Here is a 57,671-nt window from a genome sequence, read left to right on the forward strand (position 1 = left end):
TGGTTGCCCTATCGGCTGTTAATGCTAATGGGCAGTGGTGTCGGCGCCTTGCTATATAAACTTATGGGCTCGAGGCGTAAAGTCGCCGCCCGTAATATTGCCTTATGTTTTCCTGACATGCCCCCAACTGAGCAACACAAATTACTTAAAGCAAACTTTGCCGAATCGGGTAAAGCCCTGTTTGAAACGATTATTGGCTGGTGGTGGCCCAACTGGCGGGTGCGAAAACTGGCCCACTTTTCAGGTTACGAACATATTGAAGCCGCGCTGGCTCAGGGAAAAGGTGTGCTGCTGCTGGCAGGGCATTTTTTACATCTGGAAGCCGCATGTCGGGTGTTTGGCTTAACTCACCCCAGCGTGGGTTTTTACCGGCCACACAATAACCCACTGATGGACTACCTGCAGTATCATGGTCGCAGCCGTGCGAACAAATACATGATTGGCAAACGCGATGTGAAAGGGCTTATTCAGGCGCTTAATCAGCGGGAAGTCTGCTTTTACCTGCCGGATCAGGACTACGGCCGCAACCGCGCTGAATTTGTGCCTTTTTTCGCTGTGCCGCAAACCGCCACCACTACCGGCACATTACTGTTTGCCAATGCCGCCAATTGTGTGGTTATCCCGGTCTATACTTACCGTTTACCCGGGTATCAGGGCTATCAGGTTGACGTGCTACCGGCCTATACGGCTTTCCCCAGCGGCGACGATAAAACGGACGTCACACGAGTTAATCAGTGGGTAGAGCAAGCCGTATTAAAGCACCCTGAACAGTACATGTGGTTGCACCGCCGCTTTAAAACCCGGCCGCAATCCGACGATCCATCACTTTACAAAACGGAAACAACAGCCGGCGCTGTTAGGGGGCAATAAACATGGGGTATTGGGTTCGCACCATATTTATCCTGGCGTTACTGGTTATCGGTGGTTATTTTTTACTGACAAAATCAGAGCTGATTTTTGAGAAAGAAACCATGAACAAGGCAGCCCGTGGTTTCAGCGAGTTTTACAGTAAAATTCGCGGTAATCATGCGGGTAATAATGAACAAAGCGACTTTCATATTTCACTACCCGATACCAGCGGTCAGTTAAGCCGCAATCTGGCACAACGTGGCCGCGAAGTGCTGCCAGCTGAGGCCAACTGGCAAGGTCTGGTAACTGATCGCCGTTTTCGTGCCGGAGAAACCTTAAAAACCACCCTCAGTAATTATGCGCAGCGTGAAGGCATTACCCTCTTCTGGACTTTGCCGCGGGATTACGTGGTAAAACAATATTTTCAAACTGACACCACCTTGCTAGGCACGGTATATAGCATCGGCAAGGCAATAGCCCCTGACTTTGCCGAGCCGGTGCTCACTTATTTTTGCCCTAACGAACGCGCTGTAGTGATTACCAGCCGGCTTACGCCTTATCTGAAAGATCATTGCAAGCCCATCAATGCGGGCTAAGCGCACCACGATGCCAGACTGAACCTGGCACGACGGTTACGGAAATAGTATCTGCCACACCTGATGCACAGCACTTCTGGCGTCTGCCAGCCGGCTTTCGGTTGGCACCCGGGCAGGCGCCAGAGTAAGCCGGTGACCCCAGCCGCGTAATAACTGATAGGCCTGTTGCAGCGCCGTAACCTGTTCCGCTGACAACAAACCGGCTTCACCAGCGGCATCCAGGATCCTGATATTATCACTGTATCGATACAGCGCCGGATAAGAGTGGCCATGCGCCAGAACCAGGTACTGGCTGATAAATTCCAGATCAACAATGCCACCGGCACTGTATTTTACATCATCGTCGGCACTGCCATGATGCGTACGTAACTTTTGTCGCATCGCTGTCACATCGTTGCGCAGCTGAAGAGGGTCGCGCTGTTGCTGAATAATGTCTGCCCGTATTTTCCAGAAACAGCTCATCATCCGCTCAGAGCCGATAATTAAACGGGTTCTGACCAGCGCCTGATGTTCCCAGGTCCAGGCTTCCTGCTGTAAATATTGAAAATACGTATCAATATGGATCGCCAGCAAGCCAGAGTTGCCCGAGGGCCTGAGCCTGGTATCAATTTCGTATAATACGCCACTGTTGGTGCGGGTGGTTGCCAGATGCAATACCCTTTGTGCTAGTTTCAGGTAAAACTGACGCGAATCTATCGGCTTATCACCACTGGTGCTGTCCAGGCTGTCACACTGATGCAAAAATACCAGATCCAGATCGGAACCATAGCCAAGCTCAAGCCCACCCATTTTGCCATATGCCACCACCGCAAAACCGCGGTCAGCATCAGTGGCACCCACTGGCAAGCCGTAACGCGCTGTCATTTGTTGCCAGGCCAGCGCAACCACCTGTTCCATCACCACTTCGGCTAACCAGGTTAAGTGATCGCTTACCTGCATTAAGGGCAAGGCACCACTAATATCTGCCGCAGCAATGCGCAATTGCTGCGCCTGCTTATACTGGCGTAATATTTCCATTAGCAGCTCTAAGTCGTCTTCCGGTACCCGCAATAAATACTGGCGCAACCTATCCTGATAATCCGCTTTGTCAGCCACCCGGTATAACTGCTCCGGATCAATCAGCTCATCGAGCAGCATCGGGTAACGTGCCAGTTGCTCAGCCAACCAGCCACTTTGAGTACATAATTTGACCAGCTGTTGCAGCGCTGGCGGATTCTCATACAAGAGTTCAAGATAGGCCGTGCGGGTCATAATTTGCCTAAACACCCCAAGCACCCGGCCAAGCACCAAAGTGTCAGCCTGCTCTGTCTGAATTAGGTGCAATAAAATAGGCACTAATTTACTGAGGAATTCATGGCCACGTGGGCCAACGCTTCGTTTCTGACAATCCTGCCGAAAGGCCTGTAAATCCGTGACAAGCGCTATCGCAGAAGCCGTATCCAACCACTCCAGTTGCTCCGCCAAATCAGCCGCGGCCAGCTGGCTGCCCCATAACAAGCGCCCCACGCCAAGCTCTTCCTGCTCCGGACTGTCTTCATGATCAATCACCAGCTTAAACTGCTGATGCACCCGGGCCATGGTATCCACAATCTGCTGATGCAAGGCTGGCCAGTCTGCTATATTCAGTGTCGCCAGCAGCTGAGCCCGGCCGCTGGGATCGGCTGGCAACGTTTGGGTTTGCTTATCGTCTATGCCTTGCAGCGCCTGCTCAACCTTGCGCAGGAATAAGTAATCGGACTTTAATTCTGCTGCCTGATCCGGCGTTAACATCTCGTGCTCAACCAGCCCTTGCAAGGCTTTTAGCAAGCTTTGTTGCTGCAGCTGTGGGATGCGGCCACCACGGATTAACTGTAACGTCTGAACCACAAACTCCACTTCACGGATACCGCCGGCACCGAGCTTAATATTATCTACCCGATTACGGCGCCGGTTTTCCTGCTCAATCAGTTGCTTCATTCGCCTTAGCGATTCAATTGCTGAAAAATCAATATATCGGCGGTAAATAAAGGGTTTCAGCAGTTGCTGTAATTCGGCCGCATGCTGCTGATCGGGGTTTAACACCCGGGCTTTGAGCAACGCATAACGCTCCCAGTCGCGGCCCTGCTCCTGATAATAGTCTTCTAATGCCGCAAAACTCAGCACCAAAGGACCACTGTCACCAAAGGGCCGCAAGCGCATATCGACCCGATAGACAAAACCATCAGCGGTGGCCTGATGTAACGCCGCAATCAGTTTCTGACCCACTTTGGTAAAAAACTGCTGATGCTCAAGCGCGCGGCGGCCACCACGCGTTTCACCATGGCCGGGGTAGGTAAATATAAGATCGATATCTGACGAAAAGTTAAGCTCTGCTCCACCCAGTTTGCCCATGCCTAATATCAGCATCGGCATCGGCTTGTCATGCGCATCATAGGGGGTGCCATTTTGCTGTTGCTGCAGTTGATAGGCCCAATGATAGGCGCTATTAATTAAACAATCTGCCAGCGCCGATACCCGCGCCAGCCCCTGTTCCGTCGTTTGCAGCTGATAAATATCGGCCGTTAGCAACAATGCCAGTGCCCGGTTGCGGTAGCGTCTTAATTTACTGAAGATGGCCACCTCGTCAGTCAGTTCAATACGACTAAGAGGATCGTGACAGGGTTGGCTGATGGCTTGCACCACGGCGTCTTTATCCAGCACCAGCTGCAGTAACTCTGGCTGCTGGCAAAGGGTACGGCCTAAAAACAGGCTGGCTTTTAGCAGGGCTGTAAGTTGTTGCTGGCTACCCGGGGCCAGCTCTGTGCCTTGCAGTTGTGCAAACGCTTCCTGCCAGTAATCGTTGGTCTGAGTCATAACGGCTGCACACGCGTTGTGTCTAATGCCGGCGCTGCCACAGGAGGTAATAACAGAACTGCCAGCGACAGCAGCAAGCGGTTATAAGCACTGTGGTCAAATACCAGTACACCTTGCTGTAATTGCACTGCCAGTTGCCGCGCCTGTTCGCTGTAGCTGTCATATTGTAATACGGCAAGTTCAGCACTGATCGCCAGCAAAAAATCAGCGGCTTGCGCTAACAGGCCAGACTGGGCTGGCGGCACTGGCGGATAATTCACTGCCGAATTCGGCAGTTGCTGATGTGGTGTGCTTCGGTAAAACAGCGCTTCAGTGCATTGTAATGCTTTCAGATTGGCAATTAAGCCCTGCTCAGAAGCATTTGGTGCGCCAAGCTGTTGTTTATCAGCTAATAAATAGCCTCTTGCCGCTTTGCTAAGCCAGCCTGTGCGCAGGGGCAACTGCTCAATAACATGCTCGGCCAGGGTAAAGAGCGGATTAACACTGCCACTTAGCAGCTCAAGTTCCAGCTCGGCAATCGGTTCTGACTTATTGCCGGCAATCACCTCTCCGCTATCGTAAACCACATCAATTAAGGTACCATCCGTGGTTAACTGCCAGCTTTGGCGGGTAAAGTCGGTGCGAAAAATCTCGGTAAGTTGTTGTTGCAGTAGGTTCAGATCGGTATTCTCAGGCCAGATTTCTGCCGGGAACGCGGTAAGGTCGGGCACAATACCAGTGGCAGGCCTATTAAATTCCGGCCTGGCTTGCAATGCACCATGTTGCTGCCCGGCCAGTTTAATCGTTTGTTCAAAACGGCCGTTTTTCTGCCGGGTGCGCAGGCCCATATCGTGACGGCGAAACCAATTGTCCGGCGTATCAAAATAAGCATTCAGTAATGTTGCCGGGCCATGGTCGGTCAGCATGCCGAAAGAGGCCAGCAAGGTTGGTAGCTTTTGGCTCTCGGCTACCGCCAGTGAAAACTTTAATTCCAGCTCGATACTCATGTCAGGCAATCCTCTGTTATCAGGCCGCGGCTTGTCCAGCCAACTTTTACACTTGTCAATTTGCTGACAACTCCCTATCATCCGGGTATCGTGTTAAGTCCAGCTCAAGCGTCATCATTGCTTAGAATAGATTAGGATACCTATGTTTAGATTATTTCGCAGCTCTGTTTCCCGGATATTTTTCCTGTCAATTTTCCTGACAGCGTTCAGTCTGCCTGTTGCATCTCAGCAAGAAAGCGCTGAAAAAGCAGCGTTTATCAGCGATGCGTTGTTTGTATATCTGCACTCTGGTCCGGGCAATCAATACCGGATCGTCGGCACGATCAACGCCGGCCAGCCGGTAACGTTTATTAGTGAAGACGCCGACAGCGGCTATGCGCAAATACGCTATGAAGACAATAAAACCGGCTGGTTACCTAAAGAATATGTTAGTTATACCCCGGGGTTGGTAACACAGTTAGAGACGCTGACCGAGAGTTTTAACAGTCAGCGCGACCAGGTCCAGCAATTAGAGCAGGAGCGCAATGAGTTAAGCAGCCAGCTTAATAGCGCGATTGTTGAACGGGAGAAAGCACTGGAGCAGTTAGCTCAGGGTAACCGCTCGTATGAGCAACTTAAGGCACAGCTGGAGGCGACTCAGACCAGTATCTGGCAAAACCCGATGGTGATTGGTTCGGCGATTTTATTAATTGGCCTCATTTTCGGTTTAGTACTTCCTGCGCTGTGGCCGAAACGGCGCGACAGCGAGCGCTGGATGTAAACCAGTTCATTAGCCGAGGCTGTCGTTCGCTTTTAGCGGCAGCCCGGTATCCCGTTTAACCTGCTCAATTACCACATAGGTATGGTTTTTCACCACCCCCGGTAAATCAACAATTTGTTCCAGAATAATCCGGTACGCATCCATATTAGGCAGCCTTAATTTCAGTAAATAATCAAAACCGCCCGCTACCATATGGCATTCCACCACATGCGGTACTTTCAGCACTTCATCTTTAAAGCGATCAAATACGGCGCTGGTGGTGTTATCCAGCGTGATCTCAATAAACACAGTGGTGCCAAAGCCAAGCATTGCTGCATTTAACCGCGCTCCGTAGCCCTCTATGTAGCCACTTTTTTCCAGCCTTTTTACCCGGTCGATACAGGGACTGGCACTCAAATTCACTTTTTTTGCCAAATCAACATTGGCAATCCGTCCTTCTTTTTGCAACGTATCCAGAATATTAAGATCAATCCGATCCAGATTTTTCGGTTTCAACGGTAAGCTCATGATAGCTAATGCCAGACTCGGTAACAGGATAGTCTGATTATATACTGATAATACTGAAAAATAACCAGCTCCAGCTCGACCGGGGCGGTAACAAACAAAAACAACAAAAGTGTCAGTATTTGCTATGCTTGAATGAAATAAATTATAAAGCGCGTATTCTGGCGATTTTACCGCAGGACAGATACACTTAGTCGACTGGTTAACGTCGGGTTAAGTCGTCAGGCATATACTCTTACCTCGTTATTTTGGCATTACGTTTAAACTGGCAATTGGATGGCATATCAGAAAATACCGGTCACCGAGTTACAACCCGGCAGCTACGTTGTTGAAGTAGTTGAACAACGCGGTGATATTAGCGTTAAGCATGCTGGCTGGGTCCGCAGTGTGCAAGCCATTGCCCAATTGCAGGCCAAAGGGGTACTGACTGTTCTGGTTGACCCCAGCCGCTTTTTAGAGGCTGAAAAACCTGCCGCTTCATCCGAAAAAACCCCAGCGGATATTGCCGAGCCTGATGCCCCGCCGGTACGTCATTTATTTGCTGACGAATGGCCGCGAGCTGAAAAAGCCCTGATGCAAAGTCAGCGGGTGCAACAACTGGTGCTCGATGCCACCCGCAACCAGCAACCTATCGACTTATCGCTGGTACACGAAGTTAGCGCCGGTTTATCTGACTCAGTCAGTCGCAATCAGGATGTGTTGCTTTGTTTAACGCGGATTGCCGAACAAAGCGATAGCTTGTTACAGCACAGCGTTAACTGCGCGGTTTATATTGCAGCCTATGCGAAATTTATCAATCTGCCGAGCGATCGCAGTAAAACGTTAATAACGGCGGCGCTGCTGCATGATGTTGGTAAGGCGCTGAAGCCAGAGTTAATACATCAACCCGACTCTGCCGCTATTGGCACCAGCCTGGCGGCGCTGCAACGTAACAAAGATTTAGCTGGGCAGGTATCGCTGTGGATCAGTCAGCACTGTGCACTACTTGATGGCAGCGGTTCTCCCTCCATCAAAGGTAACCAAATCGCCAAAGGCAGTCAGATGCTGGCAATTGTGAATCAGTATGAGAAGCTAACCAACCCGGCCAACAGTAACCAGAGTCCGTTAGCCGCATCCCGTTATTTACTAAGCCTGACCCCATTGCAGCTGGATACCGAGCTGTTGCAGCTGTTTATCAAATGCATTGGCGTATACCCACCGGGCACAGTGGTGAAACTGACCACTGGTAAGTTAGCCTTGGTACTGGAAAATAATCCGAAAAAACCGACTCAGCCCAAAGTTAAATTGTTCTATCACAGCGTTCATCAACACCACATTATTCCAAAAGTCATGGATTTGTCGCGTCAGCAGGAAGAACATATTGAAGGCTGTGTCGATTTAAAAAAATACGGCCTGGATGTGCGAAATTACTTGTAACGAAACGGTTTTCAACACATTAAATACGATGAGTATTGCAGAATCAGTCAGTTAAAATAACTAAACTAAAATCAGTTAAAATCAGTTAAAATCAGTTAGCGCGGGCATACTGAATAACTCATTGCCCATTTCCAGCAACACAAACTGCGGTGTAATTTCTTTTAAGCGGATATCGGCCGTTACCCATTGCCCTTCCTGCAAACTCTTGCCATTCACTTTCACCCAGCGCTGCGAGCTCTGTGTGGCATAAACATGGGCTTCAAAGCGCAGTGGCGGAATTTGCCGCTGTAATTGCGCAGCCAGCTCATTGATATCTTTAGCAGGCGCAGCAGAACCGCGCTGCGCTGCGCGGGGCTGTCGGGATACGCCCTCACTGGCCGCCATGGCTGAGGCAAAACGCTGGCGCAGTTCATCCGATACTTCAACTTCGGACAGTACTGCTGATGGATCGGTAGCACTGCCTGATTGCTCAGCCGGGCGAACTGTTGGTTCGGCTGCTGCGCTTGGCGCAGTGACACTGCCAACACGCCGCTCCGGCTCAAACTGCTGTTGCTCAGACTGCTGCCCGGGCTGTTGTTCAGACGAAACGGCTGCCGCCTCCTTGTTAGCAAGCTCAGGTGCGTTGTTTATCAGTGCCGCCACAATACTGGCACTACTGGCAAGTTCAGGTTCAACCTGCTGGACTACCGCAGCGCTGGCTGTTGGCTCTGTATGGTTTGCCTTTTGCCACCAACTGGCCAGCGTAAAGCCCAGCGCCAATGCCAGCAAAAACCCCAATATTAACGCCAGGTTCCGCCAGCCGTTCGCAGCCTGAGGCCTGACGAGAGGTGAAGGCGCCGGCGCGACTTGTTGCTTCAGGGCATCCATTAAAATTGACAACATTAACCTCGCAGTATAGGCATTAGCACCATTGCTAATAAAAACCCGACAACTATACCAGTGGCGGTCAATAACGGCCACAACCAGCCTGGCAATGTCTGGCTGGGCCTGACAACGGCGTGTTGCTGGTTTGGCGGCAGCACTTCAGTTGCCGCCAGCTGTACCTGTGCCAGCTCTACCGTGGCTTGCTGCTGACTATATGCCGCCAGCATAGCCCGATCGGCCAGTAAATTAAGCAATCGTGGAATACCACCACTGTGCTGATAAAGCGCAGTAATCGCTTTGCTACTAAATACCGGCCGGCTGCAACCCGCTACGTGCAGCCGGTATTTTAAATAGTGCTCAACGTCCGTTACAGCCAACGGTAACAAGTGATAGCGGGCAGTAATGCGCTGCGCTAACTGACGTAAGTCATTGCGCTGCAGTAACTGCTGCAATTCAGGCTGCCCAATTAAAATAACCTGCAGCAATTTTTTGGTATTGGTTTCCAGGTTGGTCAACAAACGCAGCTGCTCCAGCACCGCTGGCTGTAAATGCTGTGCTTCGTCTATTATCAGAATAGTTTTTTTACCTGCCTGATGATTTTTCTGCAGGCGCTGGGTAATTTTATCGCCCAACAGTTTTAAACTGGCATCCGCTTTTTTATAGCGAATTTTCAGCTCATCACAAATTGCAGCCAGCAGTTCCAATGCAGATAACGTAGGATTTAAAATAAAGGCAACATCGGTATTGCTATCCAGTTCCTGTAACAGGGTGCGAGAGACGGTAGTTTTCCCGGTACCCACTTCACCGGTTAACAGCACAAAACCGCCAGCATCGCCCAGACCATAGCGTAAATGCGCTAATGCCTCAGTATGACGCGCGCCCAGATACATAAAATCCGGGTTAGGGGCAATTGAAAAGGGCGGACTGGTTAAACCGAAAAAACCGGTATACATCAAAGCATCCTGCGTTAATAGCGCTGCAAATTAGACTGACGGCGCTATAATGGCAAAAAATAAGCAATCAGGAAAGCATGTGCAAAGATATCTTGTAGGTGGTGCAGTACGTGATGAGCTGCTGGGCTATCCCTTTCATGAACATGATTGGGTGGTCGTGGGCGCCACGCCTGAGCAAATGCTGGGGGCAGGCTACCAACAGGTCGGCAAAGATTTCCCGGTGTTTCTGCATCCACAAACCAAGGAAGAGCACGCGCTGGCACGGACCGAGCGTAAAAATGGTAAGGGTTACACCGGCTTTAGCGTTTATGCTGCGCCCGACGTTACCCTGGAGCAGGACTTACAACGGCGTGATTTAACCATCAATGCGATTGCCAGAGACGACAACGGCAATTATATCGACCCATTTAACGGCCGGGCTGACATTGAGCAGAGAGTTTTGCGCCATGTCTCAGCAGCATTTGCTGAAGACCCACTGCGCGTGCTGCGGGTTGCCCGTTTTTATGCCCGCTACGCCCACCTGGGCTTTAGGGTAGCCGATGACACCATGGCGTTAATGCGCCAGCTAAGCCATAGTGGTGAGTTACAAACCTTAAGCCCGGAGCGGGTGTGGCAGGAAACCGCTAAAGCATTAAACAGCCAAAGCCCGGCCGCTTATTTTCAGCTGCTTTATCATTGCGGTGCGCTGCAGGCGTTAATGCCTGAATTGGCAGCGTTATGGGGAGTGCCGCAGCCAGAAAAGTGGCATCCGGAAATTGATACTGGTGTTCACACCCTGCTGGTGCTTGGCCAGGCCGCAACGATGTCTGATCGGCTGGATATCCGTTTTGCCTCCCTGGTGCATGACTTAGGCAAAGGCGTCACCAAAGCCGAGCTGTTGCCGTCCCACCATGGTCACGAGTACACCGGCCTGAAGTTAATTGAGCAGCTGTGTCAGCGATTGCGAGTGCCAAATGATTGTCGTGAGCTGGCACTGCTGGTCTGTGAATACCATCAGCTGGTACATAAAGCCCGCGAATTAAAGTCGGCCACAATACTCAAGCTGTTTAATGGTATTGATTTGTGGCGTAAACCACAGCGTCTGGATGACATTTTATGCTGTTGTCAGGCTGATTTGCGCGGTCGCACAGGGTTTGAGCAGGCTGACTACCCGCAGGCCCGTTATTTACAACACCTGGCCCATGCCGCTAAGGCGGTGAATGTGCGCGATATTGTCGCCACGGGTATTCAGGGTGCAGCCATTGGTGATGCGTTACAACGCGCCCGCTTAGCGGCGATCAGCACAGCAAAGCGGGCCTGGCAGGACAATTAGCTTTTTTCTCAAAGACTAAGTGCCTCAGGCGGCAAACCACCCGAGGAAAATAATCAGCCCTACTCCTAATAACAGCCGGTAAATCACAAAGGGCAGCATGCCCATCCGGCTGATAACTTTCAGGAAAAAGTGAATACAAATTATCGCGCTGATAAACGCCAGGCCCATTCCCAGCAATATCGCGTTTAAGTCAAATCGCGTTGGTTCGGCCAATAATTTACTGGCCTGATATCCGCCGCTTAACATAATAATCGGAATAGATAATAAAAAAGAGAACCGCGCCGCGCTGACTTTATCTAAACCCAGTAGCATCGCCGCAGTCATGGTAATGCCAGAACGCGACGTACCCGGGATCAATGAGATAGCCTGAGCAACACCAATAAATAACGCCTGCCCCCAGGTAAGCTGCTCCATACTTTGTTGCTGTTTCGCCGTAGCATCAGCCCACCACAATGCCAGACCAAAGATAATGGTGGTGCTGGCGAGTACCCAGGGTGAACGTAAGTAGGTTTCTATGTAATCTGCCGCTAATAAACCCGCCAGTCCGGCGGGAATGGTTGCCAGAATAACCCACCACGCCAATTTACTATCGGTACTGTGGCGACCGCCAAGGCTTTGCACCCAGCCTACGGTTAAGCGGCCTATGTCCTGCCTGAAATACAGGATGACCGCCAGCAACGTGCCGACATGCACCGCGACATCAAAAGCGATACCCTGATCTCGCCAGCCCAGAATAGCCGACGGCAAAATAAGGTGCGCTGATGATGAAATAGGTAAAAACTCAGTAAAGCCCTGCAGAATAGCTAAAATAATAACTTCTACCGTACTCAATTACACTCACTCCAATTAAACGGCACTGGCCAGATTTGTTGTTTGTTTTTAGGATAATCCTGCCACAGTCTGGCATAGCTTAACCCGCTTTGCGGATGGATGTCGTCCGGTGCTAACTCCGCCATTGGCCATAGCACAAAAGCATTTTCAGTAATTTCACCCCGAGGCAGAACAACCGGTTGCTGGCAAATCGTGTGATCGTAAGTCAGTAAATCTAAATCCAGGGTGCGACCACAAAATTTTTCAGCTCCGCGGATCCGGCCATGGCTATCTTCAATTTGTTTAAGTACCAATACACAATCGGCAATACTTAATGCGGTATCGGTAGCGGCGACCAGATTGTAAAACGGATCGCCGTTAAAGCCGACCGCTTCGCTTTCATACACTCTGGATAATTGCACCTGACCAAAATACTGCTGCAAGGACAATACGCCGGCCCGAACATAGTGCTCGCGGTCTGTGTTGCTGCCAATACTGATAAAAATACGAGCCATCAGGCTTGCTCCCGTGCCGTCATTGACGACTCCCTGACCGCTGCGGCTGTGCGAACAATATGCACACCGACCGTTTGCGCCTGAGCCACCGCACCTGGCTTGCTGACAGTCACTTCTACTTTGCTGGTGGCAAATTCCGTCAGTAACATGCTGGCCACCCGTTCTGCTACGGTTTCAATCAGCTCTATCGGCTGGGCGGTGATCAGCGTCGTCACTTTTTCAGCAATAACGGCATAATCGAGGGTCAGGCTGATATCGTCGGTCGCGGCGGCCGTGCGCTGGTCAGCTGTCAGGGTTAAATCAAGCAACAACCGCTGCTGAATGGATTTCTCCCAGTCGTAAACTCCGATAACGGTATCGACTTGTAGCTGTTTTATAAAAACTATGTCCATTCAGTTAAATCCGGATTGCGTTATTTTTCGTTTAAGGTAGGCTGGTCGGATAGGTAAATAGCCACCAAGCCCTTATTCTGCTGCTATAAAGCGAGCGGCAATCTTATCGTAAAAACTGGTGCTGAGGAACCGTCGGAATGACCCTGCTGATTGTTATTATGATGTTTGCTGCCTATTTATTAGGCTCGGTGTCATCAGCAGTGCTGGTATGCCAGCTTTTTCGCCTGCCCGATCCCCGCTTTCACGGTTCAGGCAACCCAGGTGCTACTAACGTGTTACGCCTCGGCGGTGCCTTCCCGGCAGTACTGGTGTTGGTGTTTGATATATTAAAAGGCACTATTCCGGTCTGGGGCTCGTATTTTTTACAAATTGAACCCATCTGGCTTGGCGCTATCGCCATTTGTGCCTGTTTAGGCCACATTTACCCGGTGTTTTTCGGCTTTAAAGGTGGCAAGGCGGTGGCTACCGCGTTTGGCGCCATGATGCCAATAGGCTTGGATCTGGCCGGGCTGCTCATTGCCAGCTGGATTTTACTGGTGGCACTAAGTGGCTACTCGTCGTTAGCCGCTATTATTACTGTGGCATTAGCACCGCTGTTTACCTGGTGGATAAAGCCCTTATATACCATCCCGGTATTAATGCTGAGCATTTTGATTATTGCCCGCCATCGCCAGAATATTGTCCGGCTGTATCAGGGCAAAGAGAGCAAAGTGTGGGATAAATCTAAGCGCATTCGCGAGTGATTCTTTAGCGTTTCAATAATAAAACTCTTTTTATAAAAAACAAAGTTCCCAACGCAAGGTTGGAATCCGGCTTAAGCGGCTGGGCTTAAGGTTGCAACTCCCGCCCTGGCTCGCCACAGCAACTCGCTACCGCTTGCGCGTTCGCTCAGACACTCTGTGGCGCCCAGATCGGGATTCCAACCTTCCGCTTTTTAAGCGATTTATACCGGCGCTAATTCCTGCATTGGCCAACGTGGCGTTACACCAATGGTTAAATCTTGCTGCTGGCCAGCCTGCAAACGCTGACACCCGGCATAGGCAATCATTGCGCCATTATCCGTACAAAACTCTTTACGTGGATAATAGACTTCACCACCCCTGCGTTTTAATAATACCGCCAGCTGCTCCCGCAGCGACAGGTTAGCACTGACGCCACCGGCAATCACCAGCCGCTGAAAACCGGTTTGATCCAACGCCCGCTCGCATTTAATCACCAGGGTATCTACCACCGCTTGTTGAAACGAGGCGGCAATATCGGCCTGTACCTGCTCGCCGCTGCCTTCTTTAGCAATGACATTAGCCGCCGAAGTTTTCAGACCACTAAAACTAAAATCCAGCCCGGGCCGGTCAGTCATTGGCCGTGGGAACTTATATTTTTTACTGTCGCCGGTTAGTGCCAGTTTTGCCAGCAACGGGCCGCCCGGATAATCCAGGCCCATTAGTTTTGCGGTTTTATCAAACGCCTCACCGGCCGCGTCATCTATCGACTCGCCCAGCAACTCATACCGGCCAATACTCTCCACTCCAACCAGCTGAGTGTGGCCGCCGGATACCAGTAGCGCTAAAAAAGGAAACGGCGGTGGATTATCTTCCAACATGGGTGCTAATAAATGGCCTTCCATATGATGTACCGCCAGCGCTGGCCTCTGCCAGGCATAGGCCAGGCTGCGACCTATGGTAGCGCCGACCAGCAAGGCCCCGGCTAACCCAGGCCCGGCTGTATAGGCTACGCCATCAATATCACTGGCCGTTACGCCGGCTTGTTTAAGCGCCTGCTTAATCAATGGTAAGGTTTTTTTAACATGGTCGCGCGACGCCAGCTCAGGCACGACTCCGCCGTAATCAGCATGCAACGGGATCTGGCTATACAGCACATGGCTTAGCAGCCCTTTTTCACTATCATAAATAGCAATAGCCGTTTCATCACAGGATGTCTCTATACCTAATACGCGCATCGTCTTCCCAAAAATCGTGTTAAAAAATCAGCAAATAGTAGGATCTGGCCAGAAAGTTCAGGTACACTTGCCGGCCTTTAACGCGCGCATTGTATCGACTTCACCGTGTCAGAGCCAGAAGATCTGATTTAAGATCACTTATTCGCTTTACATTGGTAGGGGTTTTTGCGTAAAATGCCGCACCATTTTTAATCGTAATTGGTTACCGATAACCAAGTTTGACCGAGGTGAGAATTTAATGCCTGTTGTTAAAGTAAAAGAAAACGAACCCTTTGACGTAGCGTTACGTCGTTTTAAGCGCTCTTGTGAAAAAGCTGGCGTGTTGGCTGATGTTCGCGCAAAAGAATTTTACGAGAAGCCTACCTGGGTTCGTAAGCGCAAGAAAGCTGCAGCGGTAAAACGCCATGCTAAGAAGCTTTCTCGCGAAAATGCACGTCGGATCCGCCTGTACTAATTACAGTCATCCGGCGTTAACCTGCCTAATTGCTTATTGGCGATTTTAGCTGGCAGGTTCGCAACAAGGTTTCAGGCCGATATCTGCACACCGTGTTCTTTGAGCACGGTTTGTCTTTTTCTGGAAAGCATATAAAGGACATCAGTGGCAGGACAAATTCCGCGTCAGTTTATTGATGATCTGCTCGCCAGAACAGACATTGTAGAGCTGATTGACCAACGCGTACCCCTTAAAAAAGCAGGTAGTAAAAACTACTCTGCCTGTTGCCCGTTCCATAACGAAAAAAGCCCATCCTTTACTGTCAGCCCCGATAAACAGTTCTATCACTGTTTTGGTTGTGGCGCCCATGGTAATGCCATCAGCTTTATGATGGAGTTTGAGCAACTGGAGTTTGTCGAGGCCATTGAAGAACTGGCCAAGCAACTGCATATGGAGGTGCCGCGCGAACAGGGCAAAGGCCCAAGCCGCCCTGCCGCACAGGCCGATGACTACAGCTTAATGCAGCAAGCTGCCGACTATTACCAGCAACAACTGCAGCAACATGCTAATGGCCCGGCGGTGCAACAGTATTTGCAAAAGCGGGGCTTGTCAGCGCAAACCATTACTGATTTTCAGCTGGGCTATGCCCCGGATGGCTGGGATGGTGTATTAAAGCAATTAAGTAACGGCAAACCGCGGGCAGTGCGTGAACAGTTAATTGAGCTAAAGCTGGTTAACCGCAACGACAATGGCCGCGAATATGATTTTTTCCGCGACCGCTTAATGTTCCCTATTCATGATAAGCGGGGCCGGGTTATTGCCTTTGGTGGCCGTATTTTAAATGATGGCCAGCCCAAATATCTGAACTCGCCGGAAACCCGGCTGTTTCACAAAGGCCGCGAACTGTATGGCTTGTATCAGGTACGCCAGCAACCGGGTCATTTAAAGCAATTGTTGGTGGTTGAAGGTTACATGGACGTGGTCGCTCTGGCCGAGCACGATATCCGCTTTGCCGTAGCGTGTTTGGGCACCGCGACCACCTCAGATCAAATGCACACCCTGTTTCGCTACAGCCCGAAAGTAATTTGCTGTTACGACGGCGACCGGGCCGGCCGAGATGCAGCCTGGCGCGCCTTACAAAATGCCCTGCCGCAGTTAAAAGATGGGGTCGAACTGAATTTTGTGTTCCTGCCCGATGGCGAAGACCCCGATTCGTTGGTGCAAAAAGAAGGTAAAGCCGCTTTTATGGCCCGCTTAGAGCAGGCGCTGCCACTCAGTCAGTATTTGTTTGAACATTTACTGCAGGAGTTTGACGCCAATACCGACGGTGGTAAATCCGCGTTAATGGCCAAAGGCAGTGAACTAATCAAGCAAATTCCCAGTAGTTTTTATCAGGAAACGTTACAACAAAAGCTGGATAATTTGCTGGGCCGCTCGAGTGAGCGCTTAAAACCGGCCAGCACGAGGCAGCAAGCACGGCCTGCCCCGGCTACAATTAAAATGACGCCTATGCGTCGGGCTATTGCGTTGTTGCTGCAAACTCCTGAGCTGGTTAACGTTATGCCTTACACCCCGGAACTGGCCAGTGCCGATATTCCGGGCGTTAGTTTGTTACTGGCCGTGCAGCAGCATTTGGTCGATAAACCCGGGCTTAGCACCGCGCAATTGCTTGAATACTGGCGCGATCTGCCAGAGCATGCCATCCTGTTAAAACTGGCAGCCTGGCAACATCAGATCGAACCTGAGCAGCTTTCAGCGGAATTTCTGGATACGTTCCACTCTATTGAAGACCAATATCTGCAACAACGACTGGAAGCTCTGGAACGAAAAGATAAACTAAAACAACTGACCCAGGCCGAACAACATGAATATGTGCTGTTGCTAAAAGCACTGAAAAGCAAAAAACCGCGACCAGCAGGCTAACTCCGACTGGCTAGAAAAGCTTCGGTTTGTTATAATCGCTAGTTCGCATTTTTATATTAATCAACATTGGTGGAAGATAAGTCTCTATGGAGCAAAGTCCTCAGTCGCAGTTAAAACTCCTGATCATTAAAGGTAAAGAGCAAGGGTATCTTACTTTTGCCGAAGTTAACGATCACCTTCCACAAGACATTATCGACTCTGATCAGATCGAAGATATTATTCGAATGATCAATGATATGGGTATTCAGGTGTTTGAAAACGCGCCTGATGCCGATGATTTGATAATGGCTGATGCCTCAACAGATGAAGACGCCGCAGAAGAAGCCGCTCAGGCTTTAGTCAGTGTCGATAAAGAACTGGGCCGTACTACCGATCCGGTGCGGATGTACATGCGGGAAATGGGTACCGTTGAGCTTTTAACCCGTGAAGGCGAAATTGACATCGCCAAGCGGATTGAAGACGGCATTAATCAGGTGCAAACCTCGGTTGCTGAGTACCCGGAAGCCATTACTTACCTGTTGGAGCAATGGGATAAGTTTGAAGCGGAAGAAATTCGTTTAAGCGATATTGTCTCAGCCTTTATTGACCCGAACGAAATTGATGAAGCGCCGGTTATTGCCAGCCACATCGGTTCAGACGTGCCGGAAGATAAACAAGACGATGACAACGACGATGACAGCGACGATGACAGCGACGATGATTCTGAAGCCGACACCGGTCCGGATCCTGAAGAAGCACGGATAAAATTCGGCGAATTACGCGCTCAGTATGACGTTACCCGTAATTCTATCGAAAAAAATGGCCGCGAACACGCGACCACCAAAACAGAAATTGAAAAGCTCAGCGAAGTATTCCGCTGCTTCCGTTTAGTGCCCAAACAGTTCGATCGCCTGGTTAAAAACATGCGCGAAATGATGGACCGGGTACGGATCCAGGAACGGTTGTTAATGAAGCATTGCGTTGAATACGCCAAAATGCCGAAGAAAACTTTCGTAAAAGCGTTCACCGGCCATGAAACCTCAACCGCCTGGATTGATGCTGAAATTAAAGCGGGCAAAGGCTATTCAGTGCGTCTGCAGGAAATGCAGGAAGACTTAGTACGCAGCGTTGAAAAGCTGAAAAAAGTTGAAGAAGAAACCGGTTTAAGTATCTTTAAAATTAAAGACATTAACCGCCGCATGTCGATAGGTGAAGCGAAAGCCCGCCGCGCCAAGAAAGAAATGGTCGAGGCCAACTTGCGTCTGGTTATCTCTATCGCGAAAAAGTACACCAACCGTGGTTTGCAATTCCTGGATTTAATTCAGGAAGGTAATATCGGTCTGATGAAAGCGGTCGATAAGTTTGAATACCGTCGTGGTTATAAGTTTTCAACTTACGCCACCTGGTGGATCCGTCAGGCCATTACCCGTTCAATCGCCGACCAGGCGCGCACCATCCGTATTCCGGTGCATATGATTGAAACCATCAACAAGCTGAACCGTATTTCACGGCAGATGTTGCAGGAAATGGGTCGCGAACCGACACCAGAAGAATTGTCTGAACGGATGCAAATGCCAGAAGACAAAATTCGTAAGGTGTTAAAAATCGCCAAAGAGCCTATTTCAATGGAAACGCCAATTGGTGATGATGAAGACTCGCACTTAGGCGACTTTATTGAAGATGCCGGCGGTGAGTCACCGCTCGATTCTGCCACCATGGAAAGCCTGAAAAACGCTACCAATGAAGTGTTAGCCGGTTTAACCGCCCGCGAAGCTAAAGTACTGCGGATGCGTTTCGGTATCGATATGAACACCGATCACACCCTGGAAGAAGTAGGTAAACAATTTGACGTAACCCGCGAGCGGATCCGCCAAATTGAAGCCAAGGCACTGCGTAAACTGCGCCACCCTTCGCGCTCTGAAGTATTAAAAAGCTTCTTAGACGAATAAACGAACGCGGTAGCAACACCATCCCATAAAGGCGCCAGACGGCGCCTTTATTATTTAATAACAGCATAAAGCCTAAAAAAGCAGCAATTAACCATACTTAGCCTAATAAGCCGGATGACAAAGCACGTAAAAGTTTTTATACTGCACGCCGCTTTAACGCGAAAGAAGTTTAACGTGGCCCCATAGCTCAGTTGGTTAGAGCGCTCGACTCATAATCGATCGGTCGCTGGTTCGAGTCCAGCTGGGGCCACCATTTCAATCTTCGCTTTCATGTTCCCCACAGCGGACTATTCCCTCTTGCAGCTTAAGCTACTGCGCGTTCAACTCACACAAAGCAATGCTTTGTTACAACGCTCGTTTCACCCTGCTGGGGCCGCCATTTCAAACTACGCCTTTCTGTCAACTCTTTGTACACTATACCTTTTGCAGCTTTTCACCAACGATACTCATTTATTCAATAGGGAAATCGAGCTTATGCCAGGCTTTCATACCCCCTATTAAATTGCTGACATCTTTAAAGCCTGCTCTTAATAGAATACTCACCCCTACTCCGGCACGATGTCCCACGCCACAGGTGACGACTACAGGCCGCGTTTTATCTAAGGGTAGCTCATTGAGTTTATCGGCCAGATAGCCAACATAGCAATGAACCGCGCCGGGGATATGGCCACTGTCAAATTCGTCAATCTCGCGCACATCCAGTACTTGCGGTTTATTGCCTGCATGGTGCAGCGCCGCTGGCGTTATAGTCCCGCTGTGCTCAGTTTCCTGTGCGCCATCCCGCCAGCTTTCAAAACCACCTGCCAGGGCACCTTTTACATTATCCAGGCCAATATTACTTAAATGACGCACGGCAGTGTCCACATCGTCGTTGCGGTCGGTTACCAGACAAATTGCATTGTCGGCATCACCAACCCAACCACCAAATACTGGCAGGCCACCGAGCCAGATACTGAAACTGTCAGGAATATGACCACCGGCAAAAGCTTCCGGCAGGCGGGTATCGTAAATCAGGGCGTTTTGGGTCGTTTTATCGAAGTCAGCTGTCGATAATAAGCCGACATCACCATCTCGCAAGGCCGGGGGTAAGCCTCCTGCTAAATTAACCTTCTCCAAGTGTCGGAAATAAGGTGGCCTTGGCAGGCGTTCGCCGCCTTTTTTGCTCGCAAACTCCTGCCGCGACAGGGTAAACACATCGTTATAGGTTTTTTCATCACCAAGCGTTGACCAGCTTCGCTGTGCCATGCCACTGCCGCAAACCGAGCCCGGGCCATGGGCCGGCAGCACCAGAGCGGTATCGCCAAGACCGGCCAGTTTATTATGTACAGCATCATAAATACGCCCGGCATTTTCAACGGCTTTATCGCTATCTGGTAAGTCAGATCGACCGGTGTCACCGAAAAATAAGGTATCGCCGGTGAATATTGCCCACGCGCGGTCGGCATCATCATCTTTGTATACCGCATAACACATACTTTCCGGTGTATGACCGGGTGTGTGAAATGCGCGAATTAATAACTTGCCTATGTAAAAGGTGTCGCCGTCTTCAAGCCGGATATCGCCATGGCCAAAAGTTTTATGGTTGCCGTTAACAATGCTGGCGCCAGTGCGCTTGGCCAACCAGGCTGCGCCCATTACAAAATCTTCGTGGCGGTGGGTTTCGACAATATGGGTGATCCGGGTCTCCATCTGGCGGGCTGCATCAAGGTATTTTTGCACATGTCTGCTCGGGTCGACTAACATTGCCTGCTCACCGTCGGCCAGCAGCCAGGCATAATGCGCAATACCGGGGGTTTCTATTCGACGAAGTTCCATTGTAGCGGCCTCCTTTTAAATCACTCAAAACTTTTAATATCAATAAAAACTAAAATCTCCTTATCTTGAATATGCAAAATTAATACCCTGAAAGTTCTCTGTTAAAAAAACACATTCAATTTGAATCAAAAACCATTAAGCATCTGAATAATATGGTCAATTTAGAGATTTTTTTGCTAGTGACGGACACCTGACAATGGCGATGTACAGGTTTGCTATTCGCATTTCAAAATACGATGGTAATATTTACAACCTCAATAACAATGCTACGCTCTTGCTAAAGCATCATTTAGAACACGTTGTCTTTACCGCTTTTGCAAGGAATGGTCGAACGTGCATTGTTTAAAAGGAATACCCATGGAAAAACTTATCCTTTGTTTGCTGGTTGTAATTTCGCCTTTATATGCCGGAGGCAGCATGCCTGACGATTTAGTCATTATCCAAAAACCAATTACGTTCGATGACACGCGCAAAGCACTGACCCTGCAGTATATGCAGCAACGTTACGGTATGGTGCAGGATGAGCCAACTATTAAGCCTAAGATGGTGGTGGTGCACTGGACAGTGATCCCGACTTTTGAGCAAACCTTTAATGCGTTTAACCCGCCACAGCTGCCGGCTGCGCGCGACGGCATAAGGGCGGGAGGCAATTTAAATGTCTCCAGCCAATTTGTGATTGACCGCGATGGTACTATTTATCAGCTAATGCCAGAAACGACTATGGCGCGCCATACTATTGGCCTGAATTACACCGCTATTGGCATTGAAAATATTGCTGACGGTGACAGCCTGCCAATGACGGAGGCACAATTAGATGCCAATAGCCGGCTGATACGTTATTTAGCGGGAAAATACCCGATAGAGTATGTGCTGGGCCACAGCGAATACCACCGGTTTCGGGATACTGACTGGTGGAAAGAGACCGACAGCAGCTACTTTACCGAAAAAAACGACCCTGATCTTGCCTTTATGAACCGTTTGCGCAGCAAGTTAAGCGATTTATCACTAACACCACTGCCTTGAATTATTGCAAGTATTAAGGTTGAGCGCCTTTACGCCGTTGCTGTTTATCTTGATACATTGCGGCGTCGGCCTGGCTTAACAGTTTATCGCCATCTGTAATATCCCCTGGCTGCCATTGCACCAGCCCCAAGCTGGGACCGTTGTAATTCAGACTAAGGTTGCTTAGCGCGAAGCGGCCACTGGTGGCAGCGCGGATCCGCTGTACTAAATGCTCAGCCTGCTGCTCTGCGGAGCTACCTGCTGAAAACTGACATAACATCACAAATTCGTCGCCGCCGTGGCGGGCAGCAAAATCCCCGGTGCGCATCGCATTGCGGATCCGGTTTGCAAACTCCCGCAAAAACTCATCGCCGGTTTCATGGCCGTGGTTATCGTTTATGGCCTTAAACCCGTCTAAGTCGATAAACAGAATAAAAAAGCTGATTTGCTGACGTGCTGAGCGCGCCAACTGGCGGGCCAGTTCGTTAAATAAATAACGGCGGTTGGGCAGTGCCGTCAGGGCGTCGTGCTGTGCCTGATACTCCAGCTGCTGATTTACCCGGGTAAGCGCCTGATGGTCGGCCAGCCTGCTGGCCATAAGTGATAACGAATTACTGATTGCCGACAGCAATACCTTATTTTCAGACTCTGTTGCTGCAGAGGGGCTGAGCAGAGCAAAAATAGCTGCTGTCGGGGTGTATTCAGCAAATATCTTAAGCAAGATGGCATTTTGCCCAGGCACAAGTAAGGTATCAAATTGTTGCTGTACATCGTCTGATATGGTTATAGGGATGAGACTGCGCCGCCGGGTTTCGACGCTCAGTTCAGCGCGCAGCGTCGAGACCACCCGCTGCCAGGCTTGCTGATCAGGGGCAATGGCAACATAGTCATCGTTAACCAACTCAAAGGCGATTGCCTGACTACAAAAACCGCTTTCCATCATGTAACCCGCGGTCTGGTTCACCGTTAAACTCAGTGACTGCCCGCCGACGCAAAGCTCACTTATTCTGGCAAATAAGGTTACCCGGTTAAGCTCTGACTCGGCCTGCTCTGCTCTTTTCGCGACTAAGTTTGCCTGATCTTCGCGGATAAGCTGATGCGAGATAAGGTCGGCACACAGTTGCAGCAGTTCAGACAAATTCGACATGCCGGTCAGGGCAACATGATGCGAGCTGGCGCCACACAGGGTACCAAAAATACTGCCATCCTGATTTTTTACCGGCACACTAATATAGCTTTTTAACCCCAGTTCGCGGGCTGCGTCAGAATCGCCCCAGCAGCCTGCGACATCTTCGGTAACAAATTGCTGGCTTTCCAGTGCTCTTTTACACAGCGTATCCTGCCAGGGTACTGTAAGCTCTTCCGGCAGTGTTAACGCGCCGGCATTGTGGGCAATAAGGATATGCTGCACGCCGGCAGTTTCGTCAATGGCGGTAAGGTAGGTCGATTCCAGGCCGGTTATCCGCTGTAGCAGCGCTAGCAATGGCCGGGTTAACCCTTCAACGGTATTAGCAGTCGCCACAAACTGGGCCAGTTGTTCAAGCTGTTTGTCCATTGAAAATTCACTATATTAGGAAATTACATCTAACTAACAAGGCTTTAGTTAAGGTTAGTTGCTAACCGATAGTCTGACAATGTACCTTGCAGGTAATCTGAGGATATTATTCGGCGGCTAACTGATTAGCAAAATCGTGGTTTACATCGCGATGGCCGGCTTCATCGGCACGCACAGCAATAATCACCTCACGCAGGCGGGCATCAGCGGCTAAATTCCAGTAGTCAATGGCAACCTGAGGCGCCGGAACATTTTCAATGACCTGATTATCCACTTCCTGCAAGTAACAACTGTAACTGTATACCGCTTCCTCCTCAAAATACCCCACCAGCCGATGAGCAGTTTTTGCCGAAATAATATACAACAGTAAAAAACCACTAAAAAATATGCCCTGGGCCATCAGGATTAGGAACCGCTCAAACCAATTCGGTTTAGCAATCTGGATAAACGTCATCAGGTGCATTCGCTCGTTTTCGGCTTCGTCCAGTAGGGTGCGGATCCAGCCATGATCGTCCTCCATCCGACGTAAACTACGCATATGCCGCAGCATACCGGCCACCATACCCGGCACACCGGCTACCGTTTCCAGAATAACCGCCCGATGGCCATAGCGTTTGGCGAAAAACGTATCGGCGCAAAAACGCAGCATTTTGGTCAGCCGAAAGGCGATGCGGTCGGAGAAATTGGCAGGCGCGTGGTGTGAGGCTAAAGGATCGTCGCTGGCGTTATCATTTTTTGTTGTATCGTCAGGTGCGGACATCGGAAGCTCCCCTGCTGTGCATAATGAATAAACTGAAATGTTATTAAGGTGGCAGCATAACGCTTAACCCCGACTTAACTTCTTTATAAGCCGGGGTTGTTGCACCATCGCCTGGTATATTCAGGATTTTGGTGGAATACGCTCAAGTACCGCCAGCAGCAACTGCCAGTACTGGCCGACGGTTTCAATATTCACCATTTCATCCGGCCCATGCGGATAACGGATAGTCGGGCCAATCGACACCATATCCATATCAGGGTAGGGCTTTTTAAACAGACCACATTCTAAACCCGCGTGAATAACCATAATAACCGGCTGTTTCTGATAAATATCCTGATAAGTATCGTTAACGATTTTCATCACGGCCGAGTCCGGATCTGGCTTCCAACCCGGATAAGCCCCACTGAATGTGACTTCTGCCCCGGCCAGATCGGCCAGCGATGTTAACATGGTTTCGACATGCTCGCGGCCCGAGTCAATTAACGAGCGAATTAAGCACAGAACCTGCACCTGATTGCTACTGGTACTGATAACGCCCATATTCAGCGAGGTTTCGGTAACACCAGGTACATCGTCACTCATGCGCATTACCCCATTCGGACAGGCATGCAGCAGGTTTAATACCGCTTGCTGGCTACTGACAGTCATGACCTGTTGCGGCACACTGGTTTCGGCCAGACTAAACTTAATGGCAGGCTCTACGGCTGCCAGTTCGGTTTGGACTAACTGTTCAAAAAAACGCATTTTTTGCTGCAGCAAGTCAACTTTATTGGCAGGCAGACACAACGTTACCGCTGCTTCGCGCGGAATGGCGTTGCGAAGCGAACCGCCGGTTAACTCAGATAGCTGCAACTGTAACTCACGCGCTTCAGCGACTAAAAACCGTGCCAAAAGCTTGTTGGCGTTGCCCCGGCCCAAATGAATATTCACGCCGGAATGGCCGCCTTTTAAGCCGCTCAGGCTAATTTTCACCGCCTGGCTATTTTCAGCAACACTCTGCCAGCTAACGGGCAGGTTAAACTGGGCATCTACCCCACCGGCGCAGCCCATGTATATTTCACCTTCCTGCTCTGAATCGGTGTTGATTAATATCTCCGCCTCCAGCATACCCGGTTCCAGGCCAAAAGCGCCGGTCATGCCGGCTTCTTCATCAATGGTTAGCAGCACTTCCAGTGGCCCGTGCTTAATCTCATTGCTGCCCAGGATTGCCAGCGCGGATGCCATACCAATACCATTGTCTGAACCCAGGGTAGTACCATTGGCAGTAACCCAGTCGCCATCAATGTAAGCGTCGATAGGGTCTTTAGTGAAATCATGCGCTTTATCGGCATTTTTTTGCGGCACCATATCCAAATGGGCCTGAATAACCACAGGTTTACGGTTTTCCATGCCTGCGGTAGCCGGCTTTTTGATAATAAGGTTGCCAACCTTGTCTTCCACCACAACTAACCCAAGCTCGCGGGCCCAGGTTTGAATATGCTGGCTTAATGCCTGTTCGTGTTTTGATGGGTGAGGAATGGCACAAATTTGTTCAAACCATTGCCATAGTGGTTGTGGATATAAATCACGTAATGCAGCCACGAAAAACTCCTGAAAAGGGTGAGCGATGCGAAAATTTTCGCCAGTTTAGCATAAGCAGCACTGCACGTTGAACCACACCTGATGCACATCAGGCACTACTGTAAAGCTGCGCTTCCACTAAAAAGGCTGCGCTGCCAGTGGTTCAGGCAGAGCGTCAGCATCAGGGCGTGCTAAGTTTGAATACCAGACGACTCACTATAAATTCGGCAGGTTTTATCAGGGCAAAACCTATTGCTATTACCAGCTGCTGCTGGTCGATATCATGCTGGCTCATGCTCTGCCCCAGGCCACAACGAACAAAGAATGCCTCGCTGGGCTTTGCGCCTTGCATAGCGCCAGCCCGGAATAACGTCAGCATAAAATTGTTTATGCTACTTTGTACGGCCTGCCATAATGGCTGGTCATTCGGTTCAAACACCGCCCACTGCAGGCTTTGCAAAATACTTTGCTCGATGAACATGGCAGTGCGCCTTGCCGAGATATAGCGCCACTGTGGGTCGGTCTGGCTGGCCAGAGTGCGGGCCCCCCAAATTACCGTGCCCACCCGGGGTAAGGTTCTAATGCAATTGATACCCAAAGGGTTAAGTTGTTGTTGAACGCTGTCATCAACATTTAACGCCAGTCCGGTAATACCCATTAATTTAGCGGTAACGCCGGCTGGCGCTTTCCACACCCCATAACGGACATCATTACGACAGTATAAACCGGCAGCCACGGGCGCTGGTGGCACGGCCAGGACACCCTTTGCCAGCGGGTTGGTCATTGTTAACCAGGGATAATACATTGCGGCAAAGCTGGATGCAGGTAAACCCAGGGCACTGACAGCGGCTGCACTGCTCAGTTGCAGCTCAGCAGCCAATTCTAACAGTAACATGCAGTGACGTTGTTGCTGGCAAAACGCCAGGCTGGCGTTAATTATCGCATTACTCTGTGCATGTTTGTTGCTTTGCCAATGCTGGCCGGGCAGCAGCATCAGGCTGTAATCAGCCAACTTTGCCAGCACGGTCTGATAGAACCGGTTGTAGTCGTTTACCGTCAGAGCGGCAAGGTCATTCTCGTTATCCGGGCTGGTCAGACGGCAAATATAGGCATCTTTACCACCATTACCAAAAAATGCCATTACGGCCAGGGTCATGGCATCAGGTTGCCTACGCTGCTCTGCCGCTGCAGTGCCTTGAAACAGCCGCTGATACTCCGCAAAACCCGAAATCAAAACTGGCTGATTAAGCGGGCCTGTTTCAGTACAGCCGACCAAAGCAACCACGCTGGTCGGCACTGTTGTTACGGGTTTCGGGCTGGCAGGTACTTCAGCAGTATAAATACCGGGCCGGATATAGTCTGGCATGATGTAACTTCCCAATGTTACAGGCTCAGGCTTAAAGATAGTTAGTAAAAACCACTATGGCTATCGTCAAACCGGGTAAATTCGCTGGCTTTAGTCGCCTTAGCCACCAGATGCCGGTAATATGTACTGCTAACATCGAGATATCCCGAAGCAGGGTGGAGCAGTATTAGTGAGCAGAGCACATTATCTGAAAATTAGCATTCTCGTTTTACTTTTTGGCTGTCTCGGTTATGTGACACTATCAAGCAATGAACTGGACCAACGCTACGGTGAAGCTAGCGCGAATAACAGAGCAGCAGCGACCGTTGTTAGCGAAGCGCAAACGGAATTATATCAACAACTGGCAAAACCCATTATTGAGCGGCGCTGTGTGGTCTGCCATGCCTGTTATGACGCCCCGTGCCAGCTAAAAATGAGCTCGGCGGCCGGCATAGCACGTGGTGCCAACCCGGATTTAGTGTACGATGGCGCCCGCTTAACGGCGGCCTCGCCTAACCGGTTATTTATTGATGCATCAGGCCCGTCAGAATGGCGCCAGCGCGGGTTTCACCCGGTATTAAATGAACGACAGCAAACCGTAGAGGCGAATATTGAGGGATCTTTGCTGGCGCAAATGTTGTTGCTCAAACAACAACACCCACTACCGGCTGAAAAAGTACTGGATGATCGCTTTGACGTCAGCCTTGGTCGCGAACAACAATGCACGACTATAGAACAATTTGATAGCTATGCTAAAAAGCAGCCCATGGCAGGCATGCCTTATGGTCTGCCCGGTTTGGCAGCAGATGAGCATGCCACCCTGATTGACTGGCTGGCGCAGGGGGCAGCCATGCCCGAAACCTTGCAACTTACTGCCACTGATCAGCAGGCCGTAAACAAGCTGGAGCAGTTTTTAAATGCCGATAGCCTGAAAATGCAACTGAGCGCCCGCTATATTTACGAGCATTTATTTGCTTCGCATTTGTATTTTGAGGCGTTGACGACAGCAGATAAGCAGCCGCAATTTTATGTGTTGCTTCGGTCTGCCACGCCACCCGGCCAACCAGTACAGGTAATTGCCAGCCGCCGGCCATTTGATGATCCGGGCGTTGACAGGGTGTATTATCGGATGCAACCGGTGGTGTCGAGTATCGTGCATAAAACGCATCAGCCATACGCCATTAATGATGAATTGCTGACTAAGTGGCAGCAGTGGTTTACCGATGCAGACTATGAGGTAGCAACCCTGCCTGGATATCAACCCCAGATTGCCGCTAACCCACTAACCGCCTTTGCCCAACTGCCGGTGAATGCCCGTTACCGCTTTATGCTGGAACGGGCCGAACATACTATTATGGGTTACATAAAAGGCCCTGTGTGCCGGGGGCAAGTTGCCCTTAACGTTATTAACGACCATTTCTGGGTCTACTTTGTCGACCCCGAAATCATCAGCTCAGCTAAGCTTGATACGTTTTATCAGAGCCAACAAGCAAACCTACGGTTACCTGCAGAAGATGAAAGCACCACCCTGCCCACCCACTGGCTGGCTTTTGCCAAGCGCCAGGGCAACTATTTGCGAGCGCGCAATGAATTTATGGCTGAAGCAGTGGACAGCGGGCGCTACCTTACGCCAGCATCCATCTGGAATGGCGAAGGTGAAAATCAGAACGCCAGCCTGACAGTGTTTCGTCATTTTGATAATGCCACCGTGGTTAAGGGCCTGATTGGCGCACCACCGAAAACGGCCTGGGTTATTGATTATGTGCTGCTGGAGCGCATTCACTATTTGCTGGTAGCAGGCTTTGATGTGCACGGCAACTTTGGTCATCAGTTAATGACCCGCCTGTACATGGACTTTTTGCGAATGGAAGGGGAGTCAAACTTTCTGGCCTTTTTACCACCGGCGCAGCGTCGGGCAGAACTGGCTAACTGGTACCAAAACTCAGCGCCGGAGTTAAGCCAGTTTCTTAATGACGATATTAACGACTTTACTCAGCCAAGCGGCATTAGCTTCAGCACAGATAACCAGAAAGCAGAGCTGTACCAGCTGTTTGGCCAACACCTGCAACAGGTGCAGCCTGCTAAACACCAGCTTGCCAACAGCACACTGAGCAATAGTAGTACGCAATTACTGCAACAGCTTGCTCAGTTAACCGGTGTGCCGGCCACCACCATGCCGGAAGTGACTATGATGATGATCACCCCAACGGATGGCAGCGAGCCGGAGCTTTTTACTCTAATCCGCAACAGTGCCCATTTTAATGTCAATAGCCTGTTTGCCGAGGAAGATAACCGTGATCCGGCAAACGATAATATGACTCTGGTGCATGGTTTGCTTGGCAGCTACCCTGATGCTTTCTGGTATGTGCAGGAGACTGATATTGCTCAATTAGTCGCAGCAGCACAGCGCATTAGTAATGAACAGGATTATGCCGCTCTGCTTGATCAGTTCGGCGTCCGGCGCACTAATCCAAATTTCTGGACATTTAGTGATAACATTAATGCCTTGTTCCAACATCGAAACCCAGTCACCGGGGGCTGGCTGGATTACAATCGGCTGGAAAACCGTTAAGCCAATGCTATAAAAGCTGGAGCACAACCTAAATTTACGAGCTGCCGGAGCAGGACAATGAGATTAAGCATTTTTACCAGCGCCATAGTGTTCACCATGCTAAGTATGGTTTGCCAGGCGCAAAGCATCGCTGCCAGCAACATGGGCGTGCCAAACAACTTAACATTAGCTGAGGCCAACAAACTGGTCAGCTTACCGCTGCATTGTGTCGAAACCCCCTACCCTTATAAAACCGGAGTGACACTTGCCAGCGCAGCAGATGTGAAAGAACCCAGAGCCATGCATCCGGTGTTTTATGGCTGCTTTGACTGGCACAGTGCAGTTCATGGTTATTGGTCCATGGTAACGCTACTGCGCCAATTTCCAGAGCTGGAGCAGGCCGCACTAATAAAAGCGATTTTAAAACGCAATTTAACTGCTGATAAGGTCGCGCAGGAAGTGGCGTTTTTCAATAAAGATATTAATGCGTCGTTCGAGCGGACCTATGGCTGGGCCTGGTTACTGAAATTGTCAGACGAACTGCATGGCTGGCAGGACCCCTTGGCTGCAGAACTTGCTGCCAATCTGCAACCACTGGCTGATCTGATTGTAAAACGCTACGCTGACTTTTTACCGCGCTTGCTATATCCCATCAGGGTGGGTGAGCACAGCAACACCGCCTTTGGTTTAAGTTTTGCTTATGACTATGCCGTTAACCATCAACTCACCGGGCTGCAGCAGCTGATAACGCAGCGCGCCAAAGCGTATTATTTGCAGGATAGCAACTGCCCCATTAATTGGGAGCCCAGTGGTTTTGATTTTATCTCACCGTGCCTGGAAGAAATTGGCCTTATGCAGCGTATTTTACCTGCCAAACAGTTTTTACCCTGGTTGCAGCGTTTTATGCCGCAACTGGCTAACGCAGATTACCAGCTGGCAGTGGGTAAAGTCAGTGATCGCAGCGACGGCAAGCTGGTGCATTTAGACGGCCTGAACTTTAGCCGTGCCTGGAATTTATACGCCCTGGCAAACCAGTATCCGCAGTATGCGCACTTACGCAGTGTTGCCGATCAACACCTGGCACACTCCTACCCGAACCTGATTGGCGATAGCTATGAAGGCGGCCACTGGTTGGGTAGTTTTGCCATACATGCTTTAAATAGCGCTAAGCCGTAAAGGATCCTGATGAAAATTATCGTTAAAAGTTTACTGAAAGGCCTGGCTATTATTCTGCCACTGGTGATCACCATTGAAGTGTTGCGCTGGCTGTTAAGCATGGTTGAAAACGTTCTGGCACCGCTGCTGCAGCTGATACTGCCCGGCGAGTGGTATTTGCCCGGTATGGCCATTCTTGGGTTTGTTTTAATTTGTATTGCCATTGGCTACAGTACCCGCTGGCCAAGCCTGGATTGGCTATGGCAATTACCCGGCAAAGTTCTGATGAAACTACCGGGCACCAAACAGGTTTACGGCATCCTGCAGGATATTATTGATGTGATGTCCGGTAAAAACTTTACTGATGGTTCAGTGGTGCTGGTTAAGCTACCCACCTCAGAGATTGAGCTGATCGGTATTGTGACCAAACAGGGCGGCCAACCCAATGATCGTATGTCTTCTTTAATGCAGGAAGATCAGCTGGCGGTATTTATGCCCATGGCCTACAACGTGGGGGGCTACACCATTATTGTGCCGCGCAGTTGCACCCGCAATATTGACATGAAGCCGGCCGAAGCGCTGCAGCTGGTATTAAGCGGTGGCCTTGGCAGTAATAAAGCGCCCGGTAAAAACCTTTAGACCGGGCACGTTGCTTTGCTAGCCCAGCAGCATCCACAGTGCCACGCCAAACATCAGGCTGGCGCCAATCCGGTTTAAATACTGCACCCGGTTAGACCGGGTTAAGAACAACGCCAAAGCTTTACCACCGCTGGCGTACAGCAGCATCGACAAAAACTCCAGCAGCAGAATAATGCTGATTAAAATAACCAGCTGTGGCCAGAAAGCCAGCTGGCTGTCAATAAACGGCGGCAACAGCGCCATATGAAAAGCCCAGCCTTTCGGGTTAGACACGGCGGTAATAAAACCCTGACTAAATAAGGTACGCCGGGGCAGCAGTTGTGGCACCAGCCCGGCGGTTGGTATTGCTAACTTACCTCTCGCCCGCCACATTTGAATGCCAATATAGGTTAGATAGCAAGCACCGAGCACCTTAAACCACTGAAATACCGTGGGAAACTTCAGCATTAATGCCGCGACACCCAGCACTGCTAACACCGCGACCAGGCCAACTCCCAGCATCTCGCCCCACATCATCCAGAAGGTACGGCGCACGCCCTGGCTCATGCCCAGCGTCATCGCCAGCGTCATACACATACCCGGTGTCACCGACACAAATAAAAACGTCGGAATAAAAGCGCCCATCAGGGCCAGATTAACCATAGCAACCTCAACTGCAAACTGGCGCTATTCTCTCTGGTTGTTCCGCACTCAGCAAGAGGCTTGGGCAGAGATTTTATGGTGTTGAGCGCAGTAGCGTCGACGGCCTTGAATCAGTACGTATCTTTTGAATTTTTTGCTATGTTGCGCTATACGCACCACCCTGCTATGCTGCGTATAACGCAACACCCACTAAAGCTAGTGACGCCATGATTAAAAGCTTTAAGCACAAGGGGTTAAAGAAGTACTTCGAAACCGGTTCTACAGCAGGCATCGACCCAAAACAAGCGAAGAAAATAAGTACCCGCCTTAGCGTACTGGAGCTGGCCAAAGAGATTAATGATATCGATCTGCCCGGCTTTTTTTTGCATCCGCTAACCGGGGATCGCAAAGGCCAATGGTCAATAACCGTTACCGGAAACTGGCGTATTACTTTTGAGCTTAATGACGGTGATGTTTACATCGTCAACTATGAGGATTATCACTGATGGCTACCATGTATAACCCGCCTCATCCAGGTGAACTGATTAAAGAAACCATGGAAGCACTGGATGTCAGCGCCCGTAAACTGGCCTTGGCATTGGATGTTGCTCCCTCCACCGTACAAAGGTTGATAAGCGGTAAATCTGATATTTCTCCGGAAATGGCTATTCGTCTCGCAGCTGTGATCGGCAGCTCGGAACGTGTCTGGATGGGCATGCAAGATGCTTATGATTTGTGGCATGCCAGACAGAAAATAGATACCTCTAAGTTACAACGGCTATGTGGCGCCTAGCCAAAGTGCTTAACTGGTTTAGCCAACAGCAAAACAAAGCCATAGCGCCAGAGATAGCCGAAGTCACACAAGTCACCATGCAGGTCAATATCGCCAGAGCATTAAGCGAGCTGCAACCCGACATCCATCACGAGTTTATGCAAATTCAGGAAGAGCTTGCGGAGTATCGTTGAACCAAATTTGATTACGAAAAGGTAAATTTATGGATATTCGGGCGACTAAAACAGCGTTTTTAAATGAACTTGCAGACGTTACTCCACTACAAAAGCAAGGCGTTTCATTGGTGATAGACTGTTTAATCGAGAATGAAGTTAAAAACAATGACACCCCGATTGTCATTACAGGATACAACGATTTCGATAGAAAATCTGTTTGCCGCTTGTCTCAAGAGTTTTGTCAGCTCATGTATCCAAAGGCACAGAGTCGATTTGAATCTGAGATTCTATCGTTGGGAGGAGATAGCGTAGAAAATGCGTGTATAAATCTTATAAAACATATGAGAAGTCGAGGAACGTCGTTACTATACTGGGCAGATAACCCATCATGGTTTAAGCATTTACCCTCTGGTCTCTTTCACGTTGTCTGCCTAGAACGAAAAACTGCACATAGGGGTTACAATAAGCTATCCAGCTCCACGATTAATGTGACCCAAAAGGAATACAAAGCCGATCAACTTGTGACAGAGCTTTTTGATGGAGCTAAACACATTAATGCTCAGTACGAAGTATCTGCACAAAAAGCACATGAACTTTTTTATGACGAAGCCCAAAGCGGTTTAATCAGACCAGTACCAGCTCCTGCTGGCAAAAAATATGACGATGAAATCACTATACGCTCAGCACTTTGGCAGAAGCTTGCTTGTGTTGCTCTGCGGCGTTATCAAGGTAAAGAGTGTAACCAAGGCTTTGGATGGGATGAATCTGATGAAGGTTGGGCTGGCATCACTGTTTTTCCAATTGTTGAAAATTTAGGCATTGATGCACTGGGTGAAATCCGACAGTGTTTAGTGGGGCAAGTGTCAATGGAAGATGATGGGAGTGGTGATATCTTTCTGGCCACTGTCTGGATTCATCCCTTTTACCGCAGAAAAGGGTACTTAACTGACTTATGGCCAAAGTTGAAAGCGAGGTACGGCGACTTCAAAGTGTCTCAGCCAAACTCTAATATGCAGGCATTTCTCAAAACTATTGGTGAGTAAAAACACAAGACCGCTAAAATGCCCAAATTCAAATTTTATCTGTATTAGTTTAGATAAAATCACTTTTCAAACCTTGAGCGAGTCACGCAGTTTATCTTCGCCCAGCGCCGCCCGCAGCTCTTCCTGCTGCGGAAATTCCTGCCAGCTGCCGGCCATATCGCGAACAACTTGCGGCCAGTTATTGGCTAAGCGCTGTTGAATTAAACTAGCCAGCCACTGGTTTTGTGTCATCTTCACCTCGGCTGCAGCTTGCTTTACTTGCTGGATAAGCTCGTCATCCAGCTTAATAGTGATTCGCGTCATAGCTACCTCCAAACTTCCATTTAACAGTAAGTATAACTTTGCATAATGCAGAATCCAGTCAAACAAAACATTCGTTACTAGATAATTTCCGCAGCGCCAGTTCTTGCTTTTGCCGCTTCAAAGACATAAATTAATTACCATAATTTAACACTTAAATCACAATGCAAAAATAAGGAACTAGAACTATGGAACAACAATCTGTTTTGAAGGATGTTTTCATCTCAATGGGTGAACTGGAAAGGTATTTCGAAGGGGCAGTACCAGTGAATTTGTGGCGCGGTCTGAACATCAAGAAAAACACTGCTCTGTTTGACCTGATTGAAACCCCGCACAAAATGTCGAATGGCAGGATCCGTAAGCCAGATATCACCATTGAAAACGGTTGGGTTAAGGTTAAACATTGGCCTCGGGGCATTTCTACTTTTGATAAACCCGGAGTACCAAAGGGAAAGGACTGGGTACATTACATCATTCCAGCGGGAACACCGTTACCGCGCGGTTTAGCGATTGTTAAAGACTCTTACAACCAAACCTTTATGGCAACGCACTACACTATCGCCCCGGCCCATGATATGCCTATAGCTACATTCAGAAATCTGCTAAGGTCTTTCGCAGCTCAAATTGAAAGGATAGCAAAATGATTGAAATTTCAAACGCTGCTGCGCCTTTACTGGTGCAAGCGCTGCGTGACGCGGTAAGGTACAATGAACAGCTTTTGACCAGTGAAACCTTACGCGATCGCGCTGACTACGAAGAATATTTAATGGAAGTAAGTCAGCTTTACGCTGAAGTTAAAGCGCAGTACAAACGGATTGAAACTGATGTTGGTATAGCGTTAGACGATATTGTTTAACTACCTGCAGCTGACTGGCGTTAATTCCCACTCCGGAAACGCCAGCCGCTGTATGCAAGACCGGCGGAGGATCGTATGAGTAAAAAATATACTCTTGAATCACTTAGGAAAATGAAAAGTAATACCGACCTTGTGCGGGCAATAAACACCACCGAGTTAGATATTATGGAGCAGTCTATTGCAGACCCAAATACGCCCTATCTGACTGATGAAGAACTGAAAGAATTGACTACGCCAGGAGAACGGCAGAACAGCTAAAATAAATATCTCCGTCCTGTCGAATCCCGCCCTGCTGCTTCGACTAAGCTGTAATTCAGAAAATTATTGAGTTAGCGCAGGAGAATCAACATGTCAGGCAATACCGTAACATTGCACCGGGTTATCAAAGCTACACCAGAGCGGCTATATCGTGCTTTTTTAGATGCAGATGCGCTGGCGAAATGGTGCCCGCCATATGGTTTTACCGGCAAGGTGCACAGCATGGATGTGCGGGTGGGCGGTGGTTATAAAATGTCTTTTACCAATTTTAATACCGGCTGTTTTAAGCAAAAAGCCGGTATTACCCGGCTTTGTTTGTTTTATTCAGCACGACACCTGCCCTACATCAGCTGAATACCGCCACCAAAGCTGCGGTAAATACCTACCAGCCGGATAAAGCTTTGCTGTTGCAGTTGCGCTAATTGGTCTCGGCTTTGCAGCAGTTCTCGCTCAGCGTCCAGCAAGTCCAGAAACTCACCGGTGCCGGCGTTGTAGCGCTGACGGGCAATTTGCACCGCCTTGTTACCAGCCTGCCATTGTAGTTCAGTGCTAAGTTGCTGCTGACGGCTTAAGTTGTAGCTGTTAAGCGCTAATTGCATTTCATTAATGGCGTTAAACACCTGCTGTTCAAACTGGGCCAGCGCCATCTGGCTGCTGGCCTCGGCCTGGCGGATACGGGCTTTTACTGAGCTTAAATCTGCCGCCTGCCAGCTTAACGTTGGCGCCACTGCCCAGCTTTGGCTGTCACTGCCCAGTGTTAAACCCGGGCCGGAGATAAAACCCAGAAAACCACGTACTGACAAATTCGGATACAAATCAGCCGTCGCCACACCAATTTGCGCCGTGCGGGCTGCCAGTGTCCGCTCGGCGCTGGCGACATCGGCGCGGTAGCGTAGGTAGTTCTCCCCGTTAACCAGCGCCACTGGTTGTTTTAACTCCGGTAAATGCGGCACCGCACCCAGTTGTAACTGACCCGGACGCTGCCCCAGCAAGGCCGATAAGGTGGCATCTGCTGTTAACAGCGCCACCCGGTAAGCCGGCACTGCGGCCTGTACCTGATGCAACTGCACCTCTATCTGCGCCAGCTCCAAATCAGAGGCCATACCGGCTTGCAGCCGCGCGAGCACAATAGCCCGGCTTTGTTGCAGGTTGTGCAGGTTTTGCTCTGCCACCACTAAGCGCAGCTGGGCGCCCCGGTACTCACCGTAACTGGTTGCCACCTGGCTTATTAGCTGCACCTGGGCGTCATGCCATAAAATATCAGCCTGCTCTGCCTGCGCCTCTGCCGCTTCTGTGGCCCTGCGCAGTTTGCCAAATAAGTCCAGATCCCAGCTTAAATTGGCGCCGGTGCTGTGACCACGGCTGATGACGCCATCATCGGCTGGTGATATGGTTGGGTTTTCACTGGCCTGGTAACCGGCGTCGACGGTCCCTTTCGGTAAAAAGTCGTTATTGGCATCACGAAACACCGCATAGGCACGGTCAACGTTAGCTCTGGCCTGCGCCAGCGTTCTATTTTCGGTTAGTGCCCGGCTGATAAGCTGGTTTAACGCAGCGTCATCAAACGCCTGCCACCAGTTCTGGCTATGCTCTGCCCGTTGGTACGGGCTGTTAACGCTGATATCAGCAACCTTAGCCGGTGCCTGATAATCCGGGCCTACCGCACAGGCGCTTAATGACAGCAGCATCATCGCAATAGCTGATAATTTAAAGTTATTACCCATGAGTAACCTCCGCTTTATCTTCACCACGCTTGGCCAGCACGTAGTAGAACAACGGGGTTAAAATTAAGCCAAATATGGTTACGCCTATCATGCCAGAGAATACCGCCACCCCCATCGCCTGGCGCATTTCCGCGCCAGCGCCACTGGAAAACACCATTGGCACTACCCCCATAATAAAGGCGATAGAGGTCATCAAAATGGGGCGTAAGCGCAGACGGCCTGCTTCCAGTATCGCGGCCATGGCATTCATCCCCTGATCCTGTAACTCTTTGGCAAACTCGACAATTAAGATGGCGTTCTTCGTTGCCAGCCCCACCAGCACGATAAAACCAATTTGAGTGAAGATATTGTTGTCGCCACCGTAAAGCAGCACGCCACTCAGTGCCGATAACAACGTCATCGGAATGATCAGAATAATCGCCAGCGGTAAACTTAAACTCTCGTATTGCGCCGCCAGCACCATAAACACCAGCAAAATCACCAGCGGATAGACAAACATGCCAGCATTACCAGCCAGAATTTGCTGGTAAGTCAGTTCGGTCCACTCGTACGTCATTCCATTGGGCAGGGTTTCAGCCAGAATTTTCTCAATGGCTGCCTGGGCTTCGCCAGTGCTGTAACCTGGCGCCGGGCCACCGTTAATTTCTGCGGTGGTAAAGCCGTTATAGTGCATTACCCTATCTGGCCCTGCGGTATCAGTTACATTAATAAAGGAACCCAACGGCACCATGTCACCGGCGTTATTGCGCACTTTTAACTGGGCAATTTGCTCCGGCGACTGGCGAAATTGCTGTTCGGCCTGCATATTCACCTGATAAGTACGACCAAACTGGTTGAAGTCGTTGACATAGACCGAGCCCATATAGGCTTGCAGCGTCTGAAACACCTCGTCCAGTGCCACACCTTGTTGTTTGGCTTTGGTGCGATCGATATCTAAATCCAGTTGCGGCACATTCACCTGATAGCTGGAGAAAATGCCAGCCAGCTCTGGTGTTTGCCAGGCTTTCATCATCACTTGCATCGTCACGTTATACAGCTGTTCGTAACCATGGTTTGCACGGTCCTGAATTTGCAGCCGGAACCCACCAATCGTGCCCAGCCCCTGCACCGGCGGTGGTGGGAAAATGGCAATAAACGCATCTTCAATACCGGCAAACTTCTGGTTCAGTGCCGCGGCAATAGCACCGGCTGACAAGGAAGGATCAGTCCGCTCGCTGAAAACTGTCAGTGGGGTAAAAACAATGCCGCTATTCGGGCTATTGGTAAAACCATTGATGCTCAAACCCGGAAAGGCGACAGAGTTGGCAACACCGGGTTGCTCCAGCGCGATCCGTGACATTTCTTTAATAACCGCGTCTGTGCGCTCCAGTGAGGCCGCATCCGGTAACTGGGCAAAAGCCACTAAGTACTGTTTATCCTGGCCAGGCACATAACCGGTAGGGGTGCTGGCAAACTGCAGGCCCGTTACCCCAACCAAGGCGATATACATGACGCCAACAATGGCACCAAACCGGATCACCTTTTTAATTAGCCAGCCATATCCTCTGGATAAACGGGCAAAAAAGCGGTTAAAAGGTGCAAACAACCAACGGCCAAACAGCTTATCCATGGCGCGGGTAAGCGCATCTTTTTTCTCGCCATGGCCTTTTAGTAACAACGCCGACAGCGCCGGGCTCAGGGTTAACGAGTTAATCGCCGAGATAAAAGTAGATATGGTAATGGTTAACGCAAATTGCTTATAAAACTGGCCGGTTAAACCCGACATAAAGGCAGTGGGAATAAACACCGCCGCCAGCACCAAGGTGGTGGCAACAATTGGCCCGGTGACTTCTTTCATGGCTTTTTGGGTAGCCGCAATCGGTGATAAGCCCTCGCTGATATTACGCTCGACGTTCTCAACCACCACAATGGCATCATCGACAACGATGCCGATGGCCAGTACCAGACCGAACAGCGACAGCGCATTTAATGAAAAACCCAGCAGATGCATAAAGGCGAAGGTACCCACCAGCGATACCGGTACCGCCACCAGCGGAATAATAGACGCACGCCAGGTTTGTAAAAACAACACCACCACCAATACCACTAACAGTACCGCTTCAAGCAGGGTTTTAACTACCGCTTCAATGGAGCCGCGCACAAACACTGTCGGGTCATACACAATGTCGTACGCCAGGCCATCCGGAAAACTCTGTGATAATTCGGCCATTTTCGCCCGGACATCGTCGGAAATCTGAATGGCATTGGAGCCGGAAGCCTGAAAAATAGGTAGCGCAACGGCGTCTTTATTATCCAGCAAGGATCTCAATGCATAAGTCGATGCGCCAAGCTCCAGTCTTGCGACATCTTTCAACCGGCTGATTTCACCATTAGTACCAACTTTAATAATAATATTTTCAAACTCTTCCACCGCCGCCAGCCGGCCTTTAACGTTAATCAGTAGCTGGAAATCGGCATCGCCACTTGGCTGAGCACCTAAACTGCCGGCTGCGGCCTGCTGGTTCTGCTCACGAATGGCAGCAGTAATTTCGCTGGGGGACAAGCCCAGCGCTGCCACCTTGTTCGGGTCCAGCCACACTCGCATACTGTAATCGCCAGCGCCAAATAAACGCACCGCGCCTACGCCTTCAACCCGCGCCAGTTCATCTTTTACATTCAACGCGGCATAATTCGACAAGTACAGCATGTCGTAGCGGTCATCAGGTGACGTTAAATGCACCACCATGGTTAAATCCGGTGACGACTTTTCCGTCACTACGCCCAATCGTTGTACTTCCTGCGGCAAGCGGGGCTTAGCCCGCTCTACCCGGCTTTGCACCTGGGTTTGGGCTAAGTCGGCATCAGTGCCAATGGCAAAGGTAATGGTTAAGGTCATCCGGCCATCAGATGTGGCCTGCGATGACATATACAGCATATCTTCGACGCCATTAATTTCCTGCTCCAGCGGCGAGGCTACTGTTTGGGCAATCACCTTCGGGTTGGCACCCGGGTAGTTGGCCGTAACCACCACCGTTGGTGGCACCACTTCAGGGTATTCAGTAATTGGCAACTGCCATACTGCAATCGCACCGGTAATAAAAAACAGCAGCGAGATCACCGCGGCAAAGATCGGCCGGCGGATAAAAAATTGTGACAACATGATGATTTCCTTAACCGCGATCCGGCGCTTTGCCGGTGATTACTGTGGGCGCATTGGCAGCCTGAGCGGTAAGCGAGGTGTTTACCTGGTCCAGCAGCTGTTGTTGCTGACGAAGGTCGGCCAGTTGCTCATTGCTGGCCATCGGCACTAATTTGGGTTCAATTTGCATATTGGGCATCACCCGCTGCAGGCCGTTGACCACAATTTTGTCGCTTGCGCTCAGGCCGTCAGTAACGATGCGCAAACCGTTTACTTTTTCACCCAGGGTTATCGCGCGGTATTCCAGCTGGTTATTGCTGTTTACCACCAGCACAAACTTGTTATTCAAATCGGTGCCAATGGCCTTTTCGTCTATTAAAATGCCGTCGTAGCTGGCACTGCCGGCCAGCCTGATCCGGGCGAACAGACCGGGCAGCAGGCTATTGTCAGGATTGCTGAAACTGGCACGGATCCGGATGGTACCGGTCTGGCCATTCAGCTGATTATCAACAAAATCAATTTGGCCATGGTGGGAATAATGTTGCTCATTCGCCAGTGCCATAGACACCGGGTTGGCGCTGGCCTCACGGGTATCAGCACGCTTGCCCTCGTCGCTCAGGCGGGCGTATTTCAGGTAGCTTTGCTCGTCTACATCAAAGTAGGCATACATTTTGTCAGTCGATACCAGGCTGGTTAACTGGCTCTGGCCAGCGTTAACATAATTGCCTGCCGTTATAAGGGCATAAGATACCCGGCCACTAATCGGCGCGCGGATACTGGTGTAGCTTAAATCCAGCTCGGCCCGCTGTAACGCTGCCCGCACCGACGCCACCGCCGCAGCGGTTTGTTGCTTGCGGGCCTGCCGGCTGTCCAATAGCTCGGCAGAAATAGCGCGCTGGGCACTTAGCTTCTCGGCACGGCCATACTCGGCGTCAGCCAAAATGGCGGCACTTTCCACACTTTGCAGTTCTGCTTTTAACCTTGCTACCTCAGCTGCAAAAGGCCTGGGGTCAATTTGCACCAGTAAGTCGCCTTTGTTGACCAGGGCGCCTTCATTAAAATGCACCTGCTCAAGATAGCCAGACACGCGCGGTACCAGATTAACGGTTTGCGGTGCCTGCAAGCGGCCGGTGAACTGGTCCCACTCGGTCACACGCTCATATACCACCTGCGCCACGCTGACTTGTGGTGCTGCTGCAACCTGCGTCTGATCTGCAGCATGTGGATTACCACACGCCGCCAGCACCAGCGCTGCTGCACTAGCCAATAGAAAAACGCTTATCGTGTTTTTGGTGCTCATAACCCAATTCTCCGTGCTGTCGCTTTGTTTTAGTGCTAGACTTGCATTCTGTACCGCCCGGTAAATATATAGAATGACAGAAAACTGTCAATCGATTTATGTACCGAACGGTAAATAAATATGTTTATAGAGTAGATTATTCGGTTATAAGCCGTGTTGAATGGTAAATATTGAACACAAACCGCTAGTCAGCTGTCTGATGCGAATGGGAAAGACAAAATTATGGTACTGCCATAACATGACAAAGGTACTACAGGCGATATTACCCTTGCTGGACATCGGCTATTTTGCTGTTTACTCTATAGGCAGTTTTAATGCAGGAGCTGAACAATGACAGCAGTAAGTTGCTCTCCGACCATTGGCCGGCCTCGTGCTTTTGATATGGACAAGGCACTGGAAAGTGCGTTGGAAGTATTCTGGCGCAAAGGCTATGACGGGACATCGTTAACCGATTTAACCGAAGCCATGGGTATTAACAAACCGAGTTTATATGCTGCTTTTGGCAATAAAGAGCAGTTGTTTTTAAAAGCAATAGAGTTTTATGAAAGCCGGCATTGCTCGTTCTTTTTGCCTGCACTGGAAAAACCCACCGCCTATCAGGTGGCCGAGCACATGCTGTATGGCGCAGCAATAAATATGGCTGATCAAAACCACCCACAAGGCTGTGTGGTCGTGCAAGGTGCGCTGTCTTGCAGCGAAGCCGCCGCTACCGTCAAAGAAGCGTTGCTTAACCGCCGGGTTGAAGGCGAACAAAAACTGCGCACTCGTTTCGAGCAGGCTAAACTTGACGGCGACTTACCCGCCAGTGCCGATGCTGAAACGTTAGCCCGTTATTTAGGCACCGTGTTGCAGGGTATGGCAATTCAGGCCAATAATGGTGCTACTTCAGAACAACTGCGCCAGGTTGCCGAAATAACACTACAGGCTTTTCCACGCTAAGTGTAAATTTTGGGGCCAGAGGCGTTTTTTCTGGTCTGGCTACTGTTTAAACTGCTGCTAACGTTTTATGATCAGCGCCACTGTTGCTAACGGCGGCGCTTCTTATGTTTACTACTATGCCATCCACCCTAAAAAATACGCTGCTTTACCTTACTACTGTGCTGATTTGGGGTTCTACCTGGTTTGCCATTGAATTTCAGCTGGGTGAAGTGGCAGTGGAAGTGTCGTTAACTTACCGCTTTGCGATATCGGCACTGCTGATGTGGCTGTTTTGCTGGTGGCGGCGCCTGCCGATGCGCTTTAGTGCCAAAGATCATGGCTTTATTGCTTTGCTGGCGCTGTTTAACTTTGCCCTAAACTACATTCTGATATATCAGGCGCAGCAGTATTTAACCTCTGCCATGACCGCCATCGCCTTTACCACTATGTTACTGATGAATATCATTAATACCCGGCTATTTTTTGGCAAGCCGGTAGCGAAACGTATTTATTTTGGCGCCCTGATGGGTATTGCCGGTATCGTAGTGCTGTTTTATCCCGATTTAGATGGTCTGGATTTAACTAACGCCAGTTTAATTGGCCTTATTCTGGTATTGGGCAGTGCGCTTAGTGCCTCACTGGGCAATATGGCCAGTGTCCGTAACTCCCGTGCCGGCTTACCTATTACCCAGGTTAACGCCTGGGGTATGCTGTATGGTGCCGTTGGCCTGACACTGCTGGTGTTAATCAGCGGTACGCCTTTTACTTTCAGCACCTCGCCTGCTTTTATTATCTCTTTGCTGTATTTAGCGGTGTTTGGCTCTGTTATTGCGTTTGCCACCTACTTTGCCTTGCTAAAAGGCATGGGCCCGGAAAAAGCCAGCTACACCATTGTATTGTTTCCGCTGGTTGCGGTAGTGCTTAGCACACTGTTTGAAGATTTTGTCTGGAGTGGCTATACCTTTAGCGGCTTTGCCCTGGTGCTGCTTGGCAACGCGCTGGTGTTAACCCCATTTTCGAAAATTAAGGCATTTTTATTTAAACCAAAATTACCAGTGCAACCTTTAATGCCCTGATGAGCAAGGCCTCGCGCCTGCTAATGTTATTAAAATCAGCAGAGATGACTAGCAAATAATTGCAAAAACTGGAGACTCAGGCAAGATAACGTCCTTTCCAAAGATTTGATTATAAAAAGGATGTAATCATGGCATATGATTATGGTAGTGAGTCCTTAGGGATCCGTAACCCATTTAAAGCAGAAGGCCTGCTGCGCGCCGTACGCGGTTTACTCGTTAGCTTGCTGGGTATTTACCCGCTATTACAAGTGGTCAGTCTGGTGCAACAAGACAAAACCCTGGCCTGGATATATGCCGCTGTCGGGTTTTTATTGCTGGCGGGCGGTTTAAAAGCCCTGGGTAGTGGTATTGCGCAAATGATGCGTTTTTTTGTTGGTCGCAGCGTACCCACCTCGCTGGCACCAAACTTTAGCAAGTCTGAGCGTGAAACCGCTAAACTGGAACAGCCCCATTATAAAAGTATTGATCTTGAAGAAATGCTGATGGGCCGCAAAAACAAAACCTTTGTTGAGCCAGAAGGCTTTATTTCCCGCATGGTACATACTCTGGTACCCAAGCTGATTTTCCTGCCTTACCCCCTGCGTAATCTGGCACAACGTTTCGCTGGGGCGTTAATTGCTACTGCCGTTGCCCTGGTAGCCTATGCCCTGACTGCCTTCGTGTGTTTAACCGGGCTTGCCGGTGAAACCGGCGATATTTTGTTGCCCTTTTTCTCTTTCGTGCTGGTGGTGTACTTAATTTTAAGCTGGCGCAGCGCCAGTACCGTATACCGCAAAGCAGAAAAAAGTATCGAAACCCAGGGCAATTTAAAGCTGGCAAAAATTATGGCTTTTGCCATTCTGGCGCCAGTACTGCTGGGTTTAGCAATTAACTTCCTGTTGCAACAGCGTGAGGTTCAGAACGCTATCAGTGATTTGCAAACCTCTGAGTTACAAAGCTTTGCTGTGATGCCACAGTTACTATTAGTGTTGCTGTTTACCGCGATGAGTGGTGTCTTTATTTTTCTGCTGTTAAAGCAACGTACTGCTAAGGTGCAGGCGCAGACAAAAGTATCTGAGTATCGTGCTAACTGGCAGGAAAACATTCACCCGCGCGAACTGTTCGTCAATATCGATAATATTGTTATGGCAAACCGCCGTTACATGGAAATTCCTAACCGTGTATATCGTGAACTGACCCCTAACCTGAACGAGCAATCGGAAAGCAAGGGTGATTTTAACGGTGAAGTAATGATAGAAACCCAGCCCGCTTATGCCCCGCTGGAACATACGGTTTTATTTAAACACTTACGCATATGGGCGACGATCACAGGCCAGTTGCTGCTATTGATTGGCCCTTTTATTTTGTTTTATCTGCTTTTTGAGGTACAAACTGTCCTGGCCCTGGTGCGCGAATTTACTGCGCTGGCGCGTCCGGGTGATGCTGCATCCCAGAGCTTTTTCGTTAATCTGTTTAATGAAAGTCAGTTTATCTTAAGTCTGGTTTTCAGCTGGCTGATTTGTCACAGTTTTGGGCGCTTGCTCGAAAATTATAGCCATACTTTCTGGGCAGAATTAAACTTTGATTCTTTGCTGGTCTACTTAAAGTGCGAAGGCACTTATACCCAAAGTAAACTGACCACAGGTAAAGGCATTTACGACTCTACATCCTCAGAAAACTATGTCATGCGCGCATCGTTAACGCCATGGATCATCAGCTCACGTATTATGAGTAGTACCTTCGCTGATAGTGGAGCTAAAAATGTTGAGCATCCGCGGCATATTCTGGAAATGCAGGACAACCCGCAGGAAATGCAGGCGATAATTGACGATATTCAAAGCTTTTTATCTGAGCGTGAAACCATTGCTAACGTTAAAAATGCGCAGGATTTGTCTAATACCGAGCAAATTTATCAAATAAATCAGCAATCGCGTGCGATGCCCGTGTCACCAGACCAGGCCAGCCTGGCCAGCCCGCAACAAGACGCCGAGGCAAGCTTAAATCTGCAAGCTGCCCCTACCACAGAGTAAGTTTGTTCGAACGCGCTCCCCATGTCGCATAAGTGATCTGGGGAGCAAAGTGCTATGTTCAGTTCACCAGCGCCTCAGCTTTATCGCTTTGCTGCCGGGCCAACAGAGCTTGCTGCTCCATTTGCTTACTGATAATAGTAATTCGCTGAATAAACGCATCACGACTGTCTGCCGGCACAGCCGTTGCCAGCGGAATACTGGCGCGCATTGGATCCACTGGCCGGTTATTGATGTGCAGTTCGTAATGTAAATGCGCACCAGTCACCCTGCCGGTAGCACCTGACAGGGCAATGCGCTGTCCGCGCGTTACCTGCTGCCCAGGATGCACCAGCGCTTTACTAAGATGCAAATAGCGGGTTTTATATTGGCCATGGTGTTGTATTTCGACATAACGGCCGGCAAACGGATGCTGCTCAACCCTGATCACCCTGCCCTCTGCTGCAGCCAGCACCGCGCTGCCGGTTGGCACGGCAAAATCAGTGCCGTTATGAGGCCGCACCATGCCAGTTACCGGGTGTAACCTACGTGGATTAAAATCATCGCTTATCCGGAACCGATGCGCCAACGGCACCCGCATAAATGCCCGCTCTAAACTGTCGCCATTGGCAGCATAATACTGGCCATTATCGTGTAAAAAAGCAGTAAACTGCTGACGACGATTAAAAAAACGAACCCCCTCTATCCGGCTGAGTCCGGTGGCTTCTTTGCTGGTACCCGTTACCACGTAATTATCGCTACGAACTACCTGAAAATGGGCACCTGCCTGAACATCACGAGAAAAATCGAGCCGGTCACCAAACAGCTGCTGCACGGTAGCAATTTCAGTATCGTTTAGGCCAGCGCTTTTTGCTGATTGGTAAAAACTGCCCGAAATGGTACCCACCAGCGTGCTGCTATGCCATTCACCGGGGTTAAGCAACTCCTGATAACTAAACTCGCCATTGTCATCCCGCTGATACAAAATCCGATTACCGGCATGGATATGGAGCTCCATCGCCAATAGTTGCTGGTTATCATCCAGCTCAAAAGTCAGAATATGGCCGGGGCGGAGTATATCAAGCGCCAATAAAGACTGATCGGCAGCCATTATTTGCTGCATTTGTTTCTGACTAAAACCCTGGCTGGAAAATATCCTACTTAAGCTGTCTCCGGAAGCAATGGCGTAGCGTCGGGTTTTCCACTCTTCAGCTGGTAGCGGTGACACCGACGGCACTTCACGATTTGCGGGTTCAAAAGCAGGCCTGAAGCCAGTCCATAACATGATAATAGCGCTCAGCATAACAAGTGACTGCATTGCACGGCGGTGCATTAATGGCGTAGCCGCAAGGGTTTGCGACACAGGGCTTGGCATTGCATTGCGCTCCAAAATTTTGCGGCAAGAAGAATAACCTCAACCTCACAATCGCGCCAGCTAATCCTGCAAGTTACATGCAGTAAAGGGTGGCTGTTGTATCACTAACTGCCACTCTCTTAATGCATTGCGAAGTGGAGTAGTAGTTGGTATTTACCACGTTCCAAGGTAAAGTAAATTACCTTTTGTGGTTTTTCAGCACCATGTCGTTGCCCAACTCAAAGCTCACTGGAGCCCATGCAGCAAATTTTCGAGCAGAATGTTAGTTTCAATCAGGTGCGTCGTCGCAGGCTAATGCAGATTTGTGCGATTACCGCTCTTGGCTTAATGGCGGCATTAGCCGTAGCTAACGGTATAACTTTTATTATTTTTGCTACTGGTATTGGCACACTGCTGCTTGCCTTCGGCCTGGCTTTTAAACAAAAGTTGCAAACGGCGGCCTATATTTTACTCTGGTCGATGAGCGCAATGCTCTCTGCCTTTGCCCTGACCGGCGCCGGCTTATTTGACCTGGCCATTTTGGGTTATCCTGGTTTGCTGATGTTTGCTGCTATCCTGGGTAGCATCGGCCTGTTTGTGTCCTTACTGCTGTTTGTTATTGCCCAATGTATTTTGCTGACCTGGCTTACCCTGCAAGGGTATATCACGCCGCATATTCCCAGTTTAAGCTGGCCCCACCTGGTGTTTATTCTGGTTATTTTTATCATTACCGGTTTTTGTGTGTACGTTATGGTGCGCGATATTAAACGCCTGATGTTGTCGTTGCAGCAGGAAAACAACAAGGTACAACAAAGCCAGGCAAAGATTCAGCATCTGGCTCATCACGATTCACTAACCAATTTAGCCAACCGCTCTTACGGCGAAACGCTGTTTCAACAGTTATTAGCTAGCTGTCATAAGCAACAGCAACAGCTTGCTCTGCTGTTTATTGATTTAGACAACTTTAAACCGGTCAATGACGCCTTAGGTCACGCCGCTGGCGACGACTTGCTAAAACAACTGGCCAGGCGCTTAACTGCGATATTACCGGCAGATCACGCACTGATCCGCTTTGGCGGTGACGAATTTCTGGTGTTAGCGCCCAATGCCGCTGATAGTAATCATCTGGATCAACTGGCGGAACGCTTAATCAGCCAAATTACCTCGCCATTTGAAATCCTGCAAACCCAGGTTAGCGTGTCGGCTTCAGTTGGCATTGCCTGTGCGCCGAAAGATGGCACTGATTTTAAACAACTTTGCCGCAAAGCTGACATCGCCATGTACCGGGCAAAAGAAGAGGGTCGAAATACTTATCACTATTTTGATGATAGCCTGGATAAAGCCAACGACGACAAATTTAAACTACTGCAAATGTTGCGCTTAGCATTAAGCGAACAGCAGTTCAGACTTTATTATCAGCCACAGGTTGGATTAGACAGTGGCAGCATTAGCGCAGTGGAAGCACTGTTACGCTGGCCTCAGGCCGATGGCAGCATGATTGGCCCGGATCAATTTATTCCAGTTGCTGAAAGCAGCGGATTAATTAACGAATTAGGCAGCTGGGTCCTGGGGCAAGCCTGCCAGCACTGTGCGCAGTTGCGCCAGCAGGGCTTTGTGAATTTGCGTGTTGCGGTGAATCTGTCGGTTGTCCAATTTAAAGATGGCCAGCTGCAAAACATTGTAGAGCAAGCACTGCAGCTGGCAGGACTGCCGGCACAGGCTTTAGAGCTGGAGCTAACTGAATCCTTGCTGGTAGATAATACCGATCATGTTCTGCAACAACTGAATGTTTTAAGCCAGTTGGGTGTCACCTTTGCTATTGACGATTTTGGTACCGGATACTCTAACCTGAGTTATCTGCGGCGTTTTAATGCCAGTACATTGAAAATTGATCGCTCTTTTATCTCGACTGAACAACAATGGCAAGCTAATGCGCCGCTGGTCCAGGCCATAATTCAAATGGCTACCAGCCTGGGATTAAATACCGTTGCTGAAGGCATTGAAAATGCAGATATGGCGAAAAACTTGCGGGCGTTGGGCTGCCATGACGGCCAGGGATATTATTGGTCGCCGGCTGTGGCAATAGCGCAGCTGCCTGCCCTGCTTAACAAACTGCAATTACAGGCAAAAGCGCTCTGAGATAGAGAGTAACGCAATATCGATAACTGGGTGGCTATGCCGTCAATTAAGAATGGGGGTGAGATAAGCAGGGCCAAGTTGGCGCATTTGCCGTTCAACCCAGGTGACTCGCTGACTTAGATACGGGGTGAGTTGGCGTGGGTCACGCTTACGCGGACTGGGCAACAGCACCGCCAGCCGCGCCGCCTCGTTACCGCTTAAATAGCGTGCCGACTTAGCAAAATAATGCTGGCTTGCAGCTTCTACGCCGTAAATACCTTTGCCAAATTCAGCAATATTTAAATACACTTCCAGGATCCGTTTTTTGCCCCAGATAACTTCTAAGCTTAGCGCTAAACCCGCTTCCAGGCCTTTTCGAACCAAACTGCGCCCTGACCAAAGCAACAGGTTTTTCGCCGTTTGCTGAGTAATGGTGCTGGCACCACGCAAGCTACCGCCCTCGTCCGCTTGCTCAAGTGCATTACTGATGGCAGCAAAGTCGACCCCAAAATGTTTAGTAAAAAGCTGATCTTCTGATGCCACCATGGCCAGCGCCACGTGCATTGGCAATTCATCAATATTTATCCAGTGCTGCTTAACCGGGTAAGGGCTTTGCAGCATAAATGACGTTGTTGGTGGTGGCACAAACCGCAGTACAAACAACAGGATCATTAGCAGCAGCAAGCTACCAAGCACAACTCGCCATAATATAAACCAGCTCCAGCCTAGATAACCGCGTTTATCTGTTGTCATTTTTATCTCTTAGCAAGGTGATATATCGGTTATTCACGGTGCGACGTTAGTTTTTTCTTCCATCAAACCCACTAAGTTGCCGTCTGGATCGCGGATAAAACCTGTCCACAAATCATGGTCCGGCATCCTGGCAGCGAGCTGCGGCACACGTTCTTTGCTGGCACCACGGGCAACGACAGCAGCATAAACAGCTTCAATGTCTGACACTTTGAAGTAAAGAATAGAATTACAGCCCACCGCTCCAGCACCTTGCGGCGTGCTAAGCATAATACGCACCCCGTCGGCATCAAGAAAGGCCAGCTCAGGACCCGCACTGAACAGTAAATCTAAACCTAGTGTATCTTGATAAAATGCCAGCGCCTGCCCCACATCGCTTACGGTTATAGCAATCTGACCTATTGTGGATAGTGACGTATTCATAATGATTTGATCCTTTTCCATTTTTGCGGCGTCACTGGGCACTATTCGCGCATGGCTCAGCAGGTAGATTCTGGCCAGAATAACGCTAGTGAAAAACCAGATTGTACTTAGCCTATAATAGCGCACCTATTACGCTTCGGTAAGTGCTTGTAAAGCAGGTTAAAGCCCGCTAATGTTTAGCGCATAACCTCTGAATAACGGACTTTAAGAGCAGCTTGCCATGAGTGAAAATCGTTTCCGCCATTTGATTGGGCCAGCCTTATTTGAAGCAGCGTTTGTGGTATTGGGCGTGGTATTAGCGCTGGCGGCCAATGAATGGCGGCAAAACCGTGCTGAAGCCGCTGAGGCAAATACTGCGTTGACAGAAATAGTGCGGGAGCTTGGCGCAAACCGACAAGCGGTTGCAACGGCGCTGGAATACCATCGCGGTTTAGTTGACAGAATTGTTCAGGTAGCAGATAAGCCGGCTCAACTAAGTCTTCGTGATTTTAGCCGCGGTTTTATTTCGCCGGCGCAGGTTCATCGCACCGCCTGGAGTTCGGCAGCCGAAATTGGGGCGCTTAGCAATATGTCTTACGAGTCGGTGCTGGTGTTATCCCGCGTTTATGCTCAGCAGGAAAATTATCAGGAGCAAGCGAAAAGTGTTGGCCAGATCATTTACAGCGAACTCTACAGCGGCGGAACCTCTGCCATTATCGCTAATTCAGCTAATCTGGCAGGCGTACTGCAAACCTTCACCTACCGCGAACAGCAACTATTGGCGGCTTACGACACACTGTTAAGTAAAACCTTTATTGAGATACAGCAGCAGCTGCAAGCAGACTGATCTTTTTAAGCTTTATTTGTGAAGAGTAATCGGGTAAAGGAAGTGTTCTGATGAATCAATCAGAAGAGACTTTCATCGAATATGAGCGTATGTTTGTTATCTGAAACCTTTCAAAAGACACCTTGCCATGAAAAAAATTTGCACACTTATCTTACTTAGCACGTTAAGCATTGGGCTTAGCGCGGCTACTACTTCAGAAATTTCAAACAGCATAGACAAAGACTATAAAGCGCATCTCGCTGCATTGTGGGATCATTTTCATCGCAATCCTGAATTGTCTTTAATGGAACACAATACGGCAAAACGTCTGGCGAAAGAAATCCGCGCGGCTGGCTTTACCGTGACCGAGGGCATTGGCGGCACAGGTATTGTGGCAATATTGAAAAATGGTCCCGGACCAATGGTTATGCTTCGCGCCGATATGGATGGTTTACCGGTAAAAGAATTATCTGGTTTAAAAAACGCGTCTCAAATCGTAATGACTGATTGGGATGGCAATGAAGTTGGCGTAATGCATGCGTGTGGCCACGACGTGCACATCACCAGTTTGGTGGGAACTGCAAGGTATATGGCTAACATTAAAGATCAATGGTCTGGTACCTTAATGTTAATCGGTCAACCTGCTGAAGAAAAAGGCCCGGGTGCGTCAGCCATGATGGCTGATGGAATTTGGCAGAAATTTGGCCAACCCGACTATGCGCTGGCTTTTCATGTCGATGCTGATTCAGTAGCGGGTAAAATTACTATCGATGAAGGTTCACCCTACGCAGGGTCTGATTCCGTAGATATTATCGTTCATGGCGTGGGTGCGCATGGCGCTTATCCTCATCAAGGAAAAGATCCCATTGTTATTGGCGCTCAAATCGTCACCAATTTGCAAACGATTATAAGCCGGGAACTCGCGCCACGAGACGCAGGGGTTATTACCGTTGGCTCTTTTCATTCAGGCACCAAACACAACATTATTTCTGAACGCGCCCATTTGCAATTAACGGTAAGAAGTTTAAACCCACAGGTTAGGGAGCAATTGTTATCAGCAATAAAACGTGTGGCCATAGGTACTGCAAAAACAGCGGGCTTAAGTGACGACAAAATGCCCGAAGTAATAGTGAGCCCTGAAGCTTACCCACCAACCTTTAACGATAAAAATTTAGCCCAACGATTAAAAGGGGTTATCGTTAAAAAAATGGGAGAGGACGCGTTAATTCCACCGGCAGAATCGGGTATGGGCGCTGAAGATTTTGGTTTCTTTACCACAGACCCGTATATTCCCAGTGTGTATTTCTCAGTAGGTGGCACGCCAAGTGAAGACTTTACACGAGAAAAAGCAGGCGGCGCACCGGTCCCAAGCCACCATAGCCCGCAATTTAAAATTTCACCCGAACCCTCTATAAAATCAGGTGTTGAAGCAAGCGTACATGCCTTGCTTGAATTAATGCCAAAAAAGTAAGTGGTAATACGTTAGCCAGCCCCTAATAGCCTTGCTATTGGGGTTAAGCTATTGGAGTCAGATCATAATTATAACTGCCACTGCAATACCTTCGCCCTGTCGCGAGACTCCCGCGGGTTAATTTTGATCTGCCCCCAATAAATTCAATAAATTTTTTGATGTTTGATGCCGACGTAAAGCAAATAAGAGAAACTAGTTAAAGTTGCCATATAGCTAGTTGTCGCCAATCTGCCGGAAAACCCATTGCTGAAGTATCAATGGCCGGATAGCGATCCAGTAAATCGAGCAAACGTTGCCGCCACTGATTATCAGGGGCAATTCTGTTCATTACATGAGCTATTAATACCAGTGTGTTATACAGCTCCCTGGGTTTGGCTGTGTTGAGGCTGCTTATCGTTTTTGGCTCACCATTCGTAGGCAGTTTTGTCGTGATGGTAAAATCACGATTCCAGAGTCTTGAGTGGTGAGCACTGATATTTCTAACGTTAACCAAATGATGCAATACAGAGGTCAGTACACTTTCGTTCAAGCCATAATTATCTGCGATGTCCTGTTTCAATCTTCGCCTCGCCAATCCACTCACTGCTTTTGATAACCAGCCAAAGCTCAATACCTCACTACAGATCCAAACTGCCGGTGTCTGCTCATCATATTTTCTAAGCTGCCGTTGGATATTGGGTTCTGTTGTTCGACGAAGTTCCACTTGTAGTTGATCGATAAAATCCTGATGAGAAAAAACTTTTAAATTAAAATTTTGCTTTTCAAGGTGAGCGTGGGCGCCGCCAAAATGGCTGAGATGGTAAGCCCATTGGGTGCGAACCGAAATTTCTATTCTCTCTATCGCATCAAGCACCAACAAACGGAGCTCACGATCGAAAATATATAAGTCTAGAACTTGTTCAAAAGTGGTGCCTGGTAAAAATTGATGACTGTTATGGTCAGCAAAGAATGTCCAGCAATAGGTGCCGAAGCGATAGTAATTGATTTGCGACAGGTAAAAAGAGGCTTTATCAGGACAAGTAACGCTTAGCCCGCGTTCCCTTAACTTTTGAACTTGGTGGACAAACTCTAACGGTGGCTTAGCAAACTCCATTTGCGAAACTCCAGAAAAAAGTAACCCCTCACAGGGCGCTGATCTTACGGGTAGCGGGAGGGGTGTTGTTACGCGACATTATAATGCTTAACGATTATTTATCAAGTAAACCTGAGTTCATTCCGTATACAAATCTCATACACTGTAATAGCTGCTGTAGAGAGCAACCTTTGACATTAATTAGCTACGAATGCGTTTTCACTAACTCAGCAGCCGTATGACATTAGTCGGAATTAAGTTAGACGTTGGGCAAGTTACGGAACGCCATGACTGGCTTATTCTGACATCTCAGGATAAAGAATTATCCCTGCAATCATAAAAACCAGGAATGATAAATGCACCCATACTGCCAGAATGTAATCCCTTCGCCTGGCTAAAGCGCTGCCGTCTTCATGGCGCATCCCATAAGAAATAGACGCCCTCTGCCAAATAATTGCCAACGCATAGGTGCTAATTCGTGACCCTCTCCAGTCTGACGTAGCCCAGTCTCTGCCCATACGCGCTAATTCTTTATCAAAATATTTCACTGTAACTCTGATAAAACACCACATAGAAATCAGGGTACTAATAACTGAAACCATAGCAATAATGACCAAAGCATCGTAGATAAGCGCAATGTTGATCTGATTCACAATCAAACCAAAACTAATCACGTATAAATGGATAAATAACAAATACTGCAACAAGAAAGAGTAAGAAAGACAATTCAAACCACAGTGCAAGGTAATAATCTTTCCTGCGGGCAATTGCTCTTACCTCAGCGCCTGCTATTAAAGGCGTTTTGGCAAACCATTCTGAGAGGATCGCAAGCGCATAAATACTGATTCTGATACCAATACCATCCCATACCGGCTTACCAACACCTGATAATGCGAGCTGTCTATCAATGTGTTTTACTGAAACACGTGCAAACCACATGGTTGCAGCTAAAAAATTAAATATCAGAACAATGACAACTAGCAGTAAATTACTAAATAACTGACTGAGCATCACTTAAGCCCTATCGCCGTGCTGGAATGCCATAAAACATCACTAATGTCTTTGCCAATTTCGTCAACAAATTTTGCTGATATTAAACCTGCTATCAATCCAGCACCAATAGCTATCACCCAGCCATACGGCGTGGCGATAAGAATTAACGTTAAGGTTGTGGTTAGCTGACCACCAACAATAGATCCTGCAATCACACCAAGTCCGAAGCCCGTCATTTCTCTGGCCAGTTCTTTTTGCCAATTGCCGCCTTGATTATACGTATCCTGAACTTTATTTACTCGCAGCCCGGCATCAAGAACAACAAGCCCCTTGCCCGCAATATTGGCAACACGCTGAAATTGCTGAACGCGTTTTACGTTGTGGTAGCTTTGCAATTTTATCGCTGCATCGGTTTTACTTCCACGCGCTAAACCCATTGCTCGCTCCGGATTACTCCACACCGTGCCCCGATTGCCGGTTTTGGCATCATTAGTGGCCATAATACGCTTAATCTCGCCCTGAAAATGCCTGTTCACCTCTGCCTGAGCCACCGCAACCTTTTTTGCCAATGCCCGTTTTTCTGCTGCTTTTACTTTATTGATGTAGGCCGCACGGTATTGTTCTAACGCCTGCTGATAATCCTTGATATATAAAGCAAAGCCTTTCAAACGTGAGTCGAGTGCCGTAGCAGCTGCACCAGCGAATCCCGGTATTTCCTTTTTCACATAGGGTATCGCGGTATTTTGAGTAAAACTATTTACCGATTGCAAAGCGGGCTTTAACTGTAACTGATAAAACTCGGCCAGGGCATCAACCACTTCGGTGCCAAAATCTTTATTGAGCCGGGCGATATTTCTGCGATCGCTAGCAGGCATTTGTTTTAACATTTCCAGAAAATGTAAAGCATCTGAATCGTTACCGGCATCATTGGCAGCCTTAGTAATGTAAGGCGTACCAGCGGGTAGCAAAGGTGCTGCAGGTACTGACTGCTCATCTAAAGTATGACCAGCCGGACAAGGAATAAACTCTCTGGTAACCGGATTGGTGGTAATGCAGATTTCTATGGTCATTATTCATCCTTGAAATAAATTGTTAAATAAGGGTGAATATTAGTTATCAATTTGCATCATTGCAAGAAAAAATAAGCAACGCTAAATTTAACGCCTGGCATTAATCATCTTTAACAATTCGACCGTCGCGGTGGCATCGTCCAGCGCGCGGTGATGGTTGGTGAGGTTGATGTCAAACTCGGTGCATAGCTTGCCTAAACTGTACGATTGCAGGCCCGGATAGTAGCGGCGCATATTGACTACCGTGCACAGCTGCGGCATATCGAGCGGCATTTGTAGCCGGGTGAATTCGGCGCGGATAAAGCCGTAATCGAATTTGGCATTATGGGCGACAAATACCGCACCTTGCAGAAAATCGCTTAATTTCGCTGCAATATCAGCAAATGTTGGTGCGTTACTTACCATGGCGCTGTTAATGCCGGTTAGCCGGGTAATAAACGACGGGATATAACGCTGCGGGTTAATTAAGGTGCTGAAGGTATCGAGCACTTCACCGGCCTGCACTTTGACTGCGCCTATTTCAATAACCCGATCTGAGCCTGCTTTGCCGCCGGTGGTTTCGACATCCAGCACCACATAAATGCGGTTGGGGTCGATAATCCACTGCAGCTTTTCAATGCGGGCGTTAAAACCGGCCTGTTGCAAGGCTAAAAGCCTGGCCAGCTGATGGCGCTGTATTTTATCGCCGGGCGCTTTTACTTCAATAAACTGAAGCTGCTGATCTTTAATCAGCAGTAAATCGGGGTAACCACTGCGCTGGCGCTTAAAATCCTGCGCCATGGCGCGCAGTATGGGTACCAAGCTACTCGTGCCATCTTTTGCGGAGCCACAGTAAGTTATTAACGGTAATAGCTGCTCTGCTAAGTCACTGTGCCAATAAAACAGGCTATTGGCTTTGCCGTAGTGCGCCGTTAATGCGGTAAGTAGCTGGCTGGCAGCGCCGGGTGCGGCCAGCTGGCTAAGCTTGTGCTCTATATCGGTTTTAAACTGCTGATAAAAGCCGCCGCTGCTCAGGTTGCGGGGCCTGCGCTCAAACGGGTTATGCAGCGCACTGTCCTCGTGCTCAAACAGCTCGTGCCAGAACCACAGGCCAAATAGCGCCAACCACAGGTTATTCTCGCAGTGAAATACCCTATAGCCTTGCGCGGCATAATGGGCCATTAAGCCCTGCTCGGCTTTGCCCAGATAGAGCTCATCAATACCGACCAGTGGCGCATTGTACAGCAATTCAGTCAGCCGGCTGCGCTGCCCGCCACCATCAGGGTTAAACTTACGCCGGTAAAAATCATCGGCAAACAGCCATTCTTCATCACAGCTGGGATCGGCCAGTAATTGCTGCAACAGCACTTGCGCCTGGTCGGTTTGTTGTTGTTGCACCAGCAACCTTACCAGCCGTTCACTGGCCGGAAAGCCGCTGCTTAATTGATAAAAGCCCATTGCCAGTTCAAGCAACTTTGCCTGCTCAGCCAGTTTGCCCAGCTGATAACACAGCTCGCTGCACTTTAACTGTAAGGCTTCATCTGCATCGCCGTTTTCAGCAGCAGGCCAGGCATTTACTTCGTCAAACCAGTCTTGCAGTTCAGTTTTTGCGGTCTGTGGATGCTTTTTTAACTGCTTGCTAAGCTCTGCTATTGCCGGCCTGGCTTTGGCCAGCTGATACGCCAGCTGTGCCTGACTGGCTTCGGTAAAGCGTGGCTGAAACTGTTGCTTAAACTGACCGCTTTGCCGGATCCCTAAATCACGCAGAGTAAAGACCGATAAATTGGCCTCGATACGGCCGAAATATAAAAAGTACAAATAGTTCAGCGCATCCTGACGTTTCAGCGCAACATAACGCTGTGGCAGTATTTGAATGATTTGCAGCCAGTTAACCGGCAGTTTTAACGCCGCGCCCAGTAACAGCGGTTTAGTCTGGCTTTTTTTAATGGCTAAATCGGCCACCTGCGCTTTCCAGTCTGCCGCCGAAAACTGGCTTTTAGCCAGTTGCACTAATTGCCACAAGGTGTCTTTGGTTAGCCGCAGCCAGAAATCAGTTAAATCATCTGTAGTTAGCGGC

General features: G+C 49.3%; 54 protein-coding genes and 1 tRNA gene (2 of these 55 cut by a window edge). 28 read left to right on the plus strand and 27 right to left on the minus strand.

Going from position 1 to position 57,671, the window contains the following annotated elements:
* Together lpxL and B2X65_RS16285 are read left to right on the plus strand one after the other, a co-directional pair.
* On the plus strand, positions 1–870 hold the 3' portion of the coding sequence (lpxL, locus tag B2X65_RS16280; protein WP_290614408.1) for an LpxL/LpxP family Kdo(2)-lipid IV(A) lauroyl/palmitoleoyl acyltransferase. Its footprint begins 90 nt before the window's first position; 870 of the gene's 960 nt are visible here — the last part of the coding sequence; its start codon lies beyond the left edge, outside the window; its stop codon occupies positions 868–870.
* Positions 871–872: 2 nt separating this feature from the next.
* Positions 873–1,445, plus strand: a complete 573-nt coding sequence (locus B2X65_RS16285; protein WP_290614410.1) for a TcpQ domain-containing protein — start codon at positions 873–875, stop codon at positions 1,443–1,445.
* Positions 1,446–1,481: 36 nt separating this feature from the next.
* Here B2X65_RS16285 and glnE read toward each other — a convergent pair whose 3' ends face one another.
* Positions 1,482–4,277, minus strand: coding sequence for a bifunctional [glutamate--ammonia ligase]-adenylyl-L-tyrosine phosphorylase/[glutamate--ammonia-ligase] adenylyltransferase (gene glnE / locus B2X65_RS16290; RefSeq protein WP_290614412.1), 2,796 nt, complete (start codon positions 4,275–4,277; stop codon positions 1,482–1,484).
* A complete protein-coding gene (locus B2X65_RS16295; RefSeq protein WP_290614414.1) occupies positions 4,274–5,263 on the minus strand; it encodes an inorganic triphosphatase in 990 nt (329 codons plus the stop codon). Before B2X65_RS16295 ends, glnE begins: the two co-directional genes overlap by 4 nt.
* A gap of 142 nt (positions 5,264–5,405) precedes the next feature.
* On the opposite strand from B2X65_RS16295, the gene B2X65_RS16300 reads away from it, so the two are divergent.
* Positions 5,406–6,023, plus strand: a complete 618-nt coding sequence (locus B2X65_RS16300; protein WP_290614416.1) for a TIGR04211 family SH3 domain-containing protein — start codon at positions 5,406–5,408, stop codon at positions 6,021–6,023.
* A 9-nt stretch (positions 6,024–6,032) separates the two neighbouring features.
* Here B2X65_RS16300 and B2X65_RS16305 read toward each other — a convergent pair whose 3' ends face one another.
* On the minus strand, positions 6,033–6,530 hold the full coding sequence (locus tag B2X65_RS16305; RefSeq protein ID WP_290614419.1) for an Lrp/AsnC ligand binding domain-containing protein: 498 nt from the start codon (positions 6,528–6,530) through the stop codon (positions 6,033–6,035).
* Positions 6,531–6,803: 273 nt separating this feature from the next.
* On the opposite strand from B2X65_RS16305, the gene B2X65_RS16310 reads away from it, so the two are divergent.
* Complete coding sequence (locus B2X65_RS16310; RefSeq protein ID WP_290614421.1) at positions 6,804–7,943, plus strand: HD-GYP domain-containing protein; 1,140 nt, start codon at positions 6,804–6,806, stop codon at positions 7,941–7,943.
* Positions 7,944–8,024: 81 nt separating this feature from the next.
* On the opposite strand, the gene B2X65_RS16315 is transcribed toward B2X65_RS16310, so the two are convergent.
* Positions 8,025–8,825: a general secretion pathway protein GspB gene (locus B2X65_RS16315; protein WP_290614422.1), complete on the minus strand. Its 801-nt coding sequence runs from the start codon at positions 8,823–8,825 to the stop codon at positions 8,025–8,027.
* Complete coding sequence (locus B2X65_RS16320) at positions 8,825–9,760, minus strand: ExeA family protein (protein WP_290614423.1); 936 nt, start codon at positions 9,758–9,760, stop codon at positions 8,825–8,827. The genes B2X65_RS16315 and B2X65_RS16320 overlap by 1 nt, the downstream gene beginning before the upstream one ends.
* A gap of 79 nt (positions 9,761–9,839) precedes the next feature.
* Here B2X65_RS16320 and B2X65_RS16325 point away from each other — a divergent pair, with 79 nt between their 5' ends.
* Positions 9,840–11,072, plus strand: coding sequence for a multifunctional CCA addition/repair protein (locus B2X65_RS16325; RefSeq protein WP_290614424.1), 1,233 nt, complete (start codon positions 9,840–9,842; stop codon positions 11,070–11,072).
* A gap of 24 nt (positions 11,073–11,096) precedes the next feature.
* On the opposite strand, the gene B2X65_RS16330 is transcribed toward B2X65_RS16325, so the two are convergent.
* The 3 genes from B2X65_RS16330 to folB are packed head-to-tail and all read right to left on the minus strand — an operon-like array spanning position 11,097 to position 12,789.
* Positions 11,097–11,903 carry an undecaprenyl-diphosphate phosphatase gene (locus B2X65_RS16330; protein ID WP_290614425.1) on the minus strand — a complete coding sequence of 269 codons (807 nt, stop codon included), beginning with the start codon at positions 11,901–11,903 and terminating at the stop codon, positions 11,097–11,099.
* A complete protein-coding gene (gene folK / locus B2X65_RS16335) occupies positions 11,900–12,397 on the minus strand; it encodes a 2-amino-4-hydroxy-6-hydroxymethyldihydropteridine diphosphokinase (protein WP_290614427.1) in 498 nt (165 codons plus the stop codon). Before folK ends, B2X65_RS16330 begins: the two co-directional genes overlap by 4 nt.
* Positions 12,397–12,789: a dihydroneopterin aldolase gene (gene folB / locus B2X65_RS16340; protein WP_290614429.1), complete on the minus strand. Its 393-nt coding sequence runs from the start codon at positions 12,787–12,789 to the stop codon at positions 12,397–12,399. The genes folK and folB overlap by 1 nt, the downstream gene beginning before the upstream one ends.
* 137 nt (positions 12,790–12,926) lie before the next feature.
* On the opposite strand from folB, the gene plsY reads away from it, so the two are divergent.
* Entirely contained in the window at positions 12,927–13,532 is a 606-nt protein-coding gene (gene plsY, locus B2X65_RS16345) for a glycerol-3-phosphate 1-O-acyltransferase PlsY (RefSeq protein WP_290614431.1), read from the plus strand.
* A gap of 200 nt (positions 13,533–13,732) precedes the next feature.
* Here plsY and tsaD read toward each other — a convergent pair whose 3' ends face one another.
* On the minus strand, positions 13,733–14,746 hold the full coding sequence (gene tsaD / locus B2X65_RS16350) for a tRNA (adenosine(37)-N6)-threonylcarbamoyltransferase complex transferase subunit TsaD (RefSeq protein WP_290614433.1): 1,014 nt from the start codon (positions 14,744–14,746) through the stop codon (positions 13,733–13,735).
* A gap of 238 nt (positions 14,747–14,984) precedes the next feature.
* Between tsaD and rpsU the strand changes: the two genes are divergently transcribed.
* The 4 genes from rpsU (at position 14,985) to B2X65_RS16370 (ending at position 19,283) form a co-directional block, all read left to right on the plus strand.
* Positions 14,985–15,200, plus strand: coding sequence for a 30S ribosomal protein S21 (gene rpsU / locus B2X65_RS16355; protein WP_019675131.1), 216 nt, complete (start codon positions 14,985–14,987; stop codon positions 15,198–15,200).
* Positions 15,201–15,344: 144 nt separating this feature from the next.
* The gene (gene dnaG / locus B2X65_RS16360; protein ID WP_290614434.1) at positions 15,345–17,102 is read left to right on the plus strand and encodes a DNA primase; all 1,758 of its coding nucleotides are present in this window, start codon (positions 15,345–15,347) and stop codon (positions 17,100–17,102) included.
* An 86-nt stretch (positions 17,103–17,188) separates the two neighbouring features.
* Positions 17,189–19,030, plus strand: a complete 1,842-nt coding sequence (rpoD, locus tag B2X65_RS16365) for an RNA polymerase sigma factor RpoD (protein ID WP_290614436.1) — start codon at positions 17,189–17,191, stop codon at positions 19,028–19,030.
* A gap of 176 nt (positions 19,031–19,206) precedes the next feature.
* Positions 19,207–19,283 (plus strand) — tRNA-Ile (locus B2X65_RS16370).
* Positions 19,284–19,480: 197 nt separating this feature from the next.
* On the opposite strand, the gene B2X65_RS16375 is transcribed toward B2X65_RS16370, so the two are convergent.
* The gene (locus B2X65_RS16375) at positions 19,481–20,845 is read right to left on the minus strand and encodes a rhodanese-like domain-containing protein (RefSeq protein WP_290614438.1); all 1,365 of its coding nucleotides are present in this window, start codon (positions 20,843–20,845) and stop codon (positions 19,481–19,483) included.
* 357 nt (positions 20,846–21,202) lie between these two features.
* Between B2X65_RS16375 and B2X65_RS16380 the strand changes: the two genes are divergently transcribed.
* Entirely contained in the window at positions 21,203–21,868 is a 666-nt protein-coding gene (locus B2X65_RS16380) for a peptidoglycan recognition protein family protein (RefSeq protein WP_290614440.1), read from the plus strand.
* Between the two features lie 13 nt (positions 21,869–21,881).
* Here B2X65_RS16380 and B2X65_RS16385 read toward each other — a convergent pair whose 3' ends face one another.
* From B2X65_RS16385 to B2X65_RS16400, 4 genes are all read right to left on the minus strand, one after another.
* Positions 21,882–23,402, minus strand: coding sequence for a sensor domain-containing diguanylate cyclase (locus B2X65_RS16385; protein WP_290614442.1), 1,521 nt, complete (start codon positions 23,400–23,402; stop codon positions 21,882–21,884).
* A gap of 106 nt (positions 23,403–23,508) precedes the next feature.
* The gene (locus tag B2X65_RS16390; protein ID WP_290614444.1) at positions 23,509–24,162 is read right to left on the minus strand and encodes an alternative oxidase; all 654 of its coding nucleotides are present in this window, start codon (positions 24,160–24,162) and stop codon (positions 23,509–23,511) included.
* 120 nt (positions 24,163–24,282) lie between these two features.
* The gene (locus tag B2X65_RS16395; RefSeq protein WP_290614445.1) at positions 24,283–25,743 is read right to left on the minus strand and encodes an aminoacyl-histidine dipeptidase; all 1,461 of its coding nucleotides are present in this window, start codon (positions 25,741–25,743) and stop codon (positions 24,283–24,285) included.
* 160 nt (positions 25,744–25,903) lie between these two features.
* Entirely contained in the window at positions 25,904–27,088 is a 1,185-nt protein-coding gene (locus B2X65_RS16400; protein WP_290614446.1) for a phage tail sheath family protein, read from the minus strand.
* A gap of 169 nt (positions 27,089–27,257) precedes the next feature.
* On the opposite strand from B2X65_RS16400, the gene B2X65_RS16405 reads away from it, so the two are divergent.
* From B2X65_RS16405 to B2X65_RS16415, 3 genes are read left to right on the plus strand one after another with little or no spacing between them, the layout of a single operon-like run.
* Positions 27,258–29,639, plus strand: coding sequence for a fatty acid cis/trans isomerase (locus tag B2X65_RS16405; RefSeq protein ID WP_290614448.1), 2,382 nt, complete (start codon positions 27,258–27,260; stop codon positions 29,637–29,639).
* A gap of 57 nt (positions 29,640–29,696) precedes the next feature.
* Positions 29,697–30,794 (plus strand): DUF2891 domain-containing protein, encoded by a 1,098-nt coding sequence (locus tag B2X65_RS16410; RefSeq protein WP_290614451.1) that lies wholly within the window; start codon positions 29,697–29,699, stop codon positions 30,792–30,794.
* 9 nt (positions 30,795–30,803) lie between these two features.
* Positions 30,804–31,412: a DUF502 domain-containing protein gene (locus tag B2X65_RS16415; RefSeq protein WP_290614454.1), complete on the plus strand. Its 609-nt coding sequence runs from the start codon at positions 30,804–30,806 to the stop codon at positions 31,410–31,412.
* A gap of 18 nt (positions 31,413–31,430) precedes the next feature.
* Here B2X65_RS16415 and B2X65_RS16420 read toward each other — a convergent pair whose 3' ends face one another.
* On the minus strand, positions 31,431–32,054 hold the full coding sequence (locus tag B2X65_RS16420; RefSeq protein ID WP_290614457.1) for a LysE family translocator: 624 nt from the start codon (positions 32,052–32,054) through the stop codon (positions 31,431–31,433).
* Between the two features lie 206 nt (positions 32,055–32,260).
* Here B2X65_RS16420 and B2X65_RS16425 point away from each other — a divergent pair, with 206 nt between their 5' ends.
* Genes B2X65_RS16425 through B2X65_RS16440 form a run of 4 tightly spaced genes read left to right on the plus strand, consistent with a single transcriptional unit; the run spans position 32,261 to position 34,024 of the window.
* Positions 32,261–32,539 carry a type II toxin-antitoxin system RelE/ParE family toxin gene (locus B2X65_RS16425; protein WP_290614459.1) on the plus strand — a complete coding sequence of 93 codons (279 nt, stop codon included), beginning with the start codon at positions 32,261–32,263 and terminating at the stop codon, positions 32,537–32,539.
* Positions 32,539–32,826, plus strand: coding sequence for a HigA family addiction module antitoxin (locus B2X65_RS16430; RefSeq protein WP_290614461.1), 288 nt, complete (start codon positions 32,539–32,541; stop codon positions 32,824–32,826). The genes B2X65_RS16425 and B2X65_RS16430 overlap by 1 nt, the downstream gene beginning before the upstream one ends.
* Positions 32,814–32,999, plus strand: coding sequence for a hypothetical protein (locus B2X65_RS16435; protein WP_290614463.1), 186 nt, complete (start codon positions 32,814–32,816; stop codon positions 32,997–32,999). Before B2X65_RS16430 ends, B2X65_RS16435 begins: the two co-directional genes overlap by 13 nt.
* Positions 33,000–33,028: 29 nt before the next feature.
* Positions 33,029–34,024 carry a hypothetical protein gene (locus B2X65_RS16440; protein ID WP_290614465.1) on the plus strand — a complete coding sequence of 332 codons (996 nt, stop codon included), beginning with the start codon at positions 33,029–33,031 and terminating at the stop codon, positions 34,022–34,024.
* Between the two features lie 66 nt (positions 34,025–34,090).
* Here the strand turns inward: B2X65_RS16440 and B2X65_RS16445 are convergent, their stop codons facing one another.
* Positions 34,091–34,327, minus strand: a complete 237-nt coding sequence (locus B2X65_RS16445; RefSeq protein ID WP_290614467.1) for a CopG family transcriptional regulator — start codon at positions 34,325–34,327, stop codon at positions 34,091–34,093.
* A gap of 185 nt (positions 34,328–34,512) precedes the next feature.
* Here B2X65_RS16445 and B2X65_RS16450 point away from each other — a divergent pair, with 185 nt between their 5' ends.
* From B2X65_RS16450 to B2X65_RS16465, 4 genes are all read left to right on the plus strand, one after another.
* Positions 34,513–34,968: a hypothetical protein gene (locus tag B2X65_RS16450; protein ID WP_290614469.1), complete on the plus strand. Its 456-nt coding sequence runs from the start codon at positions 34,513–34,515 to the stop codon at positions 34,966–34,968.
* Positions 34,965–35,180, plus strand: coding sequence for a hypothetical protein (locus tag B2X65_RS16455; RefSeq protein WP_290614471.1), 216 nt, complete (start codon positions 34,965–34,967; stop codon positions 35,178–35,180). Before B2X65_RS16450 ends, B2X65_RS16455 begins: the two co-directional genes overlap by 4 nt.
* A gap of 75 nt (positions 35,181–35,255) precedes the next feature.
* Positions 35,256–35,438: a hypothetical protein gene (locus tag B2X65_RS16460; protein ID WP_290614473.1), complete on the plus strand. Its 183-nt coding sequence runs from the start codon at positions 35,256–35,258 to the stop codon at positions 35,436–35,438.
* Positions 35,439–35,528: 90 nt separating this feature from the next.
* Positions 35,529–35,792, plus strand: a complete 264-nt coding sequence (locus B2X65_RS16465) for an SRPBCC domain-containing protein (protein ID WP_414631428.1) — start codon at positions 35,529–35,531, stop codon at positions 35,790–35,792.
* Here B2X65_RS16465 and B2X65_RS16470 read toward each other — a convergent pair.
* The 3 genes from B2X65_RS16470 to B2X65_RS16480 are packed head-to-tail and all read right to left on the minus strand — an operon-like array spanning position 35,780 to position 41,580.
* Complete coding sequence (locus B2X65_RS16470; protein ID WP_290614475.1) at positions 35,780–37,162, minus strand: efflux transporter outer membrane subunit; 1,383 nt, start codon at positions 37,160–37,162, stop codon at positions 35,780–35,782. The two genes, B2X65_RS16465 and B2X65_RS16470, sit on opposite strands and share 13 nt — an antisense overlap.
* Positions 37,155–40,304, minus strand: coding sequence for an efflux RND transporter permease subunit (locus B2X65_RS16475; protein ID WP_414631430.1), 3,150 nt, complete (start codon positions 40,302–40,304; stop codon positions 37,155–37,157). Before B2X65_RS16475 ends, B2X65_RS16470 begins: the two co-directional genes overlap by 8 nt.
* 7 nt (positions 40,305–40,311) lie before the next feature.
* Complete coding sequence (locus B2X65_RS16480) at positions 40,312–41,580, minus strand: efflux RND transporter periplasmic adaptor subunit (protein ID WP_290614480.1); 1,269 nt, start codon at positions 41,578–41,580, stop codon at positions 40,312–40,314.
* Between the two features lie 330 nt (positions 41,581–41,910).
* On the opposite strand from B2X65_RS16480, the gene B2X65_RS16485 reads away from it, so the two are divergent.
* The 3 genes from B2X65_RS16485 to B2X65_RS16495 all read left to right on the plus strand — a co-directional run bounded on the left by B2X65_RS16485 (position 41,911) and on the right by B2X65_RS16495 (position 45,583).
* Positions 41,911–42,519, plus strand: coding sequence for a TetR/AcrR family transcriptional regulator (locus tag B2X65_RS16485; protein ID WP_290614481.1), 609 nt, complete (start codon positions 41,911–41,913; stop codon positions 42,517–42,519).
* Between the two features lie 104 nt (positions 42,520–42,623).
* A complete protein-coding gene (locus B2X65_RS16490) occupies positions 42,624–43,574 on the plus strand; it encodes a DMT family transporter (RefSeq protein ID WP_290614483.1) in 951 nt (316 codons plus the stop codon).
* Between the two features lie 128 nt (positions 43,575–43,702).
* Complete coding sequence (locus tag B2X65_RS16495) at positions 43,703–45,583, plus strand: hypothetical protein (RefSeq protein ID WP_290614485.1); 1,881 nt, start codon at positions 43,703–43,705, stop codon at positions 45,581–45,583.
* 58 nt (positions 45,584–45,641) lie between these two features.
* Here B2X65_RS16495 and B2X65_RS16500 read toward each other — a convergent pair whose 3' ends face one another.
* Entirely contained in the window at positions 45,642–46,934 is a 1,293-nt protein-coding gene (locus B2X65_RS16500; protein WP_290614487.1) for a peptidoglycan DD-metalloendopeptidase family protein, read from the minus strand.
* A gap of 237 nt (positions 46,935–47,171) precedes the next feature.
* On the opposite strand from B2X65_RS16500, the gene B2X65_RS16505 reads away from it, so the two are divergent.
* Complete coding sequence (locus B2X65_RS16505; RefSeq protein WP_290614490.1) at positions 47,172–49,052, plus strand: putative bifunctional diguanylate cyclase/phosphodiesterase; 1,881 nt, start codon at positions 47,172–47,174, stop codon at positions 49,050–49,052.
* A gap of 42 nt (positions 49,053–49,094) precedes the next feature.
* Here B2X65_RS16505 and mtgA read toward each other — a convergent pair whose 3' ends face one another.
* Positions 49,095–49,784 carry a monofunctional biosynthetic peptidoglycan transglycosylase gene (gene mtgA, locus B2X65_RS16510; RefSeq protein ID WP_290614492.1) on the minus strand — a complete coding sequence of 230 codons (690 nt, stop codon included), beginning with the start codon at positions 49,782–49,784 and terminating at the stop codon, positions 49,095–49,097.
* A gap of 33 nt (positions 49,785–49,817) precedes the next feature.
* A complete protein-coding gene (locus B2X65_RS16515; protein ID WP_290614494.1) occupies positions 49,818–50,204 on the minus strand; it encodes a VOC family protein in 387 nt (128 codons plus the stop codon).
* 220 nt (positions 50,205–50,424) lie between these two features.
* Between B2X65_RS16515 and B2X65_RS16520 the strand changes: the two genes are divergently transcribed.
* On the plus strand, positions 50,425–51,030 hold the full coding sequence (locus B2X65_RS16520) for a hypothetical protein (protein WP_290614496.1): 606 nt from the start codon (positions 50,425–50,427) through the stop codon (positions 51,028–51,030).
* A gap of 127 nt (positions 51,031–51,157) precedes the next feature.
* Positions 51,158–52,480, plus strand: coding sequence for an amidohydrolase (locus B2X65_RS16525; protein WP_290614498.1), 1,323 nt, complete (start codon positions 51,158–51,160; stop codon positions 52,478–52,480).
* A gap of 196 nt (positions 52,481–52,676) precedes the next feature.
* Here the strand turns inward: B2X65_RS16525 and B2X65_RS16530 are convergent, their stop codons facing one another.
* The 5 genes from B2X65_RS16530 to B2X65_RS16550 all read right to left on the minus strand — a co-directional run.
* Positions 52,677–53,573: an Abi family protein gene (locus tag B2X65_RS16530; RefSeq protein WP_290614500.1), complete on the minus strand. Its 897-nt coding sequence runs from the start codon at positions 53,571–53,573 to the stop codon at positions 52,677–52,679.
* Between the two features lie 275 nt (positions 53,574–53,848).
* The gene (locus tag B2X65_RS16535) at positions 53,849–54,205 is read right to left on the minus strand and encodes a hypothetical protein (RefSeq protein ID WP_290614502.1); all 357 of its coding nucleotides are present in this window, start codon (positions 54,203–54,205) and stop codon (positions 53,849–53,851) included.
* Between the two features lie 13 nt (positions 54,206–54,218).
* Positions 54,219–54,563 (minus strand): hypothetical protein, encoded by a 345-nt coding sequence (locus B2X65_RS16540; RefSeq protein WP_290614503.1) that lies wholly within the window; start codon positions 54,561–54,563, stop codon positions 54,219–54,221.
* Positions 54,563–55,615, minus strand: a complete 1,053-nt coding sequence (locus B2X65_RS16545; RefSeq protein ID WP_290614504.1) for a hypothetical protein — start codon at positions 55,613–55,615, stop codon at positions 54,563–54,565. Before B2X65_RS16545 ends, B2X65_RS16540 begins: the two co-directional genes overlap by 1 nt.
* A gap of 87 nt (positions 55,616–55,702) precedes the next feature.
* A protein-coding gene (locus tag B2X65_RS16550) for an exonuclease domain-containing protein (protein ID WP_290614506.1) crosses the window boundary here: on the minus strand, positions 55,703–57,671 show its 3' portion. It continues 269 nt past the right edge of the window; the window shows 1,969 of its 2,238 coding nt (coding positions 270–2,238); its start codon lies off the right edge, out of view — the gene reads right to left on this strand; it ends in the stop codon at positions 55,703–55,705.

It is taken from the genome of Arsukibacterium sp. UBA3155 (assembly GCA_002364615.1).
In the GTDB taxonomy this organism is placed as follows: Bacteria; Pseudomonadota; Gammaproteobacteria; order Enterobacterales; family Alteromonadaceae; genus Alishewanella.

Bases quoted from the DNA above. Each gene is read 5' to 3' on its own strand.
- B2X65_RS16285 (WP_290614410.1), top strand. From the start codon at position 873: ATGGGGTATTGGGTTCGCACCATATTTATCCTGGCGTTACTGGTTATC.
- glnE (WP_290614412.1), bottom strand. From the start codon at position 4,277: ATGACTCAGACCAACGATTACTGGCAGGAAGCGTTTGCACAACTGCAA.
- B2X65_RS16295 (WP_290614414.1), bottom strand. From the start codon at position 5,263: ATGAGTATCGAGCTGGAATTAAAGTTTTCACTGGCGGTAGCCGAGAGC.
- B2X65_RS16300 (WP_290614416.1), top strand. From the start codon at position 5,406: ATGTTTAGATTATTTCGCAGCTCTGTTTCCCGGATATTTTTCCTGTCA.
- B2X65_RS16305 (WP_290614419.1), bottom strand. From the start codon at position 6,530: ATGAGCTTACCGTTGAAACCGAAAAATCTGGATCGGATTGATCTTAAT.
- B2X65_RS16310 (WP_290614421.1), top strand. From the start codon at position 6,804: ATGGCATATCAGAAAATACCGGTCACCGAGTTACAACCCGGCAGCTAC.
- B2X65_RS16315 (WP_290614422.1), bottom strand. From the start codon at position 8,825: ATGTTGTCAATTTTAATGGATGCCCTGAAGCAACAAGTCGCGCCGGCG.
- B2X65_RS16320 (WP_290614423.1), bottom strand. From the start codon at position 9,760: ATGTATACCGGTTTTTTCGGTTTAACCAGTCCGCCCTTTTCAATTGCC.
- folK (WP_290614427.1), bottom strand. From the start codon at position 12,397: ATGGCTCGTATTTTTATCAGTATTGGCAGCAACACAGACCGCGAGCAC.
- folB (WP_290614429.1), bottom strand. From the start codon at position 12,789: ATGGACATAGTTTTTATAAAACAGCTACAAGTCGATACCGTTATCGGA.
- plsY (WP_290614431.1), top strand. From the start codon at position 12,927: ATGACCCTGCTGATTGTTATTATGATGTTTGCTGCCTATTTATTAGGC.
- tsaD (WP_290614433.1), bottom strand. From the start codon at position 14,746: ATGCGCGTATTAGGTATAGAGACATCCTGTGATGAAACGGCTATTGCT.
- rpsU (WP_019675131.1), top strand. From the start codon at position 14,985: ATGCCTGTTGTTAAAGTAAAAGAAAACGAACCCTTTGACGTAGCGTTA.
- rpoD (WP_290614436.1), top strand. From the start codon at position 17,189: ATGGAGCAAAGTCCTCAGTCGCAGTTAAAACTCCTGATCATTAAAGGT.
- B2X65_RS16375 (WP_290614438.1), bottom strand. From the start codon at position 20,845: ATGGAACTTCGTCGAATAGAAACCCCCGGTATTGCGCATTATGCCTGG.
- B2X65_RS16380 (WP_290614440.1), top strand. From the start codon at position 21,203: ATGGAAAAACTTATCCTTTGTTTGCTGGTTGTAATTTCGCCTTTATAT.
- B2X65_RS16385 (WP_290614442.1), bottom strand. From the start codon at position 23,402: ATGGACAAACAGCTTGAACAACTGGCCCAGTTTGTGGCGACTGCTAAT.
- B2X65_RS16390 (WP_290614444.1), bottom strand. From the start codon at position 24,162: ATGTCCGCACCTGACGATACAACAAAAAATGATAACGCCAGCGACGAT.
- B2X65_RS16400 (WP_290614446.1), bottom strand. From the start codon at position 27,088: ATGCCAGACTATATCCGGCCCGGTATTTATACTGCTGAAGTACCTGCC.
- B2X65_RS16410 (WP_290614451.1), top strand. From the start codon at position 29,697: ATGAGATTAAGCATTTTTACCAGCGCCATAGTGTTCACCATGCTAAGT.
- B2X65_RS16415 (WP_290614454.1), top strand. From the start codon at position 30,804: ATGAAAATTATCGTTAAAAGTTTACTGAAAGGCCTGGCTATTATTCTG.
- B2X65_RS16420 (WP_290614457.1), bottom strand. From the start codon at position 32,054: ATGGTTAATCTGGCCCTGATGGGCGCTTTTATTCCGACGTTTTTATTT.
- B2X65_RS16425 (WP_290614459.1), top strand. From the start codon at position 32,261: ATGATTAAAAGCTTTAAGCACAAGGGGTTAAAGAAGTACTTCGAAACC.
- B2X65_RS16430 (WP_290614461.1), top strand. From the start codon at position 32,539: ATGGCTACCATGTATAACCCGCCTCATCCAGGTGAACTGATTAAAGAA.
- B2X65_RS16435 (WP_290614463.1), top strand. From the start codon at position 32,814: ATGTGGCGCCTAGCCAAAGTGCTTAACTGGTTTAGCCAACAGCAAAAC.
- B2X65_RS16440 (WP_290614465.1), top strand. From the start codon at position 33,029: ATGGATATTCGGGCGACTAAAACAGCGTTTTTAAATGAACTTGCAGAC.
- B2X65_RS16445 (WP_290614467.1), bottom strand. From the start codon at position 34,327: ATGACGCGAATCACTATTAAGCTGGATGACGAGCTTATCCAGCAAGTA.
- B2X65_RS16450 (WP_290614469.1), top strand. From the start codon at position 34,513: ATGGAACAACAATCTGTTTTGAAGGATGTTTTCATCTCAATGGGTGAA.
- B2X65_RS16455 (WP_290614471.1), top strand. From the start codon at position 34,965: ATGATTGAAATTTCAAACGCTGCTGCGCCTTTACTGGTGCAAGCGCTG.
- B2X65_RS16460 (WP_290614473.1), top strand. From the start codon at position 35,256: ATGAGTAAAAAATATACTCTTGAATCACTTAGGAAAATGAAAAGTAAT.
- B2X65_RS16465 (WP_414631428.1), top strand. From the start codon at position 35,529: ATGTCAGGCAATACCGTAACATTGCACCGGGTTATCAAAGCTACACCA.
- B2X65_RS16470 (WP_290614475.1), bottom strand. From the start codon at position 37,162: ATGGGTAATAACTTTAAATTATCAGCTATTGCGATGATGCTGCTGTCA.
- B2X65_RS16480 (WP_290614480.1), bottom strand. From the start codon at position 41,580: ATGAGCACCAAAAACACGATAAGCGTTTTTCTATTGGCTAGTGCAGCA.
- B2X65_RS16485 (WP_290614481.1), top strand. From the start codon at position 41,911: ATGACAGCAGTAAGTTGCTCTCCGACCATTGGCCGGCCTCGTGCTTTT.
- B2X65_RS16490 (WP_290614483.1), top strand. From the start codon at position 42,624: ATGTTTACTACTATGCCATCCACCCTAAAAAATACGCTGCTTTACCTT.
- B2X65_RS16495 (WP_290614485.1), top strand. From the start codon at position 43,703: ATGGCATATGATTATGGTAGTGAGTCCTTAGGGATCCGTAACCCATTT.
- B2X65_RS16500 (WP_290614487.1), bottom strand. From the start codon at position 46,934: ATGCCAAGCCCTGTGTCGCAAACCCTTGCGGCTACGCCATTAATGCAC.
- B2X65_RS16505 (WP_290614490.1), top strand. From the start codon at position 47,172: ATGCAGCAAATTTTCGAGCAGAATGTTAGTTTCAATCAGGTGCGTCGT.
- mtgA (WP_290614492.1), bottom strand. From the start codon at position 49,784: ATGACAACAGATAAACGCGGTTATCTAGGCTGGAGCTGGTTTATATTA.
- B2X65_RS16515 (WP_290614494.1), bottom strand. From the start codon at position 50,204: ATGAATACGTCACTATCCACAATAGGTCAGATTGCTATAACCGTAAGC.
- B2X65_RS16520 (WP_290614496.1), top strand. From the start codon at position 50,425: ATGAGTGAAAATCGTTTCCGCCATTTGATTGGGCCAGCCTTATTTGAA.
- B2X65_RS16525 (WP_290614498.1), top strand. From the start codon at position 51,158: ATGAAAAAAATTTGCACACTTATCTTACTTAGCACGTTAAGCATTGGG.
- B2X65_RS16530 (WP_290614500.1), bottom strand. From the start codon at position 53,573: ATGGAGTTTGCTAAGCCACCGTTAGAGTTTGTCCACCAAGTTCAAAAG.
- B2X65_RS16540 (WP_290614503.1), bottom strand. From the start codon at position 54,563: ATGCTCAGTCAGTTATTTAGTAATTTACTGCTAGTTGTCATTGTTCTG.
- B2X65_RS16545 (WP_290614504.1), bottom strand. From the start codon at position 55,615: ATGACCATAGAAATCTGCATTACCACCAATCCGGTTACCAGAGAGTTT.